This is a genomic window from Rhizobium sp. AAP116, assembly GCF_001295785.1.
GTDB lineage: Bacteria > Pseudomonadota > Alphaproteobacteria > Rhizobiales > Rhizobiaceae > Allorhizobium.
Genome location: NZ_LJIB01000008.1, coordinates 1 through 56,263 on the forward strand (window position 1 = coordinate 1; position 56,263 = coordinate 56,263).

The window sequence follows — 56,263 nt, forward strand, 5'->3', positions numbered from 1 at the left end:
TGCGGCCAGCGACCGTGTCATCGTCGCTGATGATCCGCATCGTGTTCACGTCGTAAGGCTTGACGCTCGGACCATCGTCTTCGAACTGGATGCGGCTTCCTACAGCCACTTCGCTGACGGCCTTGTCGCCATCGAAGTCAGTGACCGTCAGGACGGCGTTGACCTTACCGGCGAGGGTCTGCAGCGCAGTCGACGGATTGCGGTCATTCGCGTCGTCGTTCTCGTCGTGGTCGGACGGATCATCGTGCCTGATCGAGACATACTGGACCAGGGAAAGGGTGCCGTTGTCCGAAAGATGCAGGGCAAAGGCTGCCGGGTCGGACGAATTCACGGTGGAATTACCGTCCGGGCCGTCATAGCGGCCGACGATCAGACCATTTTCCAGGAACAATACGATCGAGCGACCATCCGTGGTGAAGAGGCCAGAGGGGGTGCGGTCTCCACCGTTGATCCTCAGATCCCACTCAATTTTCACATCATCATCGGCGCCGCCGTTGATGTCAGCCGCGACGAAATTCGACTGCTGAGCGAACTGAGCCGACATGTTCGGATCTTCGCCCTTCGTGCCGACAAACCTGAAGACGTTAAGAGGGCCGTCCACATCTTCGTTCTGCCGCTTGTCACTTTCATCGACCACAAGTGTCTCGTTGGTGTTGCGGGCAACTGCCGTCGGCACGTCATCCTTGATGGTGATCGTGAAGGCATCCTTGAGGATGACGCTGTCGCCATCATGGTCGGTCGCCTTGATGATCGAACCGAAATCGATCGCCTCGACGTCCTTGTAACGGAAACCGTCCTGCAGATCGGTGTTCTGACCTTTACCGAGATCATGGTCGAGCTGGTCATGAAGTTCGAAGGTGTAGGAACCGTCTTCATTGACCGTGAGCTTGAAGACAAGACGATCACCTTCGCCATAACCGGAATTGCCGGCGTCGTTGTCATAGGCGTAAAGCGTATTGCCCTGGATGTCGTAGCTGAGCTCTGCTCCCTTGGACGACAGACCGAGGTACCGCAGCTCTGAGACCGCCGTCTGCTCGCTGATGAAGGTGAAATTGACCGTATCGTCCGCGCCGCCCTTGATCAGGTTGGCGAGCGAACCGGAGATGAAGGCCGGACCCGGCTGGTTGTTGTTCGGGCTGCCGGTGAAGGAGCCGTCGCTGTTGCCGTCGTTCGGGCTGGTGCCGACCGAGCGGCTGGTCTTGATGTCGTCTTCGTCGACGAGGCGCTCTTCCTTGGCACCGCTCAGTTCCGGAACGTCGTCCTTGATGGTGATCGAGAAGGCATCTTTCAGAATGACACTGTCGCCGTCAAAGTCGGTTGCCTTGATGATCGAACCAAAGTCAATCGCCTCGACATCCTTGTAACGGAAACCGTCCTGCAGATCGGTGTTCTGCCCCTTGCCGAGGTCGTGGTCGAGCTGGTCGTGAAGCTCGAAGGTGTAGGAGCCGTCTTCGTTGACCGTCAACTTGAAGACGAGGCGGTCCCCCTGGCCGTAACCGGCGTCACCCGCGTCGTTGTCATAGGCGTAAAGTGTCTTGCCCTGGATGTCGTAGCTGAGCTTGACGCCCTTCGACGACAGGCCGAGGAACTGAAGCTCTGAGACCGCCGTCTGTTCGCGGATGAAGGAGAACTTCACGGTATCGTCCGCGCCGCCCTTGATCAGGTTGGCGAGCGAGCCGGAAATGAAGGCCGGACCCGGCTGGTTGTTGTTCGGGCTGCCTGTGTATGAACCGTCGCCGTTGCCGTCGTTCGGGCTCGTGCCGACCGAGCGGCTCGTCCTGATGTCGTCTTCATCGACGAGGCGGTTTTCTTCACGGCCGCTCAGTTCCGGAACGTCGTCGCGGATCTTGATCGAGAAGGCATTGTTCAGCGAGACGCTGTCACCATCATAGTCCGTGGCCTTGATGAGGGCACCGAAGTTGATCGCGGTGACATCCTTAAACCACAGGCCATCCTGCAGGTCGAAGTTCTCATCCGAATTGGTCGGGCGCTCCCGGAAATCATCGCCTGGGGCGTCGTGGTCGAGCTGATCGTAGAGACGGAATTCGTAGGATCCGTTGCCATTCAGCTTCAGTTCGAAAACGAGGCGATCGCCAAACTGCGGGTCGTAGCTTTTGCCAAGTTCCGGGCCCGCGTTATCGAAGGCGTAGAGAACGCCGTTGCGAATTTCATAGCTGAGTTCGGCGCCCTTGGAAGAAAGGCCGAGGCTCTCCAGCATGCCGCGCGCGACATCACCGTTGATGAAGGAGAAGGTCAGCGATTCGTCGGCGCCAGACTTAACGAGACTTGCCAGCGAACCCGAGAGGAACGCCGGGCCGGGCTGGTTGTTGCCCTGGCTGCCGGTAAAGGAGCCGTCAGCATTACCATCGTTCGGGCTCGTTCCAAGCGATTCACCGGGGAAACGGTTACCCAATGTGGAAATGTCGTCTTCATCCACCGTGCGGTGTTCGGACGCGCCACGGACGAGTTCCGGAACGTCGTCGCGGATCGTAACGGAGAAGTAGCCCGTCAGCGGCACGCTATCGCCGTCGAAGTCGGATGCCTTGATGATCTGACCGAAGTCGATGTCCCGGACGTCGCCTTCGACATCATCCTGGAGATCGGTGTTCTGCCCCTTGCCGAGGTCGTGGTCGAGCTGGTCGAAGAGCTTGAATGCATATTCGCCGTTGGCTTCCACGGTAAGCGTGAAGACCAGGCGATCCGGCCCCGCATTGTAGACGACACCCGGCTCACCAGCGTTGACGAAGGCGTACAGCGTATCACCGATGAGATCGAAGGACAGTTCGCCACCCTTCGAGGTCAGGCCGAGCCGTGTCAGCACTGCACGGGCCGCGTCCTCATCAATAATCGAATAGATCGTGAACCGGTTGTCGGCGCCGAAATCAACCATGCCGGCTAAGGAGCCGGACACTGTGGCCGGGCCAGGATTGTTCGATCCACGATCGCCCGTGAAGGATCCATCACGGTTGCCGTCGTTCGGGCTCGTGCCAAGCGACTCGCCCGGAATATCCCGACCAATGGTCGAGATATCGTCTTCATCCACCGTATGAGCGATCGGCCGACCGATGATCACCGGCTCATCGTCCTCGACGCGAACCGTAAACTTGCCATCGGCGCTGTCGCCATCGGAATCGGTTGCCGTGAAGGGGATCTCAAAGTCGAGGAAGTCGACCGGGTTCAGTTTCGGCCCCTCATCGCCATCGAAGATCGCGACCTGCAGTTCAGGACCATCAACCGGAGGCAGCTCGATGACCGTGTCGCCGTCAGTCGGTTCATCAACGCGGACTACGGGCTCGTAGTGATCGAGATTGCCAACCAGCTCAAAGGTGTAGGAGCCATTGGCTGTCGTCGGGTTCAGCGTGATGATGAAAATCGTTTCACCTTCGCCCGGATATGGGAATTCGACGAACTTGTCCCCTTCACCTTCGATGTATAGGGCCTTGAGCGGGCCGTCGAAGAAAGGCTTGTATGCGACCAGCTGATAGCCGCCATTCCACTTGCCGTCTGCGCCAGTGGTGTATTCGATGCGATAGGCCAGCCGGGAACCGTCGGAGCTCAGGCCCGCGAGACCAGGAATCGCCGCCTGGATCTCTTCCGATGTCGAAGAGGTGTCGAGGCCCGTAAAGCTGACTGTACGGCCAACCGGGTCATCACCGTTCGGCTCACCGCCTTCACCCAGAGTTTCGCTCTTGAGATCATTGTCCGCACCCCAGCGAATGCCGAGCGAACCTTCAGCCTTCGAAGTGCTCGAAAGCGGCATATCCGAGTCGGACTCCGAGTCCGAAACACGCTTTACGAGCTTTGGCTCGACAACCTTGCTTGTGAGATCGTCTTCGTTGACAGAACCGCCGACCGGGGCGCCAATCGTCGGCGCATCGTCTTGCACGTCTATATTGAAGGTGCCGGTGACGCTGTCGCCGTCCCGGTCGGTGACGGTGTAGGTAAAGCCGAGGCGCAGGAGATCGTCAAGATCATCCTGCGAGCCGTTGCTGCCCGCGTCAGGATGCTCGAGCTTGCCAAAAAGTTCGAAGGTGAAGTCACCCTCGACACGGTTGGTGATCGTGATGGTGAAGACGAGGTTGCCGGCGGAATCGCGACCTTCGAGCGCCAGGAAATCGAGGTCGGCGCCGTCTGTCGGCGCCGGGAAGCTCGTGACCGTGATCGGGAGACCGCCCGAAGTGAAGCCGCCGAGAACCTTGAGGCCATCGCCTTCATTGACATCGGACGCGCCAACGAAACCGATGGCCGTGATCGTGCCGGAATCCGGGCCCGGATTGAAGGGCAGACGGCCGCTGATGATCTTCACGCCATCGCCGCCGGCAATGACAGCCTCGTCATAGATGAACGAGGTCGTCAGTGGGGTCGGGATGGAGGGCCGGCCATTACCACCGAACACGGCAGCCGTGCGAAGTTCGTCGCCGAAGCTGGTATCGCCCAGCAGATCTGCCAGAGCCAGATCTTCCGGGCCGGCGTCAATCGGATCGTCATTGAAGTTGCGGCTCGCAGCGGGCGTCGACTGGGCCGAGAAGGTCCCATCCGGCCCGGCCGCAACGTTGATGTTGCTCTCTTCAAGGGCGGCAAAGAGCGCGACCTGCGGCAGCTCGACATCGCCGACCACAAAGGTCGGGATGTTTGCAGCGCCACCAATCACGGTGATCTCGGTGCCGTCCGCGAGGACGAGGACCAGGTTTTCACCGTCGACCTGGAATTCGAGGTTGTCGAGTTCGATGCCAGCCGGCAGCGTCACGACATTCTCGTTGTCGGGCGTTACTTCGCTCGGGATCACGGCTGCGGCGACGTCAACCGGCTGCTGGGCCGGCAGGCGGTCGGTGCGACCGGCGTCGGGCGTTTCCGCCTGGGCGACCTCGATCCCTTCCACGGTCTCGCTTGCGAAACCCAGATGCTGTTCGACCGCAGAGTCGAAATCGTCTGCTGCGGAAGTATTGTCGATGCTGGACAGACGCGGATCTTCGATGGACATGGTAACTCACCCCTTAACAAGTTGAGGGCAGTTAAATCCCGATGCCGGGGCAAGTGCAACGGTTTCTTAACCCTGAATACATAACGGGTTATGCTTGCAGCGACCATTATTGAAAAAGAAGTTAATTTCGGGCCGAAAAATCCTTTTATTTCTGCAGTTTACTCAAATTTTAACGAATGAGCCCCGGCGACCGGAACGGCATCCATCGATTGCGCTGGCGAGCACCAAGTCCACTTGAAGCAGTATCCAGAGGGCCACTGAAAACAAGCAAAGGCCGGACACCCGTCAGGTATCCGGCCACTCAAGAAAACGGGACGACGGGGTCAGTCTTCCGCGAAGATCGGGTCGTCGATGAAGGGGCCGCCCTGATAGACCGCGATCGTATCAGCCGGCTTCGGCCTTGCGACATCTGCTTCGATTTCGGCGCGGAAGCGCTCAGCATTGTCTTTCGGCTGCCAGCCGAGATAAGAGACATGGGAATTGTCCCACCAGCGCGTGTCGTTGTTCGAGCATCCCCAGATCACCGGGCAGCCCAGGCGCGGGACGCGGAAGATGCATTCGATCATCGACAGGAAATCGTCGTAACTCATCCAGGTGGAGAGCATGCGATGGTTCTTCGGCTTTTCCATGCAGCTACCGATGCGCACCAGGGCCGTCTCCTGGCCGAACTTTTCGAAATACATGCGGGCGAGCGCCTCGCCGAAGCATTTGGACACGCCGTAAAGCCCATCCGGGCGCATGGGCATCTCGTGGTCGAGATACTCGTCCTGGCGGTAGAAGCCGATCGTATGGTTGGAGCTGGCAAACAGGATGCGCGGCATGTCGTTCGCGCGCGCGGCCTCATAGAGGTTATACAGACCGAGCAGATTGGCATTCATGATCTTGGAGAACTTGTCTTCAACCGAGATGCCACCAAGATGGATGATGGCGTCACAGCCTTCAACGAGCCTGTCGACGGCCGCCCGATCGCCAAGATCGCAAACCATTGCCTCCTCATGCGCCGCGACCTGACCGAGATCAACGATATCCGAGACCCTGACGATCTCCGCAAGCCCCTTCAAACGCCCGCGCATCGCGCTGCCCAACCCGCCGGCAGCCCCCGTCAGTAAAAGCCTCTTCACGCGCAGTCCTCCATGATGTCACACCTGAACTTATCATACAGGTTGCCCTGACCCGGTCAATATCGTAAACCTTATGGGCGACAGGCTGACAAAGTCCGACGCATCTATGATGATGTGCGCAGGTACACAGGGGCGGGGAAACACGTATGGCATTGCAGGCACGAAGCGAAGCGGGCTCAGGAACGCTTGTGGAGAAACTCGGCGACACGTTGCGCAAGGCGATCGGCGCCGGTCAGTTCCCGCCCGGCAGCAAGCTGCCGAGCGAGGCGCAACTGTCCGAAGCCCATGGCGTTTCCCGAACCGTCGTCCGCGAGGCGATCGCTTCGCTCCGCGCCGACCGCCTGGTTGAAGCCCGACAGGGCGCTGGCGTCTTCGTCCTCACCCCTCAGGAGCCGACGCCCGCGCCGCTGCTGATCGGCAATGTGGATCCGGCGCGCGTTTCGTCGATGATTGAACTCCTGGAGCTCAGAACGGCTGTTGAAGTAGAGGCTGCAGGCCTCGCCGCATTGCGACGCTCCCCCGCCCAGGAAGAAGTCATACTTGAACGGCACTACGCTATCCGCGCCTGTCTTGAGGCGGGCCAATCGACCACGGAGGCCGACTTCGCCCTTCATCTCGCCATCGCCGAAGCCACCAACAACCCCCGTTTCCGTGAATTTCTCGCGATGATCGGCAAGAACGTCATCCCGCGGGCCGCATTGCGCGACGAAGACAGCGAGGAAGACCAGTCCGCTTATCTGCGCCTCATCGATGCAGAACATGCAGATATCGTCGAGGCGATTTCCCAGGGCGACGAGGAGGCCGCTCGCGACGCCATGCGCCGACATTTGCGCGGCAGTCAGGCGCGCTACCGCGCCCTTTTGCGCGAGCAGCGCCAACCTGTACGATAACATTTGACATAGGCGTCGTTAATACGTATGACAACTTGGCCGGAGGAGGCCAAGAGAGGACATTCGAACATGACGCCGCAAGATATCAAGGCCGCGCTCGGCGCCGGCCTGCTCTCCTTTCCTGTCACGCATTTCGATGACGCAGGGAATTTCAAGTCCGACAGCTATGCAGAGCATGTGGCGTGGCTGTCAGGCTTCGACGCGCCTGTGCTGTTTGCAGCTGGCGGCACGGGAGAGTTCTTTTCGCTGACGCCATCGGAAGTTCCGCGCGTGGTTGCCGCAGCCAAGGAAGCCGCCGGGAAGACGGCGATCGTCTCGGGCTGTGGATATGGCACCGACATTGCCATCGAGATCGCGCGATCTGTCGAAAAGGTCGGTGCTGATGGCATCCTGCTGTTGCCGCATTACCTGATCGACGCGCCGCAAGAGGGCATGTACCAGCACGTCAAGCGCATCTGCCAATCCGTCGGCATCGGCGTCATGGTCTACAACCGTGACAATTCGGTTCTCGGTGTCGAGACGCTGCAGCGCCTGTGCGACGAGTGCCCGAACCTGATCGGCTTCAAGGATGGCACCGGCGATATCGGGCTCGTGCGCCAGATCACGGCGACCATGGGCGATCGCCTCACCTATCTCGGCGGCATGCCGACGGCTGAACTCTTCGCCGAGGCCTATCTCGGCGCTGGTTTCACGACCTATTCATCCGCCGTCTTCAACTTCGTGCCGGGGCTGGCCGTCGACTTCTACAAGGCGCTGCGCGCCGGTGAACGCGAGCGGTGCGAGACGATCCTCAAGGACTTCTTCTATCCGTTCATGGCCATCCGCAGCCGGCGCAAGGGTTATGCCGTCTCTGCCGTGAAGGCCGGTGTGCGTCTGCAGGGCTTTGCCGCCGGCAAGGTGCGCCCTCCCCTCGATGATCTGACGGCGGAAGAAGAAGAGATGATGGCCAAGCTTATTGCGCCGTGGAAGCGCTGAGCAAAGGACGCGCAGACATGAAGATCGCAGAGGTTCGCACCCATCTTCTCGAGCACAGGCTCGCCGTCCCGTTCCAGAGCGCTTCCATGCGCTTTGACCGGCGGGCGCATGTGCTGGTGGAGATCGTCTGCGACAACGGGCTGACGGGCTGGGGCGAATGCCTCGGGCCGGCTCGGCCGAATGCGGCGGTGGTCGCGGCCTATCGCAACTGGCTGATCGGCATGAACCCGCTGGAGACCGAGAAGATCTGGGCGGTTCTCTACAACGCCCTTCGCGATCAGGGCCAGCGCGGCCTGACACTCACGGCGCTTTCAGGCATCGACATCGCGCTCTGGGATATCAAGGGCAAGCATTTCGGTACATCCGTGTCGACGCTGCTCGGTGGACGCTTCCGCGAGAGTGTGAAGGCCTACGCCACCGGCAGCTTCAAGCGCGACGGCGTTGATCGGGTCGAGGACAATGCGAGTGACATCGCGCTCTATCGCTCCCAGGGCTTTCACGCATCCAAGATCAAGGTCGGTTTCGGGATCGAGGAGGATCTGCGGGTCATCCGGGCTGCACGCGAAGCAGCCGGCTCCGAGATGCGCCTGATGGCCGATGGCAATCATGGCTATGGTGTTCTGGAGGCCGTCGAATTCGGCCGCCGGGCTGCAGAGTATGGTCTCGACTGGTTCGAGGAACCCGTCGTCCCCGAACACCTCGCCGCCTATCGCGAAGTTCGGGCCAGGCAGCCGATCCCGGTCGCCGGCGGCGAAACCTGGCAAAGCCGCTGGGGCATGAAGGAACCGATCGAGACCCGCGCAATCGACATCGTCCAGCCGGATCTTGCCGGTGTCGGCGGCTTCACCGAGGCGAAACGCGTCGCCGATCTCGCGGCATTGCACGGTGTGCGGGTCGTGCCGCATGTCTGGGGCACGGCCGTGCATATTGCGGCAGCCCTGCAGTTCATCGCGGCGATGGTGCCGGATCCGGTGCGCGTCAACCCGATCGAGCCGATCCTCGAATTCGATCGTACCGACAACCCCTTCCGCCAGGCCGTGATCCAGACGCCGATCGAACACGAGAATGGCGTCGTCGCCATCCCCAACGCTCCCGGGCTTGGCATCGAAATCAACCGCGATGCCCTCCAGGAATTCAAGATGAAGGACGAGGCATGAGCCTGATCCGCACCCTGTCCGGCGCCAAGCCAAAGATCGTCCTGCCGAAGGGTGCTATCGACACCCAGATGCATGCCTATCTGCCCGGCTATCCGGCTCTTCCCGGCGGGCCTGGCCTTCCAGCCGGCGACCTGCCGACACCTGCGCAATATCGCCAGTTCATGGACTGGATCGGCATCGATCGCGTCATCGTCACGCAGGGCATGGCGCATCAGCTGGACAATTCCAATCTCGTCGCATGCCTTGAGCAGTTCGGGGACATCGCCTGGGGCATCGCGGCCGTCGATGCCAGCACAAGCGCAGCCGAGCTCGACCGCTTGTCAGCGGCCCGCGTCCGTGGTGCACGCATCATGAACCTGCCGGGCGGCGCGGCCAATCTGACCAAGCTTGAGGAAGTGGACGCGATTGCCGCCAGCCGCGACTGGATGATCGCCATCCAGTTCGATGGTAGCGACATCCTCGACTACGAGGAGCGGCTCTCGAAACTGAAATCCCGCTGGGTGCTCGACCATCACGGCAAGTTCTTTTGCGGCGTGACACCCGAAAGCCCTCAGGTTCAGGCAACAAAGCGGCTGATCGACGGCGGCCGCTGCTGGTTCAAGTTTGCCGGCGCCTACGAGTCCTCCAAGACGGGCGGGCCCGATTTCGCCGACGTGGCCGCCGTTGCCCGATCAATTGCGGCGCATGCGCCCGAACGCATCGTCTGGGGCTCGAACTGGCCGCACAATCTGGCGCGAACACAGGCGGACTATCCAGACGATGCGGCCCTTGCCGACACCGTGCTTGGCTGGTTGCCCGATGAGGAAGCCCGCCGTCTCGCGCTCGTGGACAACAGCCAAGACCTTTTCGGCATCCCGCCTTCTGAAGGCAGATAGTCGAACTGCTAATCCGTCGAAACGGGAGGTTTCGACGGCTCAATCAAAGAGGAGGAAGACCAATGAAAACTGCCGCAATGCTTAGCCTCGCAATGGGGCTCACCCTTGGTGCGGGTGCTGCCTTCGCCCAGGAAATCACGCTGCGTTCCGCCGACATCCATCCCGATGGTTATCCAACGGTCGATGCCGTCAAGTTCATGGGCGAATTGGTCAAGGAACGCACCAACGGCCGCATCGCCATTCAGGTGATGAACAACGCCGCACTGGGCTCGGAAAAGGACACGATCGAGCAGACGCGCTTCGGCGTCATCGACATGAACCGCGTCAACAGCGCGCCGTTCAACAACCTCGTACCGGAAACCGTCGTCTTCGGCCTGCCCTTCCTGTTCCGCGACACCGAGCACATGCACAAGGTGGTCGATGGAGACATCGGCGACGAAGTGCTGGCCGCCTTCGAACCGCACGGCCTGATTGGTCTCGCCTTCTACGATTCCGGCGCGCGCTCCTTCTATTCGACCAAAACCCCGATCAACAGCCTTGCCGATCTCAAGGGCATGAAGGTCCGCGTCCAGCAGTCGGACCTCTGGATCGCGATGATGGAAGCCTTTGGCGCGAACCCGACGCCGATGCCCTTCGGTGAAGTCTATTCGTCGCTCGAAACTGGCGTGGTCGACGCTGCCGAAAACAACTGGCCCTCGTATGAGTCCTCGCGTCACTTCGAAGTGGCCAAGAACTACACACTGACCGACCATTCGCTGACGCCGGAAATCCTCGCGATCTCGAAGGTGACCTGGGACAAGCTGACACCGGAAGACCAGACGATCATCCGGGAAGCGGCAAAGGAATCCGTCGGCAAGATGCGTGAGCTGTGGCAGGCCCGCGAAAAGGCGTCGGAGGAGAAGATCCGGGCATCTGGTGCGAACATCATCACCGTCGACAAGGCGGAGTTCGCCGCTGCCATGCAGCCGGTCTATGACAAGTTCATCACCGATCCCAAGATGAAGGATCTCGTCGAGCGCGTTCGCGCCGTCAAGTGAGACAACAGACCGGCCGCATCCGAGATGCGGCCGGTTTTTTCTTATCCTGGATTTCGGAGGGATCCATGTTGCGTTTCATGCGGGCTGTCAGGCCCGGCCTCAGCTGGCTGAGCCGCGCCTGCCTTTATCTGGCCGGCCTCGGCGTGGTCCTGATGACCATCATCATCGGCTGGCAGGTTTTCGGCCGTTACGTGCTCAACGACACACCGAGCTGGTCCGAGCCCCTGTCGCTCCAGCTGATGTCCTGGTTCATCCTGCTGGGTGCTGCCGTCGGCGTGCGCGAAAGCGTGCATCTCGGGCTCGACATCGTTCGCCACAACATGGCGCCTCGCGTCCAGCGCCTGATGGATCTCGTCAGCCTCGGCCTGATCTGCCTGTTCGGCGGCGCCATGTCCTACTACGGGACGCAGTTGGCCATAGGCACCTGGACGGCTCGTATCCCGGTGCTCGGATGGCCGGGTGGCATAGATTTCATCCCGCTCATCGTCGGTGGCGCGATGATCTCCATCTTCGCGCTTGAACGCTTCATCGACACGTTCATCGGACAGGTCGAAGCAGTCGCCGACGAAATCGCTCAGGCCGAGGTGGTGTGATGGCCTATACGATCCTCTTCGGTACCTTCGCCTTCCTGATGGTCCTCGGCATGCCCATCGCTTTCTGCCTTGGGATCGCGTCGCTGGCGACCGTCATCTATATCGGCATCCCGCCGATTGTAATTTTCCAGCAGCTGAATTCGGGGATGAATGTCTTCGCCATGATGGCGATCCCCTTCTTCATCTTTGCCGGCGACCTGATGGTTCGTGGCGGCATCGCCTTCCGTCTCATTCGCTTTGCCTCCGGCTTCGTGGGACACATGCGCGGCGGTCTGGGGCAGGTGAATATCGTCTCATCGACGCTGTTCGGCGGCATTTCGGGTTCGGCGGTTGCCGACGCATCTGCCATCGGCGGCCTTATGGTGCCGCAGATGGCGGCGCGCGGCTACGATCGCGGCTACGCCGTGAACGTGACGATCAGCTCTGCCCTGATCGCCCTGATGATTCCGCCGTCGCACAACATGATCCTTTACTCGATCTCAGCGGGCGGAACGGTCTCGGTTGCGGATCTCTTCACCGCAGGCATCATTCCCGGGATGCTGCTGACCGTGGCCCTGATGGTCACCGCCTATGTCGTGGCCCGCAGACGTGGGTATCCGGCCGAACCCTTTCCCGGCTTCGGGAAACTGCTGGTGTTCTTCTTCGCCGCCCTGCCAGGTCTGTTGCTGATCGCAATCATCTTCGGCGGCGTGCGCTCCGGCGTCTTCACGGCGACCGAAAGCTCCTGCATCGCGGTTATCTACGCCTTTCTCGTCGCCGTTCTCGTCTATCGTGAGCTGAACTGGAGCGGCTTCGTGGAGGCGATCCTGGGGGCTGTGAAAACCACATCATTGGTGTTGCTCGTCATCGGCATGGCCGCTGCCTTTGCATGGCTCATGTCCTTTCTCCAAGTGCAGGTCACGCTCATCCAGCTGGTCAAGTCTATCTCGGACAATCCGATGGTCGTCCTGCTGCTGATCACCGTGGTTCTCCTGATGCTTGGCACCTTCATGGACATGGCGCCTTTGATCATCATCACGACGCCGGTCTTCCTGCCGATCGTCCAAGCCTTCGGCATCGATCCCGTGCATTTCGGCGTCATCATGATCCTGAACGCCGGGATAGGCCTGATCACGCCACCGGTTGGGACCGTGCTCTTCGTCGGCTGTGCCGTGGGCAAGATCACCATCCGGGAGGCGATGCAGACGATCTGGCCATTCTTTGGCGCCTGCGTGACGGTGCTTTTGTTGGTCACCTTCATTCCCGAGATATCGCTCTGGCTACCAGCGCAGTTCAAGTGATCCTCCCGCCCTCGCATTCCGAGGGTTCTCAGCAGGGGCCTCGGCCCCTGCCTTTTTTCCTGCCCGAGCGACATAGTGCACATTCGATACTGTCATTCTGGCAAGTGAACCACACAAAATGACAGATTCTCGCCATTTCGGCGGAGCGCGACCACCGCTACAGTGATCCAACCTTTGTTTTCAACCGGTGGATCATGACAGCGCCAGCCCCTTCGGAAAAAGCCCTCGTCCCCTTCGTCAGCGTCGAAAACATGATGCGGCTCGTGCATCACATCGGAATCGAGCGCGCGCTCACCGAGCTTACCGACGTTATCGAAGCCGATTTCAAACGCTGGGAACTGTTCGACAAGACGCCGCGCGTCGCGTCGCATTCCCGCGAGGGCGTCATCGAGCTGATGCCGACATCGGATGGGGAGATCTATTCGTTCAAATACGTCAACGGCCATCCGAAGAACATGGCCGAAGGCCTGCAGACTGTGACGGCCTTCGGTCTGCTCGCCGATGTCTCGACTGGCTATCCGGTTCTGCTCACCGAAATGACCCTGCTTACGGCGCTGAGGACAGCGGCAACGTCCGCCATGGCCGCACGCCATCTGGCACCGAAGGGTGCGACCACCATGGCGATGATCGGCAATGGGGCGCAAGCGGAGTTCCAGGCGCTGGCGATGAAGGCCGTGCTCGGCATCACCCATGTCAGGCTCTTCGACATCGATCCGAAGGCAACGGAGAAAACACGGCGCAACCTGGAGGGCTCCGGCCTTCATGTCACGGCCTGCACAACGTCACAGGCGGCGATCGAAGGCGCGCAAATCATCACCACCTGCACCGCCGACAAGCAGTATGCGACCATCCTGACGGACAACATGGTCGGCGCCGGCGTGCACATCAACGCGATCGGTGGCGACTGCCCCGGCAAGACCGAGCTGCATTGCGATATCCTCTCCCGTGCCGACACCTTCGTCGAGTATCCGCCGCAGACGCGAATCGAGGGAGAGATCCAGCAGATGGATCCGGACTATCCCGTCACCGAGCTCTGGCAGGTGGTCACCGGTCAGATCGAGGGCCGCAAGAGCGAGAAGCAGATTACACTGTTCGACAGCGTCGGCTTCGCGATCGAGGACTTTTCGGCGTTGCGCTACGTGCGCGAGCGCGTGCTTGGGACCGCCTTCTTCCAGTCCGTCGACCTGATCGCCGATCCGGACGATCCGCGTGACCTGTTCGGCATGCTGCAGCGGGCCAAGGGGTGATCAACCGGTCGGGGCGGCTGCGGCAATTTAAGCAGACAGAAATATTTGGGGCTTAATGTCTCCCTATGGCGGAGGAGCATGCCCGAATGAATGAAGTTGAACGCCTACGGATACTCGATCAATACGGCATTCTGGATACACCACTTGAAGAACCCTTCGAGCGTATCTCGGCTCTTGCACGCCTGATATTCGACACCCCGATCGTGCTAATTTCGCTGGTCGACGACCGGCGCCAGTGGTTCAAGACGAATATCGGCATCGATATCCGCGAAACCCCACGCGAGCAGGCTTTTTGCAACGAGACGATCCGGAGCGATGACGTGCTTGTGATCTCTGACGCAGAACATGATATTCGAACGGCACTAAATCCCCTCGTTACCGGTAGCCCGCACATTCGCTTTTACGCTGGCGCGCCCTTGATTACGCCCGAGAAGGCGCGACTGGGATCTCTGTGCGTCATCGACCGAGCACCCCGTCGCTTCGATGAGCGACAGAAGGCAATCCTTCAGTCGCTTGCCGGTCTCGTAATGAAGGAGATGGAACTAAGGCGGCAGACCGATCATGACTGGCTCACTGGCGCTACGTCTCGCTCCGCATTCTATGGAACTTGGGAGCGACTGGCCGCCCGAATGACGCCACCGTCGATCGGCCTGATCAGCTTCGACATCGATCACTTCAAGCAGATCAACGACCGATTTGGTCATATGGCAGGCGATCGCGTGCTGATCGACGTTGTGGAGGTGTGCCGTGGCGTCCTGCGCGATGGGGATGTGATCTCACGGATGGGAGGCGAGGAATTCGCCGTTCTCTTGCCGGGGGCTACTGCCAAGAGCGCGCTTGCCGTCGCCGAGCGGCTGCGCCAGGCCATCGAAAGTTCGCGGAGGCCAGAGGGCGATGGCACGGTCACGGCGAGTTTCGGTGTCACCATGCTCGATCAGAGCGACATTGGTCTGGCAGATCCGCTGCGACGCGCGGACGAGGCTCTCTATCAATCCAAGGCCAACGGCCGCAATCGAGTCACCTGTTCCTGGGCCATGCCTGCGGAAATAGGCCCTGGCGTCGGTAGCGTGCGCAATGGGTCTTTAAGCAGATAGTCTGCCCGTTGGTCCGATCCGTTCATGCCGGCCCGAGAAGAATGTCCTCGGCTTCTTCACGTTCCATGTCGAGCACACGCTTGGCCAGATCGAAGCCGAAGCCCTGGCGGGCGAAGGAGGCGATCTCTTTGCTCCAGCGGGCGTCGTCGGCTTCAACATCCGGCCGGCGGAAGGGCCCGAAGGCCTTCTTGCGCGCGTAGACCACGGCCGAGCGAAAATCGTCGGCGTCCACGAGGACGGCTTCGACGATACTGCGGTCGACCCCCTTCTCAGCAAGCTTGCGGGCAATCGCACGCTTGGAGCGACCGCTGCGCGCCGCCGAATTCGCACGGATCTCGGCGTAATTCTGGTCGTCTAGCGCCTTCATGCTGCGCCCGAAGGCAAGGGCCGTCTCGGCGAGCGCGTTTAGCTGCCCCTCACTGATATCTTCGAACTTGCTGCGCGCCTTGCGCCTGATGGCGTCGGCGAGTTCCCGTTCGGTCATCATGCGCTTGGCAAGCCGATAGGCAGCCGAGTTCTTCGCCCAGGCCAACATGCGTGGCGTTGGCTGATCTTCAGTGGCTTTCGACGGTTCGTCCATGGGCCCGGTGTCCCAACTTCGTGGGCGATCGTCAACAGACTTCTGGACGGTCGGGATCGGTCAATGAGACCGCAGCCACTCCGCGAGTTCGGCCTCGGCGCGCTCGAGGGCGCTGTAGTTCAACAGCTTGCGCAGAAGCGCGACCGTCACCGCTCGTGCTCGAAGGTTGAAGCGCCCCTCGTCGCTGTCCTCGACCGACATCTGGTAGACCCCCAGCTTCTCGTAGAGCTGCTGCAGACGGTTCTGCACGCTGCGAATCGACAGGCCCCGGCGCCGAGCGATCGTGCGATCCGTGAGGCCGAGCGCGATATCCACCAGGATTTCGTATTCGCTGTCGCTGAAGCCTCGCACCTGACCGAGGCTCTTCTGCTGCATGCCGCGGACCTCGCGGTCGATGACGCATTGCGCCTCGACGAAGATGCTGCGGAGCGCGAGTTTCAGGCGCTCGTCGGAGGCTGATTTGAGCACGTAGCCGTAAGCCGCCCCATCCGGCACGATGCGGGAGACGCCACGCACATAGGCCTCGTCGGAATAGTTCGACCAGAAGAGGATGCGGGTATCAGGGCGCTCCTTCCAGATGGTGCGCGCCGCCTCAATGCCGTTGCGGGCGTTCATCTGCAGGTCCATCACGACATGGGCGGACTTGTGGTCGCGGGCAAGGCGCTCGCCTTCGGCCCCATTTCCGGCTTCGATGACCTTGTCGCATTCGGGAAGAGCGGCGCAGACGGCCTCCAGCAAATACGACCGATGCAGCGGATCGTCTTCGACGATGAGAACCTTCACTTGATGTCCTCCAGCAATCCTGCCTTGGCGAGGGTGAGCGGCATCTGCACGCGCATTACCGTCCCTCGTCCCTCGCGCGTCGTCCCCAGTGTCAGCTTGGCGGAAATGAGCCGCGCCCGCGTCACCATATTGTCGATGCCGCCGCCGGCGCTGCGATCCGAGCGGGAAAGCCCTTGCCCGTCATCGGCCACCTCGATCGTCAGGGCATGTGCCGTACTCTTCAACTTCAGCTCCAGCACATTTGCCTGCGCATGGCGCACGGCGTTGTTGATGGCTTCCTGCGCAATCCGGAACAGGGCGATGCGGACAGACTGGTCGATGGTGTCGATCAGACCGTCCGTGTCGTCGCTGAGGCTCCAGGCAAGCTGCGAGCCGTGGTCGCGCACGGCGCGGTCGAGATGGTTCTCGATGGCATGGGCAAAGCCGAAGAGCTGCAGGACGGAGGGCTTGGCCTCCTCGATGATTTCGCGAAGATCCTGCATGCAATGCTGCAGACCGCGCCCGACGGGCTCCAGCGCCTCGCCCTTGACCTCGCCTTCCTGCATCAGCCGGTCGATGCGTCGTGAAAGACGGGTGAGGTCGGCAAGCGTCTGGTCATGCAGATCCATACCGATGCGCTGCCGCTCGCGTTCCAGTGCTTCCGTCAGGCTCAAAGCCCCGGCTCGCAGCCCCTCCTCGCGGGCGCGTGCCTCGGCCTCGACGATCGCCGATTGTTTGGCCTGTTCGGCGGCTCTCAAGGCAAAGAAGTAGGGCGCGAGTAGGTCGGCGATGGACTGGGCATTGGCCACGTCCTGCTCGGTGTAAAAACCGACCGCATGCGACGAGCAACTGAGCGCGCCGATAACCTCACCGCGCACCTTGAGCGGTACATGGAGACGGCTGCGCAAATTGTGCTCGAAGATCGGGCGCGTGAAGGGCGTGTCGACGTGGTAGCGCGTCTCCTGCTGCGCATCATCCGTCAAAAGGAAGTCGATTTCGCCCCAGAGCAGGGTGCGGATCGGGCTGCTCGCGACCGGTGCGGGCGTGGTCTGACCCCAGAAGGTATCCAGGCCGGTCTCGTAAGCCGTGTGGTAGAGGCCGTTGACCATGGTGATGCAGACATCGAGGTGGTCATGCGGCACGATATGCGATACTTCGACGCCCACGGCCTTGATGGCCGAGCGGAAATCGAGCTGCCCGGCCAGGAGCCTGGATATGCCGAGATAGTGATCGAGCAGCGCTGACGGCGCGATCTTGAGCATGATGTCCTCCCCGCGACCACTCCCACGGCCGCATCTCCTTCATAACACATCTCGACAGGGTGGTCGTCCTGCGGGATCCCGCAGGACTTTGCGCAATTCCCGCAAACGTCCTGCCGTCCCGAACCTGTACAGGCGTCGCCATTGCCTCCATCCTGATCCTGCCGAGAAGAGGAACTCGGCGGGGAATTCAGACCGGGACACGCCCGGCTGTTTGGAGGAAACCGGTGCCAAGAGCGCCGGACAACAGGGAGTGAGATCATGAAGACCAGCAGAACCCTTCTGGCGAGCGCGGCACTGTGCCTTATCGCCACATCCATGCCCGCAATGGCCGATACATCGGCCAAGAAGATTGCCCTTTCGAACAACTATGCCGGCAATTCCTGGCGCCAGGCCATGCTGACCAGCTGGGAAAAGGTGACCGGCGAGGCCGTGAAGGCCGGACAGGTCGCAGCCGCCGACGCCTTCACGACCGCCGAAAACCAGGCGACCGAACAGGCAGCCCAGATCCAGAACATGATCCTGCAGGGCTATGACGCCATCGTCATCAACGCAGCCTCGCCGACGGCACTCAACGGCGCCGTCAAGGAAGCCTGTGACGCCGGCATCACCGTCGTGTCGTTCGACGGCATCGTCACCGAACCCTGCGCCTGGCGCATCGCGGTCGACTTCAAGGAAATGGGCCGCAGCCAGGTCGAATATCTCTCCGGCAAGCTGCCGCAGGGCGGCAACCTGCTCGAGATCCGCGGCCTTGCCGGCGTCTTCGTCGATGACGAAATCTCGGCGGGCATCCATGCTGGCGTAGAGCAATTCCCGCAGTTCAAGATCGTCGGCTCCGTGCATGGCGACTGGGCGCAGGACGTCGCGCAGAAGGCCGTCGCCGGCATCCTGCCGAGCCTGCCGGAACTCGTCGGTGTCGTGACCCAGGGTGGCGATGGTTATGGTGCCGCCCAGGCGATTGCTGCCGCCAACCGTCCGATGCCCGTCATCGTCATGGGCAATCGCGAAGACGAACTGAAGTGGTGGAAGGAGCAGAAGGACGCCAACAAATATGAGACCATGTCGGTCTCGATTGCGCCCGGCGTATCCACGCTTGCCTTCTGGGTCGCCCAGCAGATCCTCGACGGCAAGGACGTGAAGAAGGACCTCGTCGTTCCCTTCCTGCGCATCGACCAGGACAATCTCGAAGCAAACCTGGCCAATACCCAGGCCGGCGGCGTCGCGAATGTCGAGTATTCGCTCGAAGACGCCCAGAAGGTCATCGATTCTGCGATGTAACCGACCGGAACCTCCCCGAACCGTCCGGCCTTCGGGCCGGGCGGTGTGGGGAACCTTTGGCGCGTGAGTGAGAGAGTTGTGCAGTATGAATGCCATGCTCGATAAGGGCGATGGACGGCCCGTCGTCAGTGTTACCGATGCAAGAGTGAATTTCGGCGCGGTGAAGGCGCTCGACGGCGTCACGCTCGAGATCGGCGCCGGAGAATGCGTCGGTCTGGTCGGCCATAACGGTGCCGGCAAATCCACCATCGTCAACGTCATCAATGGCGGACTCACCCCGCATGAGGGCACAATCCGATACGGTCACGGCAGCGGAGGCCACAGCATCAATGCTGCGCGCGACGCCGGCATTCGCTGCGTTTTCCAGGAACTGTCGCTCTGCCCGAACCTGACGATCGTGGAGAACACCCGCGTCATGCATCGCAGCTTGAAAGGCTGGGGTTGGCGCAAGCGGGGTGCTGCCCTGATCGAGAGCAAATTGCAGGAAATCTTCCCAGGCCATTCGATCGACTGCCACGAGGCCGTCGGCACGTTGACCATCGCGGAACGCCAGATGGTGGAGATCGCGATCACCTTCTGCGAGATCGGCGCTCCCGTCCGTCTCGTCATCCTGGACGAGCCGACCTCGTCGTTGGATGCGCGGCTTGCCGAACAACTGCTCGCCTATGTCGAGCGCTTCGTCCGCGATGGTGGGTCTATCCTTTTCATCTCCCATATTCTTGGCGAGATCCTCTCGGTCTCCAACCGCATCGTCGTGATGAAGGATGGCAGGGTGGTCAGCCAGAGGCCGGCTGAGGAGTTTTCAGAACACGGCCTGATCGAGGCCATGGGCAGCGTGGTGAAGACTCGCGACGCCCGTACGAACCTGCAGAAGACGAACACGGCAAGTGTGCTGACCGCCGCGCCGGTGCGCGGGCGCGGCCTCCCCTTCCAGGCCGTGAAGGGTGAGATTGTCGGTTTCGCCGGTCTCGGCGGCCACGGCCAGACCGAGATGCTGGTCGGCCTCTTCGAGTCCCGAACCGGCAACTGGCTGCGCGCTGATAACCCCGAAGTCGCCTTCGTCGCCGGCGACCGTGCGGTCAACGGCACCTTCACGCTGTGGAGCATCTTGAGAAACCTCAGTATCGGCATCCTGCCGGATCTGTCGCGGCTGCAGACCCTCGACTTCTCAAAGGAGGAGACGCTTGGGCAGACATGGAAGGACCGGATCGGCATCCGCACCCCCGATATGGACAATCCGATCCTGTCGCTTTCTGGTGGCAACCAGCAGAAGGTTCTGTTCGCCCGGGCGCTTGCCAGCCGGGCACCCGTTGTTTTGATGGACGACCCGATGCGCGGCGTCGACTTCGGCACCAAGCAGGAGGTCTATGCGATCCTGCGCCAGGAGGCAGATGCCGGGCGGACCTTCGTCTGGTACTCGACCGAGATGGACGAGGTCTGCCTCTGCGACCGCGTCTATGTCTTCAACAACGGCATCATCGTTGCCGAACTCAAAGGCCACGAGGTGACAGAAGAAAACATCCTCTCCGCCTCCTTCCAGGAGGCCGCATGACGAAGTTCTTCTCAGCCGAGGGGATGCGCCTGCTGATCCCTGCCCTTTCGCTGGTCGGACTGCTGGCCGCCGTCTTCTATCTCCAGCCAAGGGCTATGAGCTATACCGGGCTTAACCTGCTGTTCAATCTCGCGGTGCCGATTGCGCTCGCGACCATTGCGCAGATGCTGATCATGACGGTCAACGACCTTGATCTGTCGATGGGCACCTTCGTCAGCTTCGTCGCTTGCGTGACGGCGACCTTCCTGCAGTCTTCGCCTCTGCTGGGCGTCCTCATCCTGATGGCAGCGATCGGTGTCTATGCGCTGATCGGCGTCATGATCTACCTTAGAGATCTGCCGTCGATCGTCGTGACGCTCGGCATGAGCTTTGTCTGGGGTGGGCTTGCCGTCCTCATCCTGCCGGCGCCCGGTGGCGAGGCGCCCGGCTGGATCCGGACAATCATGACGGTCAAGCCGCCACTGCTGCCCATGGCCATCGTCGCCAGCATCCTGATCGCCGTTGTCAGCCACTATGTCATCATGCGCTCGTCCTTCGGCGTCGTCTTGCGCGGGGTGGGCGGCAATAGCCGCTCGGTTGCCCGGGCCGGATGGTCGATCATCGGCGCACGCGCCGCCGTCTATGGTCTCGCCGGCTTCTTTGCCGTGCTGGCCGGTATGGCGCTCGTGGGACTGACCACCTCAGCGGACGCCAATATCGCGCTGCGCTACACGCTGCTCTCGATCGCCGGCGTCATTCTCGGTGGCGGCGAATTCGTCGGCGGGCGCGTTTCGCCGATCGGTGCCGTCATCGGTGCGCTCACACTGACGCTGGCCGGCTCCTTCCTGTCCTTCCTGCGGATCTCGCCGGACTGGCAGATCGGCGCCCAAGGCGCGATCCTGATCCTCGTGCTGACGCTGCGTCTTGCCCTCAATCGCGCCGAAGGCCGGAAGGGCAAGTCATGACCCAAGCACTCTCCACGCTCTTCTCCCGGACCTGGATCTGGTCCTTCATTGCTGCGGCCAGCGTCTTCCTCGTCACCATCGTCTTCACGGGCGGGGCGAGCACCGTCGGGCTCGCACAGGCCGCCCTCACCTTCGGCGCCTTCTCGGTGCTGGTCGGCCTCGGTCAGATGCTGGTGATCACGCTTGGCCCTGGAAATATCGACCTCTCGGTTCCCGCCAACATGACACTTGCGGCAACGGTCTCGCTCAAGGTGATGAATGTCGAGAACAGCATGATCCTGACCGGGCTGCTGGTCGCCATCGGTGTCGGGATCGCGATCGGGATCGGCAACTATGCGCTGATCAAGCTCTTGCGCATTCCGCCGATCATCGCAACGCTGTCGATGAGTTTCATCGTGCAGTCGACGGCGATCTGGACGAACCGGGGCTTGCGCATCAAGCCGCCAAGCTGGCTTGCGGACTTCACCACTTCTTCAACTGTGGGCATCCCGAATGTCGCGCTCGTTGCCTTGGTGTTCTCCGTCATCGTCTGGTACGTTCTCAACCGCACGGTCTATGGACGCTCGATCGCCGCGATCGGCCAGAGCATCCGCGCCGCACGCATGGCCGGCATCCCGATCGACGGCACGCGACTTGTCACCTACCTGCTCTGCGCCGTGCTCGCCTCGCTGTGTGGCTATCTGCTCGCCAGCTTCTCCGGCGGTGCGGCGCTCAACATGGGCACGGAGTATCTCCTGATGTCGATTGCCGTCGTCGTCATCGGCGGCACGGCGGTTGCCGGCGGGAATTCGAATGTTCCGGGGATATGGGGCGCCTCGCTCTTCATGTTCCTTGTCGTTTCGATGCTGAATACCTACGGTTTTGGCGCAGGCATCCGCCTCATTCTCACCGGTCTCATCATCATCGCCGTCATCATGCTGCCGACCACGCGCAGCGCCGGCAAAACCTGAAGCCCTGCCAGGATCGTCCCATGGAAAACCCGCATTACGAGATCCGCGACCCCCGCTTCCGCGACCTGCTCGTGTCCAGCGCCAGCCTGGACGAGCTTTACACCGGCTGCCGATGGGCCGAAGGTCCCGTCTGGTTCAACGATGGCGGCTATCTGCTGTTCAGCGATATTCCCAACGAACGTGTGCTGCGCTGGATCGAAGGCGTGGGCACCTCGGTCTATCGTGCGCCCTCGCAATTCATCAACGGCAATACCCGCGACCGCGAGGGACGGCTCGTTTCCTGCGAGCACGGCGGGCGCCGCGTTATCCGCACCGAAATCGACGGCACGATCACGACGCTTGCCGATCGCTACCAAGGCAAGCGTCTGAACTCACCCAACGACGTGGTGGTGAAATCTGACGGCAGCGTGTGGTTCAGCGACCCGTCCTACGGCATTCTCTCTGACTACGAGGGCTACAAGGCCGACGAGGAACAGGCGAGCCGCAACGTCTACCGGCTCGATCCTACCACCGGCGAGCTTGCCGTCATGATCGACGACTTCCTGCAGCCGAACGGCCTTTGCTTCTCGCCGGACGAGACGTTGCTCTACGTCGCCGATTCCGGCGCCAGCCACAAACCGGATGCGCCGAGATACATCCGCGTCTTCGATATGACGGATGGAAAGCGGCTGACGAACGGTCGCGTCTTTGCCCATATCGACAAGGGCATTCCCGACGGCATGCGGACGGATGTCGACGGAAACCTCTGGTCAAGCGCTGCCGACGGCGTGCATTGCTTCCATCCCGATGGCACGCTGCTCGGCAAGATCCTGGTGCCGCAGGCGGTCGCCAACCTGACCTTCGGCGGCCCTCGCAAGAACCGCCTGTTCATCACGGCCTCGACATCGCTGTACGCGATCTACACCGCGACACGAGGTGCGCAGACGCCCTGAGTCGCGCCCGACTACATAAAAAACAGGACCGCCCGCTCAGGAGAACGGGCGGTCGCGCGGTCATGCCACGTGTGGGATATGGCACGACCGGACCGGCCTGGCGGCGACCGATGAGGCGATTACGTGAGGAAGAGCGATCACGCAGTCATGGATTTGAAAGCTTCGGCCTGGCTCTCTACCCAGCTTTCGAAGCTCTGCGGCTCCGTGCCCGTCAGCGTCTTGAAGTCACCAGTGACGCGAGCCAGACCACCGTTTCCGACCATCGTATCGATAGAGGCAAAGACGCGCGCGACGGGTTCGGGCAGACCAGCTCCAACCATGCCCTGGACGAGGCCTTCGACCGGAACATCGATCACGGTGATCTCCTTGCCGGCAGAGGCGGAGATGAGGGATGCCATTTCGCGATGCGTGTAGGAAGAAGAACCCGTCAGCGTGTAGACGGTCTTTTCCTTGTCTGCGGCGACGAGCGCCGCAGCAATCGCACGACCGATGTCATCGCGTGCGATGTGCGCCACCTTGCCGTCACCGGCAGCCGAGTACCAATGGCCCGAGGCAAGGGCGGGGCCTGCGCTCATCATGACGTTTTCGAAATACCAGTTGTTGCGCAGAATGGTCCAGGCCGGCACCGAGCTTGCCTCGATGGCCGCTTCCGTCCCTTCGTGGTCGGGGGCGAAGAGCAGAGCTGAGTTCACGGGCTCGGGCATCGAGGTGTAAAGCAGATGGACGACACCGGCCTTTTCTGCTGCGGCAACGGCTGCGCGATGCTGAACGAGACGATGTCCCGGCCGGTCGAGCGTATCCGTGCTGATGATCAGCACCTTTTCGGCCTCGGCGAATGCAGCCTCCATGGATGCGGCATCATCAAAATCGACCCGGCGCACCAACACGCCCTTCGCAGCCAGTTCTACCAGCTGCTCCGGCTTGCGGCTGGCAGCGATGATGTCGCCTGCGGCGACGCCCGAGGTCTCAAGGAGATGATGGACAACGCGCTGGCCGAGCTGGCCCGATGCGCCGGTGACAAGATACTTCGCGGTCATGGTTCTCTCATTTTCTGGACCCTAAACTTTAGGGATGGTTTAATTTGTAGAGTAGGTCTATATTGCAGACTTCATATCTACCGTAAAGTAGGCAGTTTTTTAGAACCAGGTTCTGAGGATGGTACCGATGACAGCACATGGGAAGACGAAGACCGATTACACCGCAGCGATCCGTACGGTGATGGCCATGATCGAGACGCCGGCGAATACGGTTTTCGATGCCGGGAATTGCCCGGTTCGCGATGTCTTTTCCCATATCGGGGACAAATGGGCTTCCCTCATCCTGCAGACGCTTGGCTACAGGCCGCACCGTTTCGGCGAGCTGAAGCGAGCAATCCCCGACATCTCGCAGGCGATGCTCACGGGTACATTGCGCAGCCTCCAGCGCGACGGTCTGGTTCATCGCGAGGTCTTCCCGACCCAGCCGCCAAGTGTCGAGTACAGGCTGACGGAGCTTGGGCAATCCTTATTGGGGCCAGTCGCGGCCCTGGTGGTCTGGACGGCGGAACATCATGGTCGCATCCGCGAGGCGCGGGCTCTCTATGATGGCGAGAATCCGCCCGTGAAGAAGAAGGTCGCAGCCGCCTGACTGGCATGCTTCGCTGGTCAGGAATTTGCTAACCATGCAGATGAACGAAAACGATACGCAGCACCTATAAATTACCCCCTTATATATGGGGGTATATTATGTTCAGAAGATTTCTCTGCGACCGCAGTGGCAATTTCGGCGTCTTGACGGCGATCCTGCTTGTGCCCGTCATCGGAGCGGCTGGCCTGGCCATCGATATCAGCAACGCGCTGACGGTGCGAAGCACCCTCCAGGCGGCTGCCGACGCGGCTGCGATCGCAGCCGTTGCCGAAACCTCCGCCGGCGTCATGCAGGCGATGCAGATGAAATCCGACGGACAGCTATCGGCTGCGATCGCAGATGCCAAGAAGGTGTTTCTCGGTCACGCCAAGATGTCTCAGCACTACGATCTCAAGAACTTCGATGTGGAAGTCGTCAAGACCGGAACCCAGCTAAAGGCCGTCTTCACCTTCAACGCGACGATTCCCACCACACTTGCACGGGTCATGGGGCAGAAGGACGTCACCGTCAGCGGCAAGGCCGAAGCCGTCTATCAGACAGACACATTCCGGGACTTCTACCTGCTTCTCGACAACACGCCGTCTATGGGCGTCGGAGCGACTCCGGCAGACGTCACCAAGATGGTCAACAATACCAGAGACAAGTGTGCCTTCGCGTGCCACATCGTCAAAAACGGTGTCGAGGACACGAACAGCTACTATTACCTCGCCAAGAAACTCGGCGTGACGATCCGCATCGACGTCGTGGCCAAGGCGACGGCAGCGCTCATGGACACGGCCAAGAAGTCGCGCAAGAGCTCCAATCAGTATCGCATGGCCGTCTACACCTTCGGCGAACGGGCCGAGGACACCAAGTTGCTGGAGGTCTCCGCACTTACCGACAATCTCGATCAGGTTCAGACCAAGGCGTCCAAGATCGGGCTGATGTCGATCCCCTGGCAGGGTTATGACAACGACCAGCAGACCGATTTCGACCGCGCCCTCAAGAGTATCGGCGATCTCATGGGCGCGTCCGGCACCGGTGCTTCTGCAAGTGATCCGGAAAAGATCGTGTTCTTTGTCTCAGATGGAGTGGGCGACGCCTACAAGCCAAGCACCTGCACCAAGAAGACCACCAATGGGCGCTGTCAGGAGCCGATCGACACTGCGCAATGCGAAGCCCTCAAGAAGAAGGGCTATCGCATCGCCGTTCTCTATACGACCTATCTGCCGCTTCCCACCAATGACTGGTACAAGAGGTGGATCAGCCCGTTCCAGTCCGAAATCCCTACGCGCATGCAGTCTTGCGCATCGCCGGGTCTCTATTTCGAAGTGAGCCCGAGCGAGGGCATCGCAGACGCCATGAATGCGCTATTCCTCAAGATCGTGAGCACGCCCCGGATCTCCAGCTGAGAGCACGATCCGAGGGCTCAGCTTCTCCGCATGGGGAAGCCCTGCAGGGACACGGTGTTGCCGTCACTGAACGCCAGGCCCTCTCGCTCGAAGGCCTCTCGAATCGCGCTCAGCGAGGCCGGCCGCGTCGAACGCTCTCCCTCCCCCTCGATCCGCCGGATCGACGAGACCGATACGCCGGACTGCCGCGAAAGGTCTTCAAGGGTCCATTGCAACATGGCCCGTCCCGCCCGGATCTGCATCGGCGTCACCGAGGGATCGGCGGCAGACCCGCCGCTGCCCATCATCGCAAATTCCTGATGGCGGATGATCATGCCCAGCCATTCATGCGAGCGCCCACCCTTGTGAAGCACGGGCACTGCGCGGGCATGAAACCATTCATATTCACCGTCCGCCCGACGGATGCGCTGATTGGAGCTATAAGGAGATAGCGAGGAAACAGCTTGCTGCCAGGCGGCGTTCACCGCTTCGCGATCATCTGGGTGGACCGCGCTTAGCCAGTTGCCGTCGAACATATCGGACTCGCGTTGCCCGGTCAGCGTCGTCCAGCCAGAGGAAAATACGGGCTCGCCAGCTGCGGTCGCACGCCATTCCATGGTCGCGACGGCGCTGATCAATGCTCTGTAGCGGCCGGTGCTTTCGTCCAGCGCCTGACGGCTCTCATGTTGTTGCGAGACGTCCTGGAGGAGCCCGATGGCGCGCGCCGGGCGCTGCTCGGCGTCAAGCACCACCTCGGACCGGAACTCGACCCAGCGTACGGTCCTGTCGCCGCGGATGATGCGAAAATTCCGATTCACAGGCACACCCGAGCGTATCAGCGACCAGATATCTTCGCAGAATGTGCGATCCTCCGGATGTACCTGGTCGACCAGATCCGTCATTCGGAACGGCAGGGTTTGCTTAACCCCGATCACTCGCAAGAGGCCCGGGCTGCAGCTGCATTGACCGGTGGTGATATCGCAGGTCCAGAAGCCTGTATTGCCGTTTTCTTCGACGAGTTTCAGGAAATGTGTCGACGAAACGCCTGATATCTTCCTGGCGGCAATAGACGCGTCTCCCGCCTGTGCGGAAGAGGCATCACCCAGGGCGGAATCCAGAAAACTTCTCATTGCAGTTCGGCAAAGTCCATCATGCGTCCGACGGGAAAGCCCTCGATCTCCGTCTATTGACAACAGTTCTCCCTGAAATGGGACGCTAGCGGCGGCGAAGGCTGCAGACAAGAGTGAAGTGGAAGATTGTGAATGCGCGCGGCCCGAAGGCGCAGCGTTTCTCTCCGCCACCTCAACAATACGTCCCGATCTCAAGCCTCATCCATGAGGAAACACGCAAGCAGCAGGCTTGTTGTTGGCCCATGATCATGGCAGGAAGTTTCCAGATGAGCATCACGAGAGAGCCATAGCATGTCGAACGTCATCAAGTTCGAGCGCCCGCCCGAAGACAAACCGCCGAAGCCGAAGGCCAGTGTTTCACCTTCGATGCGCAAGATCCTGATCTGGGCCGGGATCGCCGCGGCATTCGTGCTTGCATGGGCCTATTTTACCCTTGTCGGCGGCGGCGCTGCTCCGGCTTGAGCCCAAGGCTCCTCAGGCCTGCGTTACGGCATCCGGGACCAAAGCTCCCCGGGCGCCTATTACCCTACCCGCCAGTCTGGCGCCGGCAGCAACCGCATTCTCAACGGATGCACCATTCAGTTCTGCAGCCAGGTAGCCAGCGTTGAAACTGTCGCCTGCGGCGGTCGTATCAACAACATGTTCGACCGAGGGGATGGAGAAGCGGGACAGTTCACCGCTGCTGCCTGCAAATGTGACGTCCTCGGATCCGTTCTTGACGATGACCCTTCGAGCCCCTTCCGCCTGATAACGTTTCGCCGTCGCGGCTGGATCGGCATCGCCAAACCATGTCGCCTCGTCTTCGAAGGACGGAAGGCAGAGGTCACTCACCGCGGCCGCCCGATGCACCCAGCCCCTCATGGTCTCCGGGTTGTCCCAGAGACGCGGCCGGAGATTGGGGTCGAAGACAACTGTGCCGCCCTTGCCCGCGAACTGGCCAAGCGCCTCGATCAGCGCCAGCCGATCCTGGTTCGAGAGAATGGCCAAGGTGATGCCGGACCAGTAGGCGAGATCCGCGCCCTCAAGTGCACGATTGAGGGCCCCAGGATCACTGGCGAGCCGCTTTGCGGCACTATCGTTGCGCCAATAGGTGAAACTGCGCTCGCCGTCCTTCAAGGTGATGTAGTAGAGCCCGATCGTCTTGTCGGCCAGGCGGCGGACATGGTCGGTCCCGATGCCCTCACTGTTAAGGAAATCGACCATCCTGTCGGAGAGCCCGTCCGTACCGACGGCGCTCACATAGTCGACCTGCCAGTCCTGCCCCAGACTGTGACGCAGGTAATAGGCGGTATTGAGCGTGTCTCCGGCGAACCCCATGCTGAGCATACCGGGTGAACCGGTCTCCGACAGCTCGCCCATGCATTCGCCGATCGATACGATCCGTCCCATCTTCATCCCCCCGCCTTGTCGCTTCCCGTTCCTACCTAGCGCGCCAGCCAACCGCCGTCGACGGGCAGGATCGTGCCGTGCACATAAGCCGAGGCGTCCGAGGCCAGGAAGACTGCGGCGCCACCGAGTTCTTCCGGGTTGCCCCAGCGGCCTGCCGGGATCCGGCCGAGAATGTCGGTGGACCGCTTCGGATCTTCCCGCAAGGCGGTCGTGTTGTTGGTGACGAAATAGCCCGGCGCAATCGCGTTCACGTTGATGCCCTTGGCAGCCCATTCACAGGCCAGCAGGCGGGTCAGCCCCGCGAGGCCACTCTTGGACGCGGTATAGGAGGGAATGCGGATCCCTCCCTGGAAGGAGAGCATGGAAGCGATGTTGATAATCTTGCCGCGGCCACTCGGAATCATGCGCTTGGCGACGGCCTGCGACAGGAAAAAGGCCGTCTTCAGGTTGACGTCCATGACCGCATCCCAATCAGCCTCGGTGAAATCGATGGCATCGGCACGGCGGATGATGCCGGCATTGTTGACGAGAATGTCGACCGAGCCGAAAGCGGATACCGCCGCTTCGACGATGTCGTCGACCGGCTCGATGGTCGACAGGTCGGCGGCAAAGGATGCGAAACGCCCACCTGCAGAGGCAATCATGGCCTCCGTTTCGCTCATGCTCGATCGGCCGACGCCGAGAACAGCGGCACCAGCGCCGGCCAGTGCCACGGCAATGGCCTGACCGATGCCGGTATTGGCTCCGGTGACGATGGCCGTGCGGCCCGAAAGGTCGAAGGATGGTTTCATGATGCTACTCCCGGGATTTCTGGAAAGGATCGCCTGCTTGCTCTAGGCGTCAATGAAGAGGTCGGGATCGAGATGCTCGATATCGTCCAGTTCCTCAGTCATGCGGCCGATATGCTGGCTCATGGCCAGAACCGCCGCACCGTCGTCGCGGTCACGGATCCCGTCGATGATCGCCGCATGCTCGGCGATGACGATATCCAGCCGCCCTGAACGGGGCAGCGTGATGAACCGATAGCGGTCGATATGAACCTTGACCTGCGCAATAACCGTCCAGATACCGGGGTAACCGGCGATGTCGGCGATCAACTGATGGAATTCGGTGTCGAGACGGTGGAAGAGCGGAATGTCACCGGCCTCGGCCGCTTTTATCAGGGCCGCCTGATTGTCTTCGAGCGAGTGCAAGCGGCTGCCGTCCTTCATCGCGACAATGGCGAGCGAGACGGTGGTCACCTCGAGCGCCTTGCGGATAAGGATTGCCTCGTAGAGCGCACGGCGGGGTATGCGAGACACGAAAGTGCCCGACTGCGGATAGATCTCCACAAGTCCCTCATCCGCCAGTCTCAGCAGAGCTTCGCGCACAGGCGTGCGGCTGACACCGAAGCGCTGGCCGAGTTGCTTCTCGTTCAGGGTATCCAACGGCTTCAATTGCAGGCGGACAATTTCGTCCTGCAAGATCGCATGGATCTGCGTCGCAGCACGCCCATCCCGCGTCCTCCCGCGTTGATGATCGGCAGGAACAATGCGCGAGCGTAACCCGCTTTTGGACATTTCCGACATACAGCCTCCGAAAACTGAGATACTAGTATATCAGTTTTCGGAGGCTGTAAATGCAAGGAGCCTCTGTTTCAAGCCACCGTTTCTGAAACAGCTATGCAGTCAGGAAAGGCAGTAACGCGATGACGTCACTTCTCGGCGCAGATCGCGTAGCGGTGCTGAGTGGCTCGCTCCAGGCCTTTGAAAAACGAGAAGTTCTTGCGTTGCGCCCTGTGTATAGCAGTCATGTCCTGATCAACGGTGATTTTTGAGAAGCCCGCCTTCTTCAGAAGATCTGCAACGGCATGCGCGTGAGCACCGCCGGAAAAATGAACGCGGGACAGGATACGGGTGTGCGTTTCGGCCATATCGGGATTCGGGGCGCCGTGCAGGGCATCGCGGGCCATACCGAGGCGGCTCGCGAAACCGGTCAGCTTTTTCAAGAGACGGGTCAATGTGGAGGTGTTGACGAAGTCGCCATCGACGATCAGCACCTTGCCACCCGGTTTCAGGACGCGGTGCCACTCCTTGAAGCAGGCAAGCGGATCGACGAGCGTCCAGACAAGGTGACGATTGGTGATCACATCATAGGCCTCGTCGTCCTCCATGGTGCGCTCGGCGTCACCCATCAGAAAGCGGATCCGTCGTCCACGGTCCTTGGCCTTTGCCTGCGCGCGCTCCAGCATTGGCTCGGCCCAATCCAGCCCGGTAACCTTGAAGCCGAGATCGTCGAGCAGGTGCGAGATCACGGCCGTTCCGCAGGCGAGGTCGAGCGCTGCCCGCCCCTCGCCTTCGCCGAGATGCCTGCGGAACAGGGCGTGCCAGGCCGCCCGCTCGTCTTCCGAAAAGATCTCATGACCCGGCTGAGTGTCAAATGTCTCGGCCCGCAACGACCAATAAGCTTTGATTTCGTCGCGAAGGTCATGGTTGGTAAGGGAGCTAACGGCTTGCATTTTCACGGTCTTTCGGATTCGGGCAGAGAGGCTGGAACACTTCTAAAAGATAATTCTTGACTGATAAAGTCATAAAAACATAGATCACGACATAATCACAAGCAGGAGAACTGATCGTGTTCAAAATGGAGAAGGTGGCTTCTGCCGCCGCGATTTCGCTCGTCCTTTTTTCAAGCGTCGCGCTGGCTGGCGAGACCGTGAAGATCAAGGACATCACTGGTCGTGAGGTCGAGGTGAGCGTTCCGGTTGAACGCGTCATTCTCGGCGAAGGTCGACAGATCTACTTCACGGCAGCACTCGACACCGACAATCCGTTTGGCCGCGTCATTGGCTGGCGCGACGATTTCAAGAAGGCCGACCTCGACGGCTACAACATCTACCTGAAGAAATTCCCGGAGATGGAAAAGATCCCCACCTTCGGCGGCATGAAGGACGGCACGTTCGACATCGAGCAGGCGGTTGCGCTGAAGCCTGACGTCATCATCATGAACACGGAAGCGAAGTCCGCAACCGAAGAGAGCGGCTATATCGAGAAGCTCGCTGCCGTCGGTATCCCGCTCGTCTATATCGACTTCCGCGAAAAGCCGATGGAGCACACGGATGATTCCATGCGCATCATCGGCAAGCTGTTCGGCAAGGAAGAGCGCGCCGAAGAATTTGTAAAATTCCATGACGAGCAGATCGCCAAGGTGACCGACGTGCTGGCCAAGCAGTCGGATCTCAAGAAGCCTGTCGTCTTCATGGAGCGCGCCGGTGGCTATTCTGACGATTGCTGCATGTCCTTCGGCAACGAGAACTTCGGCAAGATGGTCGAACTCGCCGGCGGCGTGAACATGGCCAAGGACTTCATCCCGGGCACGTTCGGCACCGTCAATCCGGAGCAGATCATCGCGTCGAACCCCGACCAGGTCATCGTGACCGGCTCGAACTGGGAACTGTATGTTCCCGGCGGCAAGTGGGTTGGCGTTGGTCCGGGCGCCGACAAGGCTGAAGCCGCGCGCAAGCTCTCCGAGCTGATGAAGCGCCCCGGCTTCACCGACATCAAGGCCGTCCAGGATGGCAATGTGCATGCCATCTGGCACCAGTTCTACAACAGCCCCTACCAGTTCGTCGCCGTCCAGCAGATCGCCAAGTGGCTGCATCCGGATCTCTTCAAGGATCTCGACGCGGACGCCACCTTCAAGGACATGCATGAGCGCTTCCTGCCGGTAGATTACCAGCCTGGCTACTTCGCCTCGCTGAAGGCTGGCTCCTGACATCCATCCGGCCGGCGGGCGACCGCCGGCCGCTTGCCCTTGGGGGCGTAACCGACAGGAAAAGACTTATGGCCACCACCGTCGAAGCGGCCGCTCCGGCCTCCAGCGACATCTACCGAAGCCTGACGACGAAGCGCCTGGCAATCCTTGCCGGGCTTTCACTCTGTCTGGTGCTGTCGATCGCCGTCGATATGGCCTATGGCCCCGCGCGCTACACCCTGTCGGAAGTCGTCTCGACGATCTGGGATCCGGCCTCGGCAGGCAACCAGCTTAGGGTCGTCATCTGGGATATCCGCATGCCGATCGCGCTGATGGCCGTCACTGTTGGGGCGTGCCTGTCGCTTGCCGGTGCGCAGATGCAGACGATCCTGGCCAATCCGCTCGCCTCTCCCTTTACGCTCGGCATTTCCGCGGCTGCCAGTTTCGGTGCGGCGCTTGGGCTTGTCGCAGGCGTTGCCGTCTTTCCAGCGGCCGTGCAGTACATGGTGCCGATCAACGCCTTCCTGATGGCAATGCTCGCATCGCTCTTCATCTATGGCGTCTCGACCATGCGAGGCGTGACGGTTGAGACCATCATCCTGCTCGGCATAGCTCTGGTCTTCACCTTCAATGCGCTGCTTTCGCTGCTCGAATATCTTGCCTCTGAACAGGCGCTCGCCGCCGTTGTCTTCTGGACCATGGGATCGCTGACCAAGGCGACCTGGGGTAAGGTGGCGGTGACCTTCGCCGTGCTCGTCTTCTGCGTACCCCTCTTTGCGCGCCGCGCCTGGGCACTGACGGCGCTTCGCCTCGGTGACGACAAGGCCGCATCCTTCGGGGTCAATGTCCGGGCACTCCGGCTTGAGACTATGCTGCTCGTCAGCCTGCTCGCCGCCATCCCCGTTTCTTTCGTCGGCACGATCGGTTTCATCGGCCTCGTCGGGCCGCATATCGCTCGTATGTTGCTCGGAGAAGACCAGCGCTTCTTTCTCCCGGGTTCGATCCTCTGTGGCGCGCTCCTGCTGTCAGTCACCTCGGTCGTGTCGAAATTGCTGATCCCGGGCGCCATCCTGCCGATCGGTGTTATCACTGCACTCGTCGGGGTGCCCTTCTTCTTCTCCCTCATCTTCACCAACAGGAGGCGCGCATGGTAGCCCTCAGGCTTGAAGCGGTCGGTGCCCAATACGGTCGCCATCGCGTCTTCACCGACATCACCACCGGTGACATCGCCGGCGGAATGCTGACAGCTGTCATCGGTCCGAATGCGGCGGGCAAGTCGACGCTGTTCAAGCGGATAGCAGGCCTGCTGAAGGGCGAAGGCGTCATCCATGTCTCCGGAGAGGAGAGCCAGCGGCCGATTTGTTACATGCCGCAGGACACAGGTGCCAATGCTGTCCTGACCGTCTACGAGAGCATTCTGCTTGCATCCAAGCAGGGCTCTGGTTGGAAAGTGGCCGACGGCGAACTTTTTGAGATCGATCGCATTCTTGCTTCACTTCGGATTTCGGACCTCGCATTTCGAGATCTTGGGGAACTGTCCGGTGGACAACGTCAGCTCGTCGCCATCGCCCAGGCGCTGGTGCGCAAGCCGGAAGTGCTGTTGATGGACGAGCCGACGTCGGCGCTCGATCTCTTCCGCCAGATCGAAGTCCTTCAATTCATGCGCGAACTTGCAACCGAAAGCGGGATCACCGTTCTGATCGCCCTGCACGACCTGAACCACGCGATGCGTTATTGCGACCATGCGCTCGTGGTTGCGGACGGGCGACTGATTGCAAGCGGCGCGACTGCGGATGTGATCACGCCTTCCCTGCTTCGAGATGTGTACCGGGTCGATGCCCGCATTGAGGCCTGCACGCAAGGCCGGCCTCTCGTCATCGTGGACGCGGCGCTGGCATAAGCCCTTAGCTCAGCCCCATATAACGGCCGGGCTTGTGGTTGATCGCGAGGATCAGGTTGGCGATGGCAGCGCCCAGCACCGAGAGTGCCAACCGGTCGGCCGGCAGCACGAAGAAGGCGATTGCGAGGATCGTGAGATCGACACCAAGCTGGAAATAACCGGCGCGCAGCCCTGTCTTTTCCTGCAGATACATGGCGAGGATATTGATGCCGCCGAGACCCGTGCGGTGGCGGAAAAGCATCAGCAAGCCAGTACCGATCAAGCCGCCGCCGATCACGGTGGCGTAGAGTGGATCGAGATGCGAAAAATCGATCCATTGGCCGTTCAGCTTCGACAGGATCGACACCAGCGCCACGGCGGTGAAAGTGCGCAGCGTGAAGGCCCACCCCATGCGTTTGACCGCCAGGATGTAGAAGGGCAAATTGACGACGAAGAAGATGACGCCGAAGCCCCAGCCACTGACATAGGACAGAAGCAGCGCGAGGCCGGCGCTCGACCCGACCGTCAGCATGGTTTCGGTGTAGATCAGCGTCCCGAGCGACACGAACATCGTGCCGGAAATCATCGCGAGCACGTCTTCATAGAGGCGATGACGCTCTGCGCCCGCCTGGTTCACGGTGGTCGTGGTCATGGTTTCAGCCCAGAAGCGGTTTCAGAACAGCGGCGACGCGCGGAATATCCTGGCTCTTCAGGCCCGCAATATTGATGCGTCCAGAGGTCGGCATGTAGATGCCGTGATCCTTGCGCAGCGACAGCACGTCGGCTTCCTTGAGCGGCAGGAGCGAGAACATGCCCTGTTGCTCGCCGATCTGCGGCGCCAGTTGCCAACCGTCGCCGAGGGCTGCGGCCAGTTCGCGACGCAGGCCATTGAGACGGTCGCGCATGCTGTTCAGTTCGTCGATCCAGTCCTGGCGCAGGCTCTCTGTCGAGAGGATCGTGCGCACGACGGCCGCACCATGATCCGGTGGCATGGAATAGCTGGTGCGCGCCATGGTCACGAGATTGGAGCGAGCAATGTCGGCCGCCTCTTGCGTCTCGGCAACAGCAAAGATGGCGCCTGTGCGTTCACGGTAAATGCCGAAGGACTTGGAGCAGGAAACCGCGACCAAGGCTTCCGGCACTGCAGCGATAATGGTGCGCAGACCAGCGGCATCTTCCTCGATGCCGGCGCCAAACCCTTGATAGGCAGAATCGATCAGTGGCACGAGGCGACGTTCGGCGATCACGGCCGCCAGTTCTTCCCACTGGGCAGACGTGAGCGTGGCGCCGGTCGGGTTGTGGCAGCTCGCATGAATGAGCACGGCATCACCGCGCGGGGCGCTGCTTAGCGCCTTCATCATGCTGGCAAAGCGCACGTCCTGTGTCGGCACATCGAAATAGGGATAGGTCTCAACGCTGAGGCCGGTGGCGCCGAAGATACCCGCATGGTTCGGCCAGCTGGGCAGACCAAGATGAATGCGGCCGCTGCTCGCGCGCGCGATGAGATCCGACGCGAGACGCAGCGCCCCCGAACCGCCGGGGGTCTGAACGCCCGCGGCAAACTTGCCCTGTCCCTTGCCGCCGACAAGATCCCAGAGCAGGTCGAGGAAGACCCTGTCGCCTTCCGGCGCCACATAGGACTTGCTGTCCTGCTTCTCCAACAGCTCCTTCTCGGCCGCCTTGACCGAGCGCATCACAGGCGTGCGCCCGAGATCATCACGGTAGACACCGACCCCGAGGTCGATCTTGTCGGCGCGCTGATCGGCATTGTAGAGCCCGATCAGGGCAAGCAACGGGTCATTGGGCTGCGAGGCGAGCTTGTCGAACATCGGGGACCTTCGTCAAAGTGCAATTGTGTTGGACCAGAGATATCAAGTTTGCCGCGCAAAGTCTCTGCGGATTTCATGCCCGGCGTCAGGGGTGACTTAAGATGAATTGCCAGACATCCAGCTTTGACGATACAATATTGCGCACTGATGGACAGTAGAGATCGATAATGGAAGCTGAGAGCGCCACACTGGACAGGATCGATCGGAAGATCATTGCCTGTCTTCTGAACGATGCGAGCCTGAACAATGCGGAACTCGCCGAGCGTGTCGGGCTGACCGCCGCCCCCCTTTCGCGTCGGCTCGCCAGACTCTATTCGAGCGGCATCATACGGCAGGCGATCGTGGTTGATGCGCCGCGTGTCGGCCTCGGCCTGCAGGCCTTCGTCGAAATCACCCTGGATCGCACGACGCCGCAGGTGGGCGAACGTTTTATCGAACATGTCGGCAAACTGCCCGAAGTAGTCGAGATCCATGCCGTTGCCGGCGGCTTCGATTTTCTGTTGAAGATCTCGGTTCGTGACATGACGGACTACAAGCGCCTGATCTGGCAGGAGTTCGATCGCCTCGCCGAGATCAAGACAATCAGGTCGACGATGGTATTCGACAGTCCGAAGATCTCTTACGGCTATCTGCCATAAAGAAAAAGGGCGCCGACCGGGCGCCCTTTGTCATCGCATCAAGCTTTAGAAAGCGATCAACCGGCCGCCGCTGCCAGCTGGCGCTTTGCCATGCGGGCGCGGATCGATTCCACGTCGGCGCGCGGTGTCGCGGCAAATAGCGTGCGTGTATATTCGTGCTGCGGGTCCGAGAAGACCGCATCGCGTGTGCCGTATTCCACGGCCTCACCGTAATACATCACCATCACCTCGTCGGCGATGTAGCGCACAACCGAGAGGTCGTGGCTGATGAAGACATAGGTCAGGCCAAACTCTTCCTGCAGGTCGGCAAGCAGGTTCAGCACCTGGGCCTGGACCGAGAGGTCGAGCGCCGAAACCGGTTCGTCGAGCACGAGCAGCTTCGGATTGAGCATCAACGCACGAGCAATCGCGATACGCTGGCGCTGGCCGCCCGAGAACATGTGCGGGTAGCGGTTATAGTGCTCCGGACCGAGGCCGACCTTGATCAGCATTTCGGTTGCGCGTTCCCGCCGCTCGGCCGAGCTCATCTTGGTGTTGATGAGCAAGGGCTCGCCGAGCACATCGCCGATCTTCTGGCGCGGATTGAGCGAGCCATACGGGTTCTGGAAGACGATCTGCACCTTCTGGCGCATGTCCGATGTCAGATGGCCAGGACGCAAGTCGACCTTCTGACCGTCGATCAACAACTCGCCTGCCGTTGGCTCATCGATGAAGGTCAGGATGCGGGCAAGCGTGGACTTGCCGCAACCGCTTTCGCCGACGATGGCGAGCGTCTTGCCCTTGTCGAGCTTGAAAGACACGCCTTTGACAGCGTGGACGATCTTGTCTTCCTTGAAGAGACCTTGCGACACACGGTAGTCGCGCTTGACGTCGCGAATCTCGAGCATCGGGGTTTGCATCTCTGTGGTCATGCGGCACCTCCCGTTTCTGCGGCGGCCAGGAAGTCGGAGACCGTCGTCAGGCGGTCGCCGGTGGCGTTTTCCGGCAGGGCCGAAAGCAGCGCGCGGGTATAGGGGTTCTTCGGGTTTTCGAAGAGCGAGAGCACATCGGCCTCTTCCATCTTCCGGCCCTTGTACTGGACGATGACGCGGTCCGCGGTCTCGGCAACCACAGCCATGTCGTGGGTGATCATGATGAGGCCCATGCCGGTCTCGGCCTGGATCTTCATGAGGAGGTCGAGGATCTGCTTCTGGATCGTCACGTCGAGCGCGGTCGTCGGCTCGTCTGCGATCAGGAGTTTGGGATTGCAGGCGATCGCAATCGCGATCATCACGCGCTGACACTGACCGCCCGACATCTGGTGCGGGAAGTGGTTGAGGCGTTCCGCAGGATCCGGCAGTCCGACCAGCTTGAAGAGCTCGATGGCGCGTTCGCGGCATTCCTTTTTGCCGAGGCCCATGTGCAGGCGCAGGACTTCCTCGATCTGGAAGCCGACGGTGAAGCAGGGATTAAGGCTTGCGACAGGCTCCTGGAAGATCATGGCGACATCCTTGCCGATCAGCTTGCGCCGGTCGGCTGCCGAGATCTTCTGGATGTCACGACCCTGGAATTCCATCTTGTCGGCGGTGATCTTTGCCGTCCACGGCAGAAGGCCCATGACGGCAAGCATGGCGACAGACTTGCCGGAGCCGCTTTCTCCGACGATGGCAAGCACTTCACCCGGCTCGACCGACATCGACACGCCGTCGACGGCCTTGAACCAACCACTGGCCGTCTCGAACTGGACGGTGAGGTTCTGAATCTCGAGAAGTGCCATGATCAGGACCTCTTCAGCTTGGGATCGAGCGCATCGCGCAGGCCGTCACCCATGAGGTTGATGGCAAGAACGGTGATCAGAATGGCGAGGCCCGGGAAGGTGACGACCCACCAAGCGCGCAGGATGAATTCGCGCGCTTCGGCCAGCATCGTGCCCCATTCCGGTGCCGGAGGCTGCGCGCCCATACCGAGGAAGCCGAGGGCGGCTGCATCGAGGATGGCGTTCGAGAAGGAGAGCGTAGCCTGGACGATCAGCGGCGCCATGCAGTTCGGCAGGATCGTCTTGAACATCAGGCGGAAGGGACTTGCACCGGCTAGCCGTGCGGCCGTCACGTAGTCACGTGTCTTTTCCGACATCACCGCAGCACGGGTCAGGCGGACGAAATGCGGCTGCAGGACCAGCGCGATCGCGATCATGCCATTGGTCAGGCCGGGGCCGAGGATCGCGACGAGCACAAGTGCCAGCAGCAGCGACGGGAAGGCCAGGATGATGTCCATCAGGCGCATGATCGCGGTGTCGAGCCAGCCACCGTAATAGCCGGCGATGACACCAATCGCGATGCCCGTCGTCAGCGACAGCGTCGTAACGAACACACCGATGAACAGAGAATACTGCGAACCGTAGATCAGGCGCGAGAGGATGTCGCGTCCGACGGGATCGGTGCCGAGCACAAAGCTCCAGTTCCCACCTTCAAGCCAGGCGGGCGGAAGAAGCACGGCATCACGATATTGCTCGAAGGGCGAATGGGGTGCGATGACGCCGGCGAAGACGGCGATCAGCACGAGAGCGACGAAGACGACGAGGCCTGCGACGGCGCCGCGGTTTTCGGAAAAGTAGAACCAGAATTCGGCCAGCATCTGGCGGCGCATCTGAGCGCTCGAAACCGGCTGGCTGGTTGTTGTCTCTGCCATGGGACTTTATCCTTCTAGTGGCGGATGCGCGGGTTGATTAGGCCGTAGAGCAGGTCGACGATGAGGTTCACGACCATGATGATGCCGGCAATCAGGAGGAGGCCTCCCTGGATGACCGGGTAGTCACGGCGAAACACACTGTCGACCATCCACTTGCCGATGCCCGGCCAGGAAAAGATCGTTTCGGTCAGGATCGCGCCGGCCAGCAGGACACCGATCTGCAGGCCGATTGTGGTGATGACCGGGATCATGGCATTGCGCAGCGCATGCAGGCTGACGACGCGGAAAGGCGAGAGGCCCTTGGCGCGGGCCGTCCGGATATAATCTTCCGACAGGACTTCCAGCATGGCCGAGCGCGTCTGCCGCGCGATGACGGCGAGAGGAATGGTCGCAAGCACGATCGTCGGCAGGATGAGATGGCTGACGGCCGAGGCAAAGGCGCCCTTCTGACCCGACAGCAGGCTGTCGATCAGCATGAAACCCGTGACCGGCGGGAAGAAGAACATCAGCGAGATGCGTCCCGATACCGGTGTCCACTGCAGGATGCCGGAGAACAGGATCATCAATAGAAGGCCCCACCAGAAGATCGGCATGGAATAGCCGACAAGGGCAATTCCCATCATGGTCTGGTCGAAGAATGAACCGCGCTTGATCGCAGCGATGATGCCGGCGGGAACGCCGATCGCGACGGCCAACAGGATCGCACAGAGGGACAATTCGACAGTGGCGGGGAACAGCGCGAAGAACTGGTCGATGATCGGGCTCTTCGAGACAATCGAAGTGCCGAAGTCACCGGTCAGGACGCCGCCGAGATAATCGAAGTACTGGACGACGACAGGACGGTCGAGACCGAGCTGCGCACTGATCTGTGCGTGCCGCTCGGGCGACATGACGCGCTCACCGGAGAGCAGCGCAACCGGATCGCCAGGAAGAAGCCGGATGAAAGCGAAGGCAATGATCGAGACGCCGAGAAAGGTCGGGATCAAGACGGCGAGCCGTCGCAGGAGAAAGCCAAACATGTGTGAGACCTGTTGTTTAAGGGAGGTCGAACCACGGCACCAAGGCCATCTGTGGTTACCCGAAACGCTTCACCTGAGCTTTCGAGCATGACGCGAGATTGGTCTTGCATCAACGACAAACGCCGCGGGCCAGGGCCCGCGGCGAAAGATTGCGTGTTCCGATTACTCGGCGATGTCGACGTTTTCGAAGGTGAAGTCGCCAAGTGGGCTCTGGACGAAGCCAGAGACTTCCTTGCGCATCGGGACGATCGAGAGAGAATGGTCGATCGTGGCCCAAGGCGCTTCGCGCTTGAAGACGAGCTGTGCTTCTTCGTAGAGCTTGGTGCGCTCGGCCTGGTCGGAGGTGACCTTGGCCTTCTTCACCAGGGCGTCGAACTCCTCGTTGCACCACTGAGCGCGGTTGTTGCCGCCGACGGCAGAGCAGCCCAGCAGCGTGTCGAGGAAGTTGTCCGGGTCGCCGTTGTCGCCGGTCCAGCCGAGCATGACGGCGCCGTCACGATCCTTGGCCTTCGAGCGGTCGAGATACTCGGCCCATTCGTAGGAGACGATCTCGACGGTGACGCCGATCTTGGAGAAATCGTCCTGGATGATTTCAGCGGCGCGACGTGCGTTCAGCATGTAGGGGCGCGAAACCGGCATTGCCCAGACCTTCATCGAAAGGCCGGTTACACCAGCGGCTTCGAGTTCTGCCTTCGCAGCTTCCAGGTCATACGCGTCGTCCTGAGTGGACTGGTTGTAAGACCACATGGTCGGCGGGATCGGGTTCTTGGCCGGAGTCGCCATGCCCTGGAATACGGCGTCGACGATGGCTTCCTTGTTGATCGCCTTGTTCAGCGCCTTACGCACTTCCGGCTTGTCGAACGGAGCCTGGGTCGTGTTGTAGGCGAGGTAAGCGACGTTCAGGCCTTCCTGTTCCATGACGGTCAGAGCCGGGTCGGACTTCATGGTCTCGACGTCGGCTGCGTTCGGGAACGGCATCAGGTGGCATTCGCCAGCCTTGAGCTTCTGGTAACGAACGGCAGCATCCGTGGTGATCGCGAAGACGAGATCGTCGATCTTCGGCGCGCCACCCCAGTAATCGGCGTTCTTCTTGTAGCGGATGACGGCGTCCTGCTGGTAGCCGACGAAGGAGAACGGACCCGTGCCGACCGGCATCTGGTTCAGCTGTTCCTTCTTGCCTTCAGCTTCGAGCTTGTCGGCATATTCCTTCGAAACGATCGATGCGAAAGGCATTGCGAGGTTCGCGAGGAACGGCGCTTCCGGCTTGTTGAGCGTGATCTTGACCGTCATGTCGTCGACCTTCTCGATCGACTTGATCAGCTCGGGGAAGCCCATGCCTGCGGCATATTCCCAGGAGGTGCCGGCAACATACTGGTTCCACGGATGATCAGCCTTCAGCTGACGGTCCAGCGAGAAGAGGACGTCATCGGCGTTGAAATCACGCGACGGAGTGAAGAACTCCGTCGTGTGGAACTTGACGCCCGAACGAAGCTTGAAGGTGTATTCGGTGCCTTCGGCGTTGACTTCATAGCTTTCGGCCAGACCGGCTTCCGCTTCGGTGGTGCCGGGCTTGAATTCCATCAGGCGGCTGTAGATCGGATGCGCGGAGGCATCAAAGGTCGTGCCGGCGGTGTACATGCCGGGATCGAAGCCTTCCGGCGATCCTTCCGAGCAGTAAACGAAGGTCTTGGCGCTTGCCGCGCCCGACAGGAAAGTGGCGGCAGCGAGTGCTGCAGCTGCAAGAGCGAACTTGGTTTTCATGAACAGTCTCCCAAAGGCAAAGGACGAGCGTCCTCGCCGGTTCTTTTGGTCCCGCGGCGCGTGGATCGCGCCCGTGTTTTGTGAAGGTCGGGGTCAACCGGTCTTCCGGCGATCGAAGGGTCTCCAGCCGCGCGTCGTAATCTGACAAGCAGCAGAGGTCGTCCACTCGATCACTGATGCAGTGTCTTATCGCCTTCGGAAACGTTGTAAAGAGAGATTCGGCTCAATTCCGTCACAGAATTGGTCTGGTTTTCGCCACAATAGACGGATGGCAGTTCAAATGTTTTCTAAAACGACAGGTCGCTTTAGGAACTCATCGAACATTAGAGATCTTTGATTGACCCTAAGAATCAAGGCCGCGCCACGTAGTGCGTCGCAAAAAGACAAGGATATTTGGCCGAGTCGCGGTGGTCTAGCAACGGAAAGAAAATTTATCAACCGATCAAAAAAAACAATGAAACGCAACGCCATCGGCACGGGCGAAAAGGGGAAGGAGGAGAGGCTTGGGGACCCTCTCCTCCTCTCCTTCAGTCACGCTTTGTGGGGAGAGCGACCGAAGAAGAAAGCATAGGCTGCAGGCAGAACCAGAATGGTCAGGACGGTTGCGACGAGAATGCCGCCCATCATCGCGTAAGCCAGCGGCCCCCAGAAGATGCCGCGTGAAATCGGGATCAGCGCGAGAACTGCGGTCAGCGCCGTCAGCATGATGGGGCGGAAGCGGCGGACAGCCGATCCGATGATCGCTTCACGCCGTTCCATGCCAGCTGCGATGTCCTGGTCGATCTGGTCGATCAAAATGATCGAGTTGCGGATGATGATGCCGAGCAGGGCGATAACGCCAAGGATCGCGACAAATCCGAAGGGGGCGCCTGAAATGAGGAGGGCGGCGGCGGCCCCGATTATGCCGAGCGGCCCGGTCGCCAGCACCAGCATGGCCTTGCCGAAATGCTGCAGCTGGATCATCAGCAGCACCACAATGACCAGCAGCATGATCGGCGCCTTGGCCGCGATCGAATTCTGGCTCTCGGCGCTGTCCTCCGCTCCGCCCTGGATCTCGATCGCGTAACCAGCCGGCAGGCTGTCGCGCAAGGACTGCATTTCGTCGAACATCTTCAAGGTCACGTCGTTCGATTGCAGACCGTCCGGCAAGGTGGCTCGCACCGTGATCGTCGGCAAACGATTGCGACGCCATTCGATGCCCTGCTCCAGCTTCGGCACGACCTTGGCAATCTGCGACAAGGGGATGAATGTGCCGAGATCGGTCGGGACATAGATCGAATTGACTGCCGTCAACAGGCGGCGGCTATCTTCCGGCTCTCGGGCCACGATCGAGATCGTTTCCTCACCGGCGCGAACATCGGCGAGTGGCGCACCGCTCATTGTCGCCTGCAGCATCTGACGCAGGCGCTGTGAGGAGACGCCGAGGGCACGGGCACGATCCTGGTCGACGACCAGCGTCATCGCGGGGACCGGCTCAAGCCAGTCGTCATGGACAGCCTGCAAAACGGGGTTCTGGTTGAAGCGCGCCTTTACCTGATCGGCAATGCGACGAACCTCGTCCCGCTCCGGTCCGCTTACACGCATCTGCACGGCCCATCCGGTCGGCGGCCCCAGGAACAGTCGATCGACCTTCCCGCGCACCGAGGGGAAGTCTTCCGCCAGTGTCATGCGCAACTTGGTGATCAGACGTTCGCGCGCATCCTCGTCCCTCGCCATGACCAAGAGCTGGGCATAGTTCGGATTGCGCAACTGCTGGTCGAGCGGCAGGAAGAAGCGCGGCGCGCCCTCGCCCACATAGGTTGCGACGAAGCGCTGATCCGGATCGGTCAGCAATTCCGCTTCGAGGCGCCTGGCCTCCGCCTCGACTTCCTTGATCGAGGTACCCTCGGGCAGCCACATGTCGACAAGGATTTCCGGTCGTGACGACTGCGGGAAGAAGTTCTTCGGGATGAACTGGAAGGACCAGAGGCTGACCGCAAAGATGGCGAGCGTCGAGACGATCACGATGATGCGGTGCTCCACGGCCCAGGAGACGGTCGCACGGAGGCGACGATAGAAGCGGGTGTCGAAAGCGTCGTGATGGCTGCCGGCATGGGCCCTCTGCTTCAGGATCATGTAACCGAGCCAGGGCGTGAAGTAGACGGCGACGAACCAGGAGATGACCAGGGAGATGCCCACGACATAAAACAGCGAGCGGACATATTCACCGGCGGTCGATTCTGCGAAACCGACCGGGATGAAACCGGCTGTGGTTATGAGCGTTCCGGTGAGCATTGGAAAGGCCGTCGAGGAATAGGCGAAACTCGCCGCATCCAGCTTCTCGAGCCCTTCCTCCAGTTTTCGCTCCATCATCTCCACGACGATCATCGCGTCATCGACCAGAAGGCCGAGCGCGATGATCAGGGCCCCGAGCGAGATGCGCTGCAGATCGAGCCCGAGTTCGTACATGACGGCAAAGGTTGCGGCGAGCACCAGCGGGATGGCGATCGCAATCACGAGGCCAGAGCGCCAGCCGATGGAGACGAAGGAGACGACGAGCACGATCAGCAGGGCCTCGCCGAGCGCCTTCATGAATTCACCGATTGCCTCGCGAACCACTTCCGGCTGATTGGAAATCTGCGAGACCTCCAGACCGATCGGCAGCGTCGCCTCGAAACGCTCCAGCGTCTCCTCCACGGCATCACCGACATCGGTCACCTTGAAGCCCTTGGCCATGACGACGCCGACCTGGACGGAGTCCTTGCCGTTGAACCGGAACTTGCGCTGGTAGGGATCCTCGAGACCTTCGGTGACCGTGGCGATATCGCCCAGACGCGTGACCTGGTTGCCGGAATTCAGGCGCAGTTCGCGGATGTCTTCCGCGGCGGAGAAACCGCCATCGACGGATATGCGGACCGATCGGGATCCCGTGTCGATACTCCCGGTGGCATCAATCGCATTCTGGCCGGCAAGTGCGCTCTGCAGGTCGGTGAAGGTCAGACCGCGTTCGGCAAGCGCCTTGGACGACACTTCGATAAAGATCTTCTGCGGTTGATCGCCCAAGATCACCGCCTTTTCGACCCCTTCGGTCGACAAGAGGACATCGCGCGCCTGGATCGCATGCTGCTTGAGCTCGGGATAGCTGTAGCCATCGCCCGTCAGCGCATAGAGCGTGATGTAGGTATCGCCGAACTCGTCGTTGAAATACGGGCCCAGCAGACCTTCGGGCAGCTCGTTCTCGATGTCGCCGACCTTCTTGCGGACCTGGTAGAAGGCATCAGCCACATCATCGGCATCGGTATTGCCCGTCACCTGCAGCGTGATGATCGCCGAACCCGGTCGGGTGTAGGACTTGACCCAGTCCAGATAGGGCGTCTCCTGCAGCTTCCGCTCGATCTTGTTGACCACCTGATCCTGCATGTCGGCCAGCGATGCGCCCGGCCAGAAGGCCTGCACCACCATGACGCGGAAGGTGAAGTCCGGATCTTCCTTCTGGCCCATTCGCATCAGTCCGAAGAGACCCGTCAGGATGATCAGGCCGAAGAGGAAACGGGCTATGCTGGGATGAGCGATGGCCCAACGGGACAGGTTGAACGAGCCCGGCTCGACAGGAGAGTTTGTCATGATTGAAATGTCCCGAAGGTAGGGGGCGCGCTGGGCTTACCGGGTTGCGGCGTCGGGCGTGACGGTGGCGGTTGTCGGACCAGCCTCGGCCGAGCGCGAGAGGTTCTCGTTGGCCAGCCGAACCTTCATGTCTTCCGCCATGAACTGCGTGCCTGCCACGACCACGAGATCACCGGGCTTCAAGCCTGCAGAGACCTGGATACCCGTATCGGAAAACGTGTCGATCGTGACCGATCGCGCATGGACCGTGGCGTCGGTCCGATCGACGGTCCAGACTTTCGGCTGCTTGGCGGCATCCTGAGCAAGGGCGGAAAGTGGCAGTTCGAACAGGCTCTTGTCCGATGGTGCCAGCGCCGTCACACGCGCGGTCATGCCAAGCAGGATCTGCGGATTGTCGGGAAGCGTGATGCGCACGGCAAAGGTTCGCGACGTTGCATCCGCGCTGCCCGCAACTTCGCGGACGGTGCCTTTGAGGGCAAGGCCATCCTTCGACCAGAAGCCGACTTCGACCTCCTTGCCGGGGGCGAATGCAAAGATCTCGTTTTCCGGCACTGCGATGAGTGCTTCCTTCTCCCCGTCGGCGGCGACCGTGACAACAGGGCTGCCTGCCGCCACAACCTGGCCGGCGTCCGCGCTGATGGCGGTGACAATGCCCGGCTTGTCCGCCTTCAACTCGCCATAGGCGACCTGGTTTCTCGCCTGCTCAAGCGAGGAACGCTGGCTGTCGCGCGTGGCGAGGGCCTGATTGTAGGTGAGTTGCGCCTGCTCAAGCTGCGCCTTGGTCGTCACCTGCTGGCGGTAGAGGGCATCTGCACGTTTCAGGGCGAAGTCCGCCGTTTCCAGCTGGCGGTCGGCGGCGGCGAGGCTCGCCTCGGCACTGCGCATCTGCAACTGGTAATCCGTCACGTCGAGGCGCGCCAGAACATCACCCGGCATCACACGATCCCCAATATCGACCGGGCGCTCGATGATCTTGCCGGCCACGCGGAAACCGGTGGCGGCCTCACTGCGGGCCTTTACCGTTCCGGAATAACGCAATTCACGCGCGGTCGACGGCGCCTCGACTTCGATCACCTTCACGGGGCGAAGGCTCGGCTGCTCCACAGTTTCTGCCCCGCCTTCCGTGCAGGCTGCGAGCCCGAAGGCGGCGAAAAGGGACAATGCAGTCAGGGACAGGCGGGCGCTGGCGGACATAGTGGTTCCTCCCCGGCGAGGGTCTCAGACTTTGAGGGCTCGGATGGCAAATTCGGTCAGATCTTCCGGACTAGCGCGATTGGTCTTGCCAATACACTGGGCGACCATCTGGGGATGGTGCAATGGCGAGGTCGCCGCGCCGAAACAGCGCGCCGCATGGGCCGGATCGCCTTTGGCGAACTCCCCCTTTTCCATGCCTTCGGCAATGATGTCTGTCAGGATGGCCTGGATTTCGTCGATATGCTGATCGATGACACCCCAGCTCTGCTCGATCGCGGCCACGACCATGTCATGCACCTTGCGCTCATCGAGCATGGTGGCCACGGTGAACTCGAAATGCGTCATGGAATAGCGGCGCAGCCTTTCCTCCGCGCTGACCGGAAGGGCGGCGACGGACTGGGCGATTGACAGGCTCTGGTGCAAGAGGCGGGCGCAGACGCCCTCCAGCAACTCGCTCTTCGAGCCGAAAAACCTGTAGATGTTGGCAGGCGACATGCCGAGTTCCTTCGCCACATCGGCGACGGTCGTCTTGCTATAGCCATAGTGTCGAAACTGCCGCTCCGCCGCCTCGAGGATGCGGGTGGCCATATCGGCTGTTTCGGTGGCCTGGACTGCGCTTGGGGTCATGATGATTTACGTCTGACGATTTTTGAATTTCGTCAGTCGTAAATCAAAAATCGTCAGCGGTCAATCAGACGGGAGGACAGCGCGTGAGAATGTCGGGCACGGTCCAGCTGCGCAGCAGAATCAGTGCGTGCGGGAATAAGAAGCGCCGATCACCGTGAAGAAAGACCTAAGATGCAGAAGTAACGCCCGACCTTTTAAGGACGCCAAAGCAAACGCCTTGCGCGAGATCCAATGGATGGGGAGACGTTCAATCTACTAAGTTCGGGGAATGGTGCCCGGAGGCGGATTTGAACCACCGACACGCGGATTTTCAATCCGCTGCTCTACCAACTGAGCTATCCGGGCATCTCGGCTTGTTTGCAAAGCCTGCCGGTCTTTATTTCAAGACCGCCGGGGCGTTTCCCCGGGAGCGAGCGGGGTTATAACATCTTGTTCGGCCATGTCCAGCGGCTTCGACCACTTTTTTGAAGAAGATGTGAAAATCGCTGAAAGGTGAACGAGAACAAGGGGATCGGGGGAGGTCGCGAACAGGCTTTACGGCCAGCGAGCGATCAGTCGCGGTAGTCGTCGTCCGCCTTGGACTCGTCGTCGGCAACCGGGATGGCGTAGGAGCCCTTCAGCCAGCGCGAGAGGTCGAGATTTCGGCAGCGATCGGAGCAGAACGGATAATTGTCCCGCGTCGAGGGACGGCTGCATTCGGGGCATGGCCGCGTCTTGCGCAGCGGCTCGACCTTGGCGGTCCGCTGTTCGTCTCCGTCTGCCATGGTCAGCCCTCCGTCCAGCCCGTATGCACGTCATAGCCCTCGCCCGAGAGCATCTGCAGCGTCTCGAAGAGCGGCAGGCCGACAACGTTGGTGTAGGATCCGACGATCTTCTGGACGAAACTGCCGGCAATGCCCTGGATGGCATAGGCGCCGGCCTTGCCACGCCATTCGCCTGACGCGAGGTAGCATTCGATGTCGTAGCCGGAGAGGCGCTTGAAGCGGACCTTGGTTTCAACGATCTTCTGGCGCAGCTTGCCATCAGGGGCGATCAGGCAGACCCCAGTGAAGACCCAGTGGCTGCGGCCCGACAGAAGATGCAGGGCCGAGGAGGCCTCCTGCATCAGTTCAGCCTTGGGCAGGATGCGGCGCCCGACCGCGACCACGGTGTCGGCAGCAAGAATGTAGCTATCGCCCCAGGTCAGATCCTTGCGCACCTGCAGATGAGCCGCCCTCGCCTTGTCTGCCGACAGGCGGCGAGCGAGCGAGCGCGGATGCTCCGACTTCTTCGGAGTCTCATCGAGATCCATCGGCATCAGGCGTGCGGGATCGATACCTGCCTGCTTGAGGAGATCCACGCGGCGCGGCGACCCGGAGGCCAAAATCAGCTTCTGTCTCAATTCCATCCGAACGCGCTCCTCAAGCCTTAAGGTCTTGGCCCAAGGTTTACTTGAAGCGGTACGTGATACGGCCCTTGGTCAGGTCGTAAGGGGTCATTTCGACCAGAACCTTGTCGCCGGCGAGAACGCGGATACGGTTCTTGCGCATGCGGCCCGCGGTATGGGCGATGATTTCGTGTTCGTTTTCAAGCTTTACGCGGAAGGTGGCGTTCGGCAGCAATTCGGTGACGACGCCTGGGAATTCGAGGACTTCTTCTTTAGCCATAGAGTGGTTGTCTTTCCTGGGGTTTTAGGAGGGGCGCACGAGGGGCCCCTGAAAATGTGGGCGGAAACTACACAATCGCCCGGCATTTGTGAACCTTGTAGATTCGGCTTTTGGATTTTGTTTCAAGAGGGGCAAAACCGGCGCTAATCCGGGGCCAGAACCAGCCTGTCCCGGATCAGCTTCGTCAGGCGATCCCGCACGTCTCGATAGGCGGTGAGCCGCTGTTCGCGACTGCCGGTTTCGACGGTCGGATCCGGCATCGGCCAATATTCAACCTCGACCGCGGAAGACCGCGTCAATTCGAGGGCTGCGTGATGGGCTTCCGGCGTGAGAGTGATCACGAGGTCGAAGTAGTCGTCTTCCAGATCCTCCAGCGTCTGGGGCTGGCGGCGGCCGAGCGACAGGCCGATTTCATCGAGCACGACATCGACGAAGGGATCGCGCTCGCCCTTCTTGACGCCCGCAGAGGCAACCCAGGTGCCTGATGGCAGAGCCTGTCTTGCAATCGCCTCGGCCATGGGGCTGCGGATGACGTTTTGGCCGCACATGAAGAGGACCGCGCCGGGCCGCGACGGACGGCGGATGTCGTCTGCGCCCTCGCTCATCGAGCCTAGCCTCGCCAATAGAGCACGCAGACCAGGGTGAAGAGACGCCGGGCAGTATCGAAGTCGATCTTGATCTTGCCGGAGAGCCTGTCCATCAGCGTCTGGGAGCCATCATTGTGGATGCCACGGCGACCCATGTCGATCGCTTCGATCTGCGACGGCGTCGAGGAGCGGATCGCCTCGTAATAGCTTTCGCAAATCATGAAGTAGTCCTTGATAATCCGCTGCAAGGGCGTCAGCGACAGGATGTGCACGGCGACATCCTCGCCGGCCTCCGTCTTGATAGAGAAGACGAGCTTGCGATCCATCAATGACAGAAAGAGGTGATAGGGACCGCCAGGATGGCCGGCGGGCTCGAACGAGTTTTCCTCGATCAGGTCGAAGATGGCAACGGCCCGCTCATGCTCGACATCAGGGGTCGAGCGCCCGATGGTCTCGTCCAGCACGACATCTGAGAGCCGGAAGTCGCCCGCCGCCATGTGCTAGTCCCCGAGATTGAGGCGGATGGCGACGGAGCGGGCATGGGCTTCGAGCCCTTCCGATTTCGCCAGCGCAATCGCAGCCGGCGCAAGCTTGCGCAGCTGCTCCGGCCCGAGCCGCAGGATCGAGGTGCGCTTGACATAGTCCAGCACCCCCAGCCCAGAGGAGAAGCGTGCGGATCGCGCCGTCGGCAGAACGTGGTTCGAACCGCCGACATAGTCGCCGATCACCTCCGGCGTATGGCGACCGACGAAAATGGCACCGGCATTTCGGATGCCTTCGATCAGCGGCTCCGGATCGTCGACGGCGAGTTCCAGATGCTCGGCTGCGATGCGGTTGGCCAGAGCTATCGAATCCTCGAGCTTCTCCACCATGATGATCGCGCCGAAATCACGCCAGCTGGCCGAGGCCGTCTCGGCGCGCGGCAGGGATTTCAGCTGCCGTTCAACAGCCGCTTCCACCGCCTCGCCGAGTGCACGATTGTCAGTGATGACGATGGACTGGGCGCCCGGATCGTGCTCGGCCTGGGCGAGAAGGTCGGCCGCCAGCCAATCCGGGTCATTGTCCTTGTCGGCGATGATGAGGACTTCGGAGGGACCGGCGATCATGTCGATGCCGACGGTGCCGAAGACGTGGCGCTTGGCCGCCGCGACATAGGCATTGCCCGGGCCGACGATCTTGGCAACCGGCGCGATCGTCTCTGTGCCATAGGCAAGGGCTGCCACGGCCTGGGCGCCGCCAATGCGATAGATCTCGGTGACACCGGCAATGCTCGCGGCTGCCAGCACGGTCGGGTTGATGGTCCCGCCGGTTGCCGGTACGACCATGACAACGCGCGGAACGCCTGCCACCTTGGCCGGCAGCGCATTCATCAACACCGAGCTCGGATAACTCGCCGTGCCGCCAGGCACGTAAAGGCCGACGGCATCGATCGCCGTCCAGCGCGATCCGAGTCCGACCCCGATCGCATCCTCGTAAATGTCGTCCTTCGGCATCTGCCGGGCATGGTGACGCTCGATGCGCTCGGCGGCGAGATTCAGGGCGTCGATCAGCTCAGGCGCAGTCGAGGCGAGTGCTGCTGCAATCTCTTCATCCGTCACCCGCATGGAAACGGTCGAAAAATCCACGCCATCGAAGCGTTTGGAATAGTCGGCGAGTGCCGCATCGCCACGCGCGCGCACATCGTCGATGATCTTGCGCACGACATCGTTGACGTCGTCGGAAACTTCACGCTTGGTCGTCAGGAAGGCCGCAAAACGCGCCTCGAAATCTCCCGATGCCTGATCCAGCCAGATTGCCACGCCCCGTATTTCCCTCTCAAGCATTCTCAATTCAATCAAGCCGCGACGATTGCCCGCCACTCGGCCTCATCAGCCGGCCTCGTGAGCCAGCCCCGCGATCCAGCCGTCTCAGCCGGCTTCGTGTTCCGGCCGAGCCGTCGTTTCCCAGGCACCGCCGATATCGGCAAGCTGGGCCTCGATGCATTCCACTTCGAGGGCAACCATGCCACCGCCTGCCAAGACGAGCTCGACGACGCCATCGGGACCGTCGCCCTTGGGCACGTAACGGATCGCGAGCAGGCTCATGACTTCCTCGGCCTTGCCTCGGTCGAAACCGATCGAGCGAACCGCCTCGACGCGCTTGAAGCTCAAGGCAGCACGACGGCGCTCGAAGCTCTTGGTTGCGCGTGCCGCCTTTTCCCAGACGAAGCGGTTGGCGGCGAGCGAAAACAGGCCCGAGCGGGCCGAAAAGCTCAGGTCACCGACCTTGAACACGGCGTCCTGCATGTGGGCCGAGATGATCGCGAGATCATCGGCATCGAGCGCCAGCAGCTTCAGGTCCGTCATGTCACCTCACAGTATCGCCTCTCGGCGGTGCCCGTCGAATTCATGTTTTGGACATAGGTTGCGGCTTGTCCAGTGGCAACGGGGCAAAAAGACTTTTCGCCCCGCATCGCTGTTAAAGAGTGCGCCCGAGCCGAGGGCTCAGTCGGTGATGCGCTCAACAATGGCACCGCAGCGGGTGAGCTTTTCTTCGAGCCGTTCGAAGCCGCGGTCGAGATGGTAGACGCGGGAGACCATGGTCTCGCCTTCGGCTGCCAAACCGGCAATGACCAGCGAGACGGAGGCGCGCAGATCGGTTGCCATGACCGGGGCGCCACGCAGGCGGGTGACACCCTCGATGCGGGCCGTCTGGCCGGAGAGCGTGATCTTGGCGCCAAGGCGGGCGAGTTCCTGCACATGCATGAAACGGTTCTCGAAGATCGTCTCGGTGACGTGGGACACGCCTTGCGCGCGGGTCATCAGGCCCATGAACTGCGCCTGCAGGTCGGTCGGGAAGCCCGGGAAAGGTTCGGTGACGATATCGACCGGGCGGATTTGATCGCCATGGCCGATAACACGGATGCCGCCCTCGACGGCCGACACTTCGGCACCGGCGCGGCGGATTGCCTCGATGGCCGTGTCGAGGAGCGTGATGTCGGTGCCCGACAGCGTTACATCACCGCCGGTCATGGCAACGGCCATGGCATAGGTGCCGGTCTCGATGCGGTCCGGCAGGACACGGTGACGCGCGCCGGAAAGGCTGGTGACGCCCTCGATGGTGATGGTGGAGGTGCCGGCGCCTGAAATCTTCGCACCCATAGCATTCAGGCAGTTGGCGAGATCGACGACCTCAGGCTCGCGAGCGGCGTTGCCGATCACGGTCGTGCCGCGAGCGAGCGAAGCGGCCATCAGCATGACATGGGTCGCGCCGACCGAGACCTTCGGGAAGGTATAGCGGGCACCGATCAGGCCGCCCTTCGGTGCCTTGGCGTTGATGTAGCCGCCGTCGATCTCCATCTCGGCGCCGAGCGCTGTCAGGCCCTCGATGAAGAGATCGACCGGGCGCGTGCCGATGGCGCAACCGCCGGGCAGCGAAACGCGGGCCTGGCCTTCGCGGGCAAGCAACGGACCGATGACCCAGAAGCTGGCGCGCATCTTCGAGACAAGCTCGTAAGGTGCGGTGGTATCCGCCACTGTGCGGCAGGTGAAATGCACCGTGCGCGAATAGGAACCGTCCTGATGTTCGCGGCGACCATTGACGGCGATATCGACGCCGTGATTGCCGAGAATGCGGATCAGGCCTTCGACGTCTGCCAGATGCGGCACGTTTTCGAGCGTCAGCGTATCAGACGTCAAAAGCGAGGCGATCATCAGGGGAAGCGCTGCGTTCTTGGCGCCCGAGATCGGGATGATCCCGTTCAACGCATTGCCACCAACAATCCTGATGCGATCCATAAGAGCCTGCGATACGGGCGAGAGATGCCCGCCTTTCCTTGAGAACGTGTGAGGGGAAGCCAATCCAGCGAGGCTGGCTCTTTAGACGAAAACAACGAGCGGTTCAATTGAAGCCGCAACGCTCGGTTAATCACCGGGTTTGGACGAATTTGCGGCAGGATTGGCATTGCCCATATCCCGATCACCGCCCTCGCCCTCCGCCGCGGTCTCCACCGAAGCAGCCTGCGCGGCCGGCAGACCCACGCCGTCTTCAGCCTCACCGGCTCGCCGTGCCCGAGACTGCTGCTTGCGACGGGCGAGATTTTCCCTGAGTTTCGCCGCCGCGCGTTCACGCCGCCGCTGTTCGGCGTCGGAGAGCGCACGTTTTCCACGATCGGCGAGCGGCGCGGCTTCGGGCCGGCCTTCGTCCGCTTCGCCCTTGTTTTCCGGGTCATTTGTCATGAGCGGGTGATATCCGATCGGATAAAAATCGCAAAGTGCCTTCCGCCCCCGTCACAAAACTTGGCTACACAAACGCTTTACGGCTTGCGCTGCCCGAAACTCTATGGCAATAGGCGCCTCGTTCCGGGCCGACCAAACGCGTCGCCCGCCAGATGCTGCTATAGCTCAGGGGTAGAGCACTCCCTTGGTAAGGGAGAGGCCGAGAGTTCAAATCTCTCTAGCAGCACCATTTCACTCGCATATTCTGATTCACATGACGTTGATGGTTGTTGCGCTACCAGTCGATTGATGGGTGCACTCAACCTAGGCCCGCGTGCTTTTCGACCATACGGGCTACTGCCCGCTTTTCGGTTTTGGAGCGAATCTGCCTGGAAGTCATTCGCGTGGGAATGAGGATGGTCTGTTGCACTTCATTGCGACGTAGCCTGAACGATCTTTCCGCTGCGGCAAGGCGATCGTGCCACGTGTAGCTGCCAACCGTGACGACCGTGAGCGTGTGAGCCTCAGCCAGTTGGTGCAGAGCGTTTTCCTTGCCGAGCACGGTCGTCAGCAATTCCTCGAAAGAGCCGAGCTCCAGAAAATCGCCGCTGCGCAAGGGGCCCTGCACCAGTTCACTACGCCTGTCTGGCGGCGAAAAGCCGGCGCGATCTGCCTCGCTCAGGGAATAGAGTTGCTCCCGATCGGCAAAGGACAAACGCAGGAAGACCGCCTGGACGAAAATGATTTCGGGGCTCATGTTGGTGATGATGCAACGCGCGGCAATCGTATCGCCGCCTCCCCGGGTGATCAGGATCTTGGGCCGGATCTGGTGCCGATAGCTCGAATAGAAAAGCTGCAGATAGAGCATCCAGACGCCCAGCATCGCGAAGCTCGAAAGAGCCGATATGATGCCGTGATTCTCCTTCAGCCAGATCCACATCGTCCGCTCCCTTCCCATGTCGAACGCCTCGAGCGATGGAAGGTTTCGCGCCCGTCAGAAAGACTGGGTGGCGAACCGGAGCTGCAGGTCCCCGGCCGCCCGGCGCACCAGTTCGGCCACTTCCGTCAGCTGTCTGGCGATGGGGCTCGTCTTTCGCCAGATCATGCCGATCCTCCGTGACGGCTGGGGGTCCTCAAAGCGGGCGATGGAGACGTCGGCGGAGCGGGTTTCGACCGGCATAGCAATCTCGGGAATGAGCGTCACACCGATCCCGGCGCCGACCATCTGGACAAGCGTGGAGAGCGAACTCCCGTCGAGAATCTCGCGTGGACGCACCGCCCCCATGTCGCAAAAAGAGAGGGCCTGCTCGCGGAAACAATGCCCCTCCTCCAGCAGAAGCAGGCGCATCTCGCGCAGCATTTCCCTGTTCGGCACCGGCTTGCCGGCGTCTTCCTTCGGGCGGACGAGCACGAAGTTTTCCTCGAAGAGCGGCATCTCGGTCAGCGATGGCTCCGAGACCGGCAAGGCGACGATCGCCGTGTCCAGGCGGCCCTCTGCCAGTTCCTGCAGGAGCTTCGGGGTCACGGTTTCGCGGACATGGATATCGAGATCGGGGTTTTCGCGGGTGAGCGCTGATATCATGCCGGGCAACAGATAGGGAGCGACCGTCGGGATGACACCGATCCTTAGGCGTCCAACCAGATGTTTGCGATGAGCACGGGCGAGGTCGCCCAGTTCGTCGACGGAGCGCAGGATGTCGCGCACCCGCAGCAGGAATTCCTCTCCGAACGCAGAAAGGCGCAGCTGTCTGGCCGAGCGCTCGAACAGTTCCACACCGAGGGTCTCCTCAAGCTCCTTGATCTGAACCGACAGGGCTGGCTGGGAAATCGAACAGGCTTCGGCCGCGCGCCCGAAATGGCCAT

General features: G+C 61.1%; 53 protein-coding genes and 2 tRNA genes (1 of these 55 cut by a window edge). 22 read left to right on the forward strand and 33 right to left on the reverse strand.

The window, feature by feature from the left end; genetic code table 11:
- The coding region (locus tag IP85_RS07130; RefSeq protein WP_245280824.1) for a DUF5801 repeats-in-toxin domain-containing protein at positions 1 to 4,981 on the reverse strand (4,981 nt) is incomplete at its 3' end.
- A 323-nt stretch (positions 4,982 to 5,304) separates the two neighbouring features.
- Positions 5,305 to 6,102, reverse strand: coding sequence for an NAD(P)-dependent oxidoreductase (locus IP85_RS07135; RefSeq protein ID WP_054148996.1), 798 nt, complete (start codon positions 6,100 to 6,102; stop codon positions 5,305 to 5,307).
- 146 nt (positions 6,103 to 6,248) lie between these two features.
- Between IP85_RS07135 and IP85_RS07140 the strand changes: the two genes are divergently transcribed.
- The 9 genes from IP85_RS07140 (at position 6,249) to IP85_RS07180 (ending at position 15,250) form a co-directional block, all read left to right on the forward strand.
- The gene (locus IP85_RS07140; protein WP_054148997.1) at positions 6,249 to 6,992 is read left to right on the forward strand and encodes a FadR/GntR family transcriptional regulator; all 744 of its coding nucleotides are present in this window, start codon (positions 6,249 to 6,251) and stop codon (positions 6,990 to 6,992) included.
- 69 nt (positions 6,993 to 7,061) lie between these two features.
- The gene (gene kdgD / locus IP85_RS07145) at positions 7,062 to 7,967 is read left to right on the forward strand and encodes a 5-dehydro-4-deoxyglucarate dehydratase (RefSeq protein ID WP_054148998.1); all 906 of its coding nucleotides are present in this window, start codon (positions 7,062 to 7,064) and stop codon (positions 7,965 to 7,967) included.
- 17 nt (positions 7,968 to 7,984) lie between these two features.
- Positions 7,985 to 9,124, forward strand: a complete 1,140-nt coding sequence (locus tag IP85_RS07150; protein WP_054148999.1) for a mandelate racemase/muconate lactonizing enzyme family protein — start codon at positions 7,985 to 7,987, stop codon at positions 9,122 to 9,124.
- Positions 9,121 to 9,999 carry an amidohydrolase family protein gene (locus IP85_RS07155; RefSeq protein ID WP_054149000.1) on the forward strand — a complete coding sequence of 293 codons (879 nt, stop codon included), beginning with the start codon at positions 9,121 to 9,123 and terminating at the stop codon, positions 9,997 to 9,999. The genes IP85_RS07150 and IP85_RS07155 overlap by 4 nt, the downstream gene beginning before the upstream one ends.
- Positions 10,000 to 10,061: 62 nt before the next feature.
- A complete protein-coding gene (locus IP85_RS07160; protein WP_054149001.1) occupies positions 10,062 to 11,036 on the forward strand; it encodes a TRAP transporter substrate-binding protein in 975 nt (324 codons plus the stop codon).
- A gap of 65 nt (positions 11,037 to 11,101) precedes the next feature.
- Positions 11,102 to 11,629: a TRAP transporter small permease gene (locus IP85_RS07165; protein WP_054149002.1), complete on the forward strand. Its 528-nt coding sequence runs from the start codon at positions 11,102 to 11,104 to the stop codon at positions 11,627 to 11,629.
- Entirely contained in the window at positions 11,629 to 12,909 is a 1,281-nt protein-coding gene (locus IP85_RS07170) for a TRAP transporter large permease (RefSeq protein ID WP_054149003.1), read from the forward strand. The genes IP85_RS07165 and IP85_RS07170 overlap by 1 nt, the downstream gene beginning before the upstream one ends.
- Positions 12,910 to 13,103: 194 nt before the next feature.
- Positions 13,104 to 14,156, forward strand: a complete 1,053-nt coding sequence (locus tag IP85_RS07175; protein WP_054149004.1) for an ornithine cyclodeaminase — start codon at positions 13,104 to 13,106, stop codon at positions 14,154 to 14,156.
- A gap of 86 nt (positions 14,157 to 14,242) precedes the next feature.
- Positions 14,243 to 15,250 (forward strand): sensor domain-containing diguanylate cyclase, encoded by a 1,008-nt coding sequence (locus tag IP85_RS07180; RefSeq protein ID WP_054149005.1) that lies wholly within the window; start codon positions 14,243 to 14,245, stop codon positions 15,248 to 15,250.
- 22 nt (positions 15,251 to 15,272) lie between these two features.
- Here the strand turns inward: IP85_RS07180 and IP85_RS07185 are convergent, their stop codons facing one another.
- The 3 genes from IP85_RS07185 to IP85_RS07195 are packed head-to-tail and all read right to left on the reverse strand — an operon-like array spanning position 15,273 to position 17,854.
- A complete protein-coding gene (locus IP85_RS07185) occupies positions 15,273 to 15,830 on the reverse strand; it encodes a regulatory protein RecX (protein ID WP_054149006.1) in 558 nt (185 codons plus the stop codon).
- 60 nt (positions 15,831 to 15,890) lie between these two features.
- Positions 15,891 to 16,613: a response regulator transcription factor gene (locus tag IP85_RS07190; protein WP_054149007.1), complete on the reverse strand. Its 723-nt coding sequence runs from the start codon at positions 16,611 to 16,613 to the stop codon at positions 15,891 to 15,893.
- A complete protein-coding gene (locus IP85_RS07195) occupies positions 16,610 to 17,854 on the reverse strand; it encodes a sensor histidine kinase (protein WP_054149008.1) in 1,245 nt (414 codons plus the stop codon). Before IP85_RS07195 ends, IP85_RS07190 begins: the two co-directional genes overlap by 4 nt.
- A gap of 258 nt (positions 17,855 to 18,112) precedes the next feature.
- On the opposite strand from IP85_RS07195, the gene IP85_RS07200 reads away from it, so the two are divergent.
- The 5 genes from IP85_RS07200 (at position 18,113) to IP85_RS07220 (ending at position 23,507) form a co-directional block, all read left to right on the forward strand.
- Positions 18,113 to 19,129 (forward strand): ABC transporter substrate-binding protein, encoded by a 1,017-nt coding sequence (locus IP85_RS07200; protein WP_054149009.1) that lies wholly within the window; start codon positions 18,113 to 18,115, stop codon positions 19,127 to 19,129.
- Between the two features lie 85 nt (positions 19,130 to 19,214).
- Positions 19,215 to 20,681: a sugar ABC transporter ATP-binding protein gene (locus IP85_RS07205; RefSeq protein ID WP_054149010.1), complete on the forward strand. Its 1,467-nt coding sequence runs from the start codon at positions 19,215 to 19,217 to the stop codon at positions 20,679 to 20,681.
- Entirely contained in the window at positions 20,678 to 21,625 is a 948-nt protein-coding gene (locus IP85_RS07210) for an ABC transporter permease (protein ID WP_054149011.1), read from the forward strand. The genes IP85_RS07205 and IP85_RS07210 overlap by 4 nt, the downstream gene beginning before the upstream one ends.
- Positions 21,622 to 22,575, forward strand: a complete 954-nt coding sequence (locus tag IP85_RS07215) for an ABC transporter permease (protein WP_054149012.1) — start codon at positions 21,622 to 21,624, stop codon at positions 22,573 to 22,575. The genes IP85_RS07210 and IP85_RS07215 overlap by 4 nt, the downstream gene beginning before the upstream one ends.
- A 20-nt stretch (positions 22,576 to 22,595) precedes the next feature.
- Positions 22,596 to 23,507, forward strand: a complete 912-nt coding sequence (locus IP85_RS07220; RefSeq protein ID WP_054149013.1) for an SMP-30/gluconolactonase/LRE family protein — start codon at positions 22,596 to 22,598, stop codon at positions 23,505 to 23,507.
- Between the two features lie 137 nt (positions 23,508 to 23,644).
- Here IP85_RS07220 and IP85_RS07225 read toward each other — a convergent pair whose 3' ends face one another.
- Positions 23,645 to 24,544 (reverse strand): SDR family oxidoreductase, encoded by a 900-nt coding sequence (locus IP85_RS07225; protein ID WP_054149014.1) that lies wholly within the window; start codon positions 24,542 to 24,544, stop codon positions 23,645 to 23,647.
- Between the two features lie 181 nt (positions 24,545 to 24,725).
- Between IP85_RS07225 and IP85_RS07230 the strand changes: the two genes are divergently transcribed.
- Both IP85_RS07230 and IP85_RS07235 read left to right on the forward strand, forming a co-directional pair.
- On the forward strand, positions 24,726 to 25,133 hold the full coding sequence (locus tag IP85_RS07230) for a helix-turn-helix domain-containing protein (protein ID WP_054149162.1): 408 nt from the start codon (positions 24,726 to 24,728) through the stop codon (positions 25,131 to 25,133).
- A 98-nt stretch (positions 25,134 to 25,231) separates the two neighbouring features.
- Entirely contained in the window at positions 25,232 to 26,524 is a 1,293-nt protein-coding gene (locus IP85_RS07235; protein ID WP_054149015.1) for a TadE/TadG family type IV pilus assembly protein, read from the forward strand.
- 17 nt (positions 26,525 to 26,541) lie between these two features.
- Here the strand turns inward: IP85_RS07235 and IP85_RS07240 are convergent, their stop codons facing one another.
- A complete protein-coding gene (locus IP85_RS07240; protein WP_348625554.1) occupies positions 26,542 to 27,570 on the reverse strand; it encodes a PAS domain-containing protein in 1,029 nt (342 codons plus the stop codon).
- Positions 27,571 to 27,924: 354 nt separating this feature from the next.
- On the opposite strand from IP85_RS07240, the gene IP85_RS22365 reads away from it, so the two are divergent.
- Positions 27,925 to 28,095 carry a hypothetical protein gene (locus tag IP85_RS22365; protein WP_171901568.1) on the forward strand — a complete coding sequence of 57 codons (171 nt, stop codon included), beginning with the start codon at positions 27,925 to 27,927 and terminating at the stop codon, positions 28,093 to 28,095.
- Positions 28,096 to 28,107: 12 nt separating this feature from the next.
- Here the strand turns inward: IP85_RS22365 and IP85_RS07245 are convergent, their stop codons facing one another.
- The 4 genes from IP85_RS07245 to IP85_RS07260 form a co-directional block, all read right to left on the reverse strand.
- The gene (locus IP85_RS07245) at positions 28,108 to 29,028 is read right to left on the reverse strand and encodes a sugar kinase (protein ID WP_054149017.1); all 921 of its coding nucleotides are present in this window, start codon (positions 29,026 to 29,028) and stop codon (positions 28,108 to 28,110) included.
- Positions 29,029 to 29,057: 29 nt separating this feature from the next.
- The gene (kduD, locus tag IP85_RS07250) at positions 29,058 to 29,813 is read right to left on the reverse strand and encodes a 2-dehydro-3-deoxy-D-gluconate 5-dehydrogenase KduD (protein WP_054149018.1); all 756 of its coding nucleotides are present in this window, start codon (positions 29,811 to 29,813) and stop codon (positions 29,058 to 29,060) included.
- 42 nt (positions 29,814 to 29,855) lie between these two features.
- Positions 29,856 to 30,590, reverse strand: coding sequence for a GntR family transcriptional regulator (locus IP85_RS07255; protein WP_054149019.1), 735 nt, complete (start codon positions 30,588 to 30,590; stop codon positions 29,856 to 29,858).
- A gap of 125 nt (positions 30,591 to 30,715) precedes the next feature.
- Positions 30,716 to 31,519 carry a class I SAM-dependent methyltransferase gene (locus IP85_RS07260; RefSeq protein ID WP_054149020.1) on the reverse strand — a complete coding sequence of 268 codons (804 nt, stop codon included), beginning with the start codon at positions 31,517 to 31,519 and terminating at the stop codon, positions 30,716 to 30,718.
- Between the two features lie 125 nt (positions 31,520 to 31,644).
- Here IP85_RS07260 and IP85_RS07265 point away from each other — a divergent pair, with 125 nt between their 5' ends.
- The 3 genes from IP85_RS07265 (at position 31,645) to IP85_RS07275 (ending at position 34,654) form a co-directional block, all read left to right on the forward strand.
- Entirely contained in the window at positions 31,645 to 32,775 is a 1,131-nt protein-coding gene (locus IP85_RS07265) for an ABC transporter substrate-binding protein (RefSeq protein WP_156322780.1), read from the forward strand.
- Between the two features lie 68 nt (positions 32,776 to 32,843).
- Entirely contained in the window at positions 32,844 to 33,908 is a 1,065-nt protein-coding gene (locus IP85_RS07270; protein WP_054149022.1) for an iron ABC transporter permease, read from the forward strand.
- Positions 33,902 to 34,654 carry an ABC transporter ATP-binding protein gene (locus tag IP85_RS07275; RefSeq protein ID WP_054149023.1) on the forward strand — a complete coding sequence of 251 codons (753 nt, stop codon included), beginning with the start codon at positions 33,902 to 33,904 and terminating at the stop codon, positions 34,652 to 34,654. The genes IP85_RS07270 and IP85_RS07275 overlap by 7 nt, the downstream gene beginning before the upstream one ends.
- Positions 34,655 to 34,658: 4 nt before the next feature.
- Here IP85_RS07275 and IP85_RS07280 read toward each other — a convergent pair whose 3' ends face one another.
- Entirely contained in the window at positions 34,659 to 35,285 is a 627-nt protein-coding gene (locus tag IP85_RS07280) for a YitT family protein (protein ID WP_054149024.1), read from the reverse strand.
- A 4-nt stretch (positions 35,286 to 35,289) separates the two neighbouring features.
- Positions 35,290 to 36,462 carry an amino acid aminotransferase gene (locus IP85_RS07285; protein ID WP_054149025.1) on the reverse strand — a complete coding sequence of 391 codons (1,173 nt, stop codon included), beginning with the start codon at positions 36,460 to 36,462 and terminating at the stop codon, positions 35,290 to 35,292.
- Between the two features lie 167 nt (positions 36,463 to 36,629).
- Between IP85_RS07285 and IP85_RS07290 the strand changes: the two genes are divergently transcribed.
- Entirely contained in the window at positions 36,630 to 37,100 is a 471-nt protein-coding gene (locus IP85_RS07290; RefSeq protein WP_054149026.1) for an Lrp/AsnC family transcriptional regulator, read from the forward strand.
- Between the two features lie 56 nt (positions 37,101 to 37,156).
- On the opposite strand, the gene IP85_RS07295 is transcribed toward IP85_RS07290, so the two are convergent.
- The 18 genes from IP85_RS07295 to IP85_RS07380 form a co-directional block, all read right to left on the reverse strand.
- Complete coding sequence (locus tag IP85_RS07295) at positions 37,157 to 37,999, reverse strand: dipeptide ABC transporter ATP-binding protein (protein WP_054149163.1); 843 nt, start codon at positions 37,997 to 37,999, stop codon at positions 37,157 to 37,159.
- Between the two features lie 8 nt (positions 38,000 to 38,007).
- A complete protein-coding gene (locus IP85_RS07300) occupies positions 38,008 to 38,856 on the reverse strand; it encodes an ABC transporter ATP-binding protein (protein ID WP_076391946.1) in 849 nt (282 codons plus the stop codon).
- Between the two features lie 2 nt (positions 38,857 to 38,858).
- Positions 38,859 to 39,767: an ABC transporter permease subunit gene (locus IP85_RS07305; protein ID WP_054149027.1), complete on the reverse strand. Its 909-nt coding sequence runs from the start codon at positions 39,765 to 39,767 to the stop codon at positions 38,859 to 38,861.
- Between the two features lie 14 nt (positions 39,768 to 39,781).
- Positions 39,782 to 40,786 (reverse strand): ABC transporter permease subunit, encoded by a 1,005-nt coding sequence (locus IP85_RS07310; protein WP_054149028.1) that lies wholly within the window; start codon positions 40,784 to 40,786, stop codon positions 39,782 to 39,784.
- 162 nt (positions 40,787 to 40,948) lie between these two features.
- Positions 40,949 to 42,547 carry an ABC transporter substrate-binding protein gene (locus IP85_RS07315; RefSeq protein ID WP_054149029.1) on the reverse strand — a complete coding sequence of 533 codons (1,599 nt, stop codon included), beginning with the start codon at positions 42,545 to 42,547 and terminating at the stop codon, positions 40,949 to 40,951.
- A 531-nt stretch (positions 42,548 to 43,078) separates the two neighbouring features.
- Positions 43,079 to 46,150: an efflux RND transporter permease subunit gene (locus IP85_RS07320; protein WP_054149030.1), complete on the reverse strand. Its 3,072-nt coding sequence runs from the start codon at positions 46,148 to 46,150 to the stop codon at positions 43,079 to 43,081.
- A gap of 36 nt (positions 46,151 to 46,186) precedes the next feature.
- Positions 46,187 to 47,344, reverse strand: coding sequence for an efflux RND transporter periplasmic adaptor subunit (locus IP85_RS07325; RefSeq protein WP_054149031.1), 1,158 nt, complete (start codon positions 47,342 to 47,344; stop codon positions 46,187 to 46,189).
- A 24-nt stretch (positions 47,345 to 47,368) separates the two neighbouring features.
- Complete coding sequence (locus IP85_RS07330; protein ID WP_054149032.1) at positions 47,369 to 47,971, reverse strand: TetR family transcriptional regulator; 603 nt, start codon at positions 47,969 to 47,971, stop codon at positions 47,369 to 47,371.
- 269 nt (positions 47,972 to 48,240) lie between these two features.
- A tRNA-Phe gene (locus IP85_RS07335) sits at positions 48,241 to 48,316 on the reverse strand.
- 206 nt (positions 48,317 to 48,522) lie between these two features.
- Positions 48,523 to 48,735, reverse strand: a complete 213-nt coding sequence (gene yacG / locus IP85_RS07340) for a DNA gyrase inhibitor YacG (protein ID WP_054149033.1) — start codon at positions 48,733 to 48,735, stop codon at positions 48,523 to 48,525.
- A 2-nt stretch (positions 48,736 to 48,737) separates the two neighbouring features.
- Positions 48,738 to 49,358: a Maf-like protein gene (locus IP85_RS07345; protein WP_054149034.1), complete on the reverse strand. Its 621-nt coding sequence runs from the start codon at positions 49,356 to 49,358 to the stop codon at positions 48,738 to 48,740.
- A gap of 40 nt (positions 49,359 to 49,398) precedes the next feature.
- Positions 49,399 to 49,617: a translation initiation factor IF-1 gene (gene infA / locus IP85_RS07350; protein ID WP_004435948.1), complete on the reverse strand. Its 219-nt coding sequence runs from the start codon at positions 49,615 to 49,617 to the stop codon at positions 49,399 to 49,401.
- A gap of 143 nt (positions 49,618 to 49,760) precedes the next feature.
- Positions 49,761 to 50,222 (reverse strand): low molecular weight phosphatase family protein, encoded by a 462-nt coding sequence (locus tag IP85_RS07355; protein WP_054149035.1) that lies wholly within the window; start codon positions 50,220 to 50,222, stop codon positions 49,761 to 49,763.
- A 5-nt stretch (positions 50,223 to 50,227) separates the two neighbouring features.
- Positions 50,228 to 50,701, reverse strand: coding sequence for a UPF0262 family protein (locus tag IP85_RS07360; RefSeq protein WP_054149036.1), 474 nt, complete (start codon positions 50,699 to 50,701; stop codon positions 50,228 to 50,230).
- Between the two features lie 3 nt (positions 50,702 to 50,704).
- On the reverse strand, positions 50,705 to 52,003 hold the full coding sequence (gene hisD, locus IP85_RS07365) for a histidinol dehydrogenase (RefSeq protein WP_054149037.1): 1,299 nt from the start codon (positions 52,001 to 52,003) through the stop codon (positions 50,705 to 50,707).
- 108 nt (positions 52,004 to 52,111) lie between these two features.
- Positions 52,112 to 52,549, reverse strand: a complete 438-nt coding sequence (locus IP85_RS07370) for a DUF2948 family protein (RefSeq protein ID WP_054149038.1) — start codon at positions 52,547 to 52,549, stop codon at positions 52,112 to 52,114.
- A 138-nt stretch (positions 52,550 to 52,687) separates the two neighbouring features.
- The gene (gene murA, locus IP85_RS07375; RefSeq protein ID WP_054149039.1) at positions 52,688 to 53,980 is read right to left on the reverse strand and encodes a UDP-N-acetylglucosamine 1-carboxyvinyltransferase; all 1,293 of its coding nucleotides are present in this window, start codon (positions 53,978 to 53,980) and stop codon (positions 52,688 to 52,690) included.
- A 126-nt stretch (positions 53,981 to 54,106) separates the two neighbouring features.
- Positions 54,107 to 54,421, reverse strand: a complete 315-nt coding sequence (locus IP85_RS07380; protein ID WP_245280827.1) for a hypothetical protein — start codon at positions 54,419 to 54,421, stop codon at positions 54,107 to 54,109.
- A 154-nt stretch (positions 54,422 to 54,575) separates the two neighbouring features.
- Here IP85_RS07380 and IP85_RS07385 point away from each other — a divergent pair.
- Positions 54,576 to 54,650 (forward strand) — tRNA-Thr (locus tag IP85_RS07385).
- A gap of 69 nt (positions 54,651 to 54,719) precedes the next feature.
- On the opposite strand, the gene IP85_RS07390 is transcribed toward IP85_RS07385, so the two are convergent.
- Together IP85_RS07390 and IP85_RS07395 are read right to left on the reverse strand one after the other, a co-directional pair.
- The gene (locus IP85_RS07390; RefSeq protein WP_054149040.1) at positions 54,720 to 55,340 is read right to left on the reverse strand and encodes a hypothetical protein; all 621 of its coding nucleotides are present in this window, start codon (positions 55,338 to 55,340) and stop codon (positions 54,720 to 54,722) included.
- Positions 55,341 to 55,394: 54 nt separating this feature from the next.
- A protein-coding gene (locus IP85_RS07395) for a hydrogen peroxide-inducible genes activator (RefSeq protein WP_054149041.1) crosses the window boundary here: on the reverse strand, positions 55,395 to 56,263 show its 3' portion. Its footprint extends 52 nt past the window's final position; only the last 869 of its 921 coding nucleotides appear in the window; the start codon falls outside the window, past its right edge — the gene reads right to left on this strand; the stop codon is at positions 55,395 to 55,397.

What these genes read in the sequence shown, in the direction of transcription:
- IP85_RS07140 (WP_054148997.1), top strand. Translation starts at nt 6,249, where the DNA reads ATGGCATTGCAGGCACGAAGCGAAGCGGGCTCAGGAACGCTTGTGGAG.
- kdgD (WP_054148998.1), top strand. Translation starts at nt 7,062, where the DNA reads ATGACGCCGCAAGATATCAAGGCCGCGCTCGGCGCCGGCCTGCTCTCC.
- IP85_RS07150 (WP_054148999.1), top strand. Translation starts at nt 7,985, where the DNA reads ATGAAGATCGCAGAGGTTCGCACCCATCTTCTCGAGCACAGGCTCGCC.
- IP85_RS07155 (WP_054149000.1), top strand. Translation starts at nt 9,121, where the DNA reads ATGAGCCTGATCCGCACCCTGTCCGGCGCCAAGCCAAAGATCGTCCTG.
- IP85_RS07160 (WP_054149001.1), top strand. Translation starts at nt 10,062, where the DNA reads ATGAAAACTGCCGCAATGCTTAGCCTCGCAATGGGGCTCACCCTTGGT.
- IP85_RS07165 (WP_054149002.1), top strand. Translation starts at nt 11,102, where the DNA reads ATGTTGCGTTTCATGCGGGCTGTCAGGCCCGGCCTCAGCTGGCTGAGC.
- IP85_RS07170 (WP_054149003.1), top strand. Translation starts at nt 11,629, where the DNA reads ATGGCCTATACGATCCTCTTCGGTACCTTCGCCTTCCTGATGGTCCTC.
- IP85_RS07175 (WP_054149004.1), top strand. Translation starts at nt 13,104, where the DNA reads ATGACAGCGCCAGCCCCTTCGGAAAAAGCCCTCGTCCCCTTCGTCAGC.
- IP85_RS07180 (WP_054149005.1), top strand. Translation starts at nt 14,243, where the DNA reads ATGAATGAAGTTGAACGCCTACGGATACTCGATCAATACGGCATTCTG.
- IP85_RS07185 (WP_054149006.1), bottom strand. Translation starts at nt 15,830, where the DNA reads ATGGACGAACCGTCGAAAGCCACTGAAGATCAGCCAACGCCACGCATG.
- IP85_RS07195 (WP_054149008.1), bottom strand. Translation starts at nt 17,854, where the DNA reads ATGCTCAAGATCGCGCCGTCAGCGCTGCTCGATCACTATCTCGGCATA.
- IP85_RS07200 (WP_054149009.1), top strand. Translation starts at nt 18,113, where the DNA reads ATGAAGACCAGCAGAACCCTTCTGGCGAGCGCGGCACTGTGCCTTATC.
- IP85_RS07205 (WP_054149010.1), top strand. Translation starts at nt 19,215, where the DNA reads ATGAATGCCATGCTCGATAAGGGCGATGGACGGCCCGTCGTCAGTGTT.
- IP85_RS07210 (WP_054149011.1), top strand. Translation starts at nt 20,678, where the DNA reads ATGACGAAGTTCTTCTCAGCCGAGGGGATGCGCCTGCTGATCCCTGCC.
- IP85_RS07215 (WP_054149012.1), top strand. Translation starts at nt 21,622, where the DNA reads ATGACCCAAGCACTCTCCACGCTCTTCTCCCGGACCTGGATCTGGTCC.
- IP85_RS07220 (WP_054149013.1), top strand. Translation starts at nt 22,596, where the DNA reads ATGGAAAACCCGCATTACGAGATCCGCGACCCCCGCTTCCGCGACCTG.
- IP85_RS07225 (WP_054149014.1), bottom strand. Translation starts at nt 24,544, where the DNA reads ATGACCGCGAAGTATCTTGTCACCGGCGCATCGGGCCAGCTCGGCCAG.
- IP85_RS07230 (WP_054149162.1), top strand. Translation starts at nt 24,726, where the DNA reads ATGGCCATGATCGAGACGCCGGCGAATACGGTTTTCGATGCCGGGAAT.
- IP85_RS07235 (WP_054149015.1), top strand. Translation starts at nt 25,232, where the DNA reads ATGTTCAGAAGATTTCTCTGCGACCGCAGTGGCAATTTCGGCGTCTTG.
- IP85_RS22365 (WP_171901568.1), top strand. Translation starts at nt 27,925, where the DNA reads ATGTCGAACGTCATCAAGTTCGAGCGCCCGCCCGAAGACAAACCGCCG.
- IP85_RS07245 (WP_054149017.1), bottom strand. Translation starts at nt 29,028, where the DNA reads ATGAAGATGGGACGGATCGTATCGATCGGCGAATGCATGGGCGAGCTG.
- kduD (WP_054149018.1), bottom strand. Translation starts at nt 29,813, where the DNA reads ATGAAACCATCCTTCGACCTTTCGGGCCGCACGGCCATCGTCACCGGA.
- IP85_RS07255 (WP_054149019.1), bottom strand. Translation starts at nt 30,590, where the DNA reads ATGTCGGAAATGTCCAAAAGCGGGTTACGCTCGCGCATTGTTCCTGCC.
- IP85_RS07260 (WP_054149020.1), bottom strand. Translation starts at nt 31,519, where the DNA reads ATGCAAGCCGTTAGCTCCCTTACCAACCATGACCTTCGCGACGAAATC.
- IP85_RS07265 (WP_156322780.1), top strand. Translation starts at nt 31,645, where the DNA reads ATGGAGAAGGTGGCTTCTGCCGCCGCGATTTCGCTCGTCCTTTTTTCA.
- IP85_RS07270 (WP_054149022.1), top strand. Translation starts at nt 32,844, where the DNA reads ATGGCCACCACCGTCGAAGCGGCCGCTCCGGCCTCCAGCGACATCTAC.
- IP85_RS07275 (WP_054149023.1), top strand. Translation starts at nt 33,902, where the DNA reads ATGGTAGCCCTCAGGCTTGAAGCGGTCGGTGCCCAATACGGTCGCCAT.
- IP85_RS07280 (WP_054149024.1), bottom strand. Translation starts at nt 35,285, where the DNA reads ATGACCACGACCACCGTGAACCAGGCGGGCGCAGAGCGTCATCGCCTC.
- IP85_RS07285 (WP_054149025.1), bottom strand. Translation starts at nt 36,462, where the DNA reads ATGTTCGACAAGCTCGCCTCGCAGCCCAATGACCCGTTGCTTGCCCTG.
- IP85_RS07290 (WP_054149026.1), top strand. Translation starts at nt 36,630, where the DNA reads ATGGAAGCTGAGAGCGCCACACTGGACAGGATCGATCGGAAGATCATT.
- IP85_RS07295 (WP_054149163.1), bottom strand. Translation starts at nt 37,999, where the DNA reads ATGCAAACCCCGATGCTCGAGATTCGCGACGTCAAGCGCGACTACCGT.
- IP85_RS07300 (WP_076391946.1), bottom strand. Translation starts at nt 38,856, where the DNA reads ATGGCACTTCTCGAGATTCAGAACCTCACCGTCCAGTTCGAGACGGCC.
- IP85_RS07305 (WP_054149027.1), bottom strand. Translation starts at nt 39,767, where the DNA reads ATGGCAGAGACAACAACCAGCCAGCCGGTTTCGAGCGCTCAGATGCGC.
- IP85_RS07310 (WP_054149028.1), bottom strand. Translation starts at nt 40,786, where the DNA reads ATGTTTGGCTTTCTCCTGCGACGGCTCGCCGTCTTGATCCCGACCTTT.
- IP85_RS07315 (WP_054149029.1), bottom strand. Translation starts at nt 42,547, where the DNA reads ATGAAAACCAAGTTCGCTCTTGCAGCTGCAGCACTCGCTGCCGCCACT.
- IP85_RS07320 (WP_054149030.1), bottom strand. Translation starts at nt 46,150, where the DNA reads ATGACAAACTCTCCTGTCGAGCCGGGCTCGTTCAACCTGTCCCGTTGG.
- IP85_RS07325 (WP_054149031.1), bottom strand. Translation starts at nt 47,344, where the DNA reads ATGTCCGCCAGCGCCCGCCTGTCCCTGACTGCATTGTCCCTTTTCGCC.
- IP85_RS07330 (WP_054149032.1), bottom strand. Translation starts at nt 47,971, where the DNA reads ATGACCCCAAGCGCAGTCCAGGCCACCGAAACAGCCGATATGGCCACC.
- yacG (WP_054149033.1), bottom strand. Translation starts at nt 48,735, where the DNA reads ATGGCAGACGGAGACGAACAGCGGACCGCCAAGGTCGAGCCGCTGCGC.
- IP85_RS07345 (WP_054149034.1), bottom strand. Translation starts at nt 49,358, where the DNA reads ATGGAATTGAGACAGAAGCTGATTTTGGCCTCCGGGTCGCCGCGCCGC.
- infA (WP_004435948.1), bottom strand. Translation starts at nt 49,617, where the DNA reads ATGGCTAAAGAAGAAGTCCTCGAATTCCCAGGCGTCGTCACCGAATTG.
- IP85_RS07355 (WP_054149035.1), bottom strand. Translation starts at nt 50,222, where the DNA reads ATGAGCGAGGGCGCAGACGACATCCGCCGTCCGTCGCGGCCCGGCGCG.
- IP85_RS07360 (WP_054149036.1), bottom strand. Translation starts at nt 50,701, where the DNA reads ATGGCGGCGGGCGACTTCCGGCTCTCAGATGTCGTGCTGGACGAGACC.
- IP85_RS07370 (WP_054149038.1), bottom strand. Translation starts at nt 52,549, where the DNA reads ATGACGGACCTGAAGCTGCTGGCGCTCGATGCCGATGATCTCGCGATC.
- murA (WP_054149039.1), bottom strand. Translation starts at nt 53,980, where the DNA reads ATGGATCGCATCAGGATTGTTGGTGGCAATGCGTTGAACGGGATCATC.
- IP85_RS07380 (WP_245280827.1), bottom strand. Translation starts at nt 54,421, where the DNA reads ATGACAAATGACCCGGAAAACAAGGGCGAAGCGGACGAAGGCCGGCCC.
- IP85_RS07390 (WP_054149040.1), bottom strand. Translation starts at nt 55,340, where the DNA reads ATGTGGATCTGGCTGAAGGAGAATCACGGCATCATATCGGCTCTTTCG.